A 57,671-nucleotide genomic window follows, 5' to 3' on the forward strand; every position below is an offset into this window, starting at 1 on the left:
TTTTCGCTAACTAGAGTAGCGGTCTGACCATTGTATTCAATGTTGGTTTTACCAATACCGAGTGCGCCAATCAGCTCAATGGCAAATCGGTCGTTTTGCTGACCCCATGCATAAAATGCACTACCACCTTGAGTACCGGTCGAATCACTCGCAGGCGTCGTTACCCCAATTTTACCGGTGATATTGAAGCTCTCTAGCTTTTTTGGTTGTTCAGCATTTTGACCTTGTACAGTGGTCGTTGGTTGGTTGGTCGCGTTGGCCGTTTTTAATGATTGACAGCCAGAGGTTATGACCATTGCTGCAGTTATAGCAGTAAACAGAGCCAATTTATTCGGTTTATAAGAAGTGATTGATGCTGACATAATAGTTTCTCAAAATGGAAAGATGAACAAAGATATTAGCTTAAGCGTTATTTGTTGCTCGGTTATGCACGGCTGTTAGCTTCTTATAACGACCTTGTAATTTATAAATGCTTCGTTATTTATAAAAACCTTATCAACTATCATATCTCTGTAACTACAAAGCTCGAATAACATATCCAAAATCAGCGCTATTAATACAGCTGTATGCGGTCATTGATATTGTGCTGTCCAAATGAGAAGCGCTGCTGCAAATCTGCGAGTAATGCCTCAACTTTGTTATTGTTACCTAAGCCTTGATAGGCGCGCAATAACAGCGTGCCTGAGCGCAGAGTTGGCAGCACATCATAAGGTGTCTGTAGATAGTCGATGACTTGCTGATAGTTTTCTTTGGCCAATGCATTGCCCGCCAAGACATTTAGGGCTTGCAGATGTAGGTCGTTATCATAACGCGGGTCATCATAGCGAATCTGAATAATTGCGGTAGCTAGCGCTAGACCTTGCTCTGAACTGCGCTCATTTGCCAGTAGCAACTGTGCATAGCTTAACTGATAGGATAAGTTGCTAGGATCTAAAGCCTGCAAATGATTGAGCAGGGTACGCTTAACGACATAGTCTTCTTTATCATCTAACAGCTGAGCCCGTGCAAAGAGTAGCATCTCATTATCAGGATATTTACGAGCGGCACGAGTTAGTAGACGCAGAGCTTCATCAGATTCGTTTTGTTGCCACAAGATATCGGCCTGCATGACAAAAGTGTCAGGCGCGAATACTGTAAAGTCTTTGCGCAGCTTCTCTAACGTCGCGATTGCCCCATCGACGTCGTTATCGAGTAATTCAAACGCCACTACTTTTCTACGAGCTTCTAATACCAAATCCTCTTGCATGACGCCATTGAGATAGTATTTGGCTTGATCGAACAACTGCTGACGCTCAGCACTGATACCTAGATAATAGTAGGCTTGATCAAGATAAGCTGGACTCTTAGCAAGCATATTGAGTAGCTCATCGGCACTAGCGTACTCTTCAATATCTAGGCTTACTAAAGCTGCGAGCAGCGTAATCTCAGAATCATCATTGAAACGGCTATGCGCTTCAAGTAGTAACTTCCAAGCTTGTTCGCTTTGCTTTAAATCTAATAGATAGCGAATCTCATATAAATATAAGCTTTTGCTATCAGGGTTGCGTAGACGAGCTTGACTGACATAATTGATGACGGTTTCTGCGGTCACAATTTTACGCAATATATCCGCTTTTAAGGTAATAAAGGGCACGTAGTCTGGCTGACGCTCTAGCGCTCGATTGATATGAACGATAGCCACTTCAGGTTCGTTAAACTGATAGAGTAAACCCGCTTTTAATACTGACAATGAGGCATTTTGCTCGCTATCTAGGGGCTGCAACGCGGCAAGCAGCTCGCGTTTGTCATCATCATTATTTGGGTAAATACCTATGAGGATTTCGCTTAAGTCTGCGCGTGGATCATAGCGCAAGATGCGGTTTAACGTTTCACCCGCTAATATATAGTCGTGGGCACGTAAGGCTAAATGCGCGACATAAAACCACGCAGGCACATGGTCAGGGTTTTGGTCCTGCCATGTCTTGGCAAACTGTAATGAGTCTTCAACCCTTTCGTTACGCAACGACAGGCTAAGCGCTCTCTCAAACACGGCTGTGGCATCTTCTTTAAAAGACTGTTGCTTATAAATAGAGACCGCACGTCGTTTGTCATCGCGATCGGCAGCAAACTCGGCATCCAGTAGAGCGTACAAGCTTGGTTCACTAAGCTCAGGCTGCCATAGACTGGCTGGTGCTAGGCCATTAATGTTTTTTACGTTCTCTATGGTGAGTGTGTCTTCATTATAAGGTGTATCCATCGCGGCATTACTATCATTTACTTTATTGCCATTTGGCTTATTGGCAGTTACCTTATTGTTAGCTGCTTTATTATCGGTAGCAACGGATACTTTAGGAATTTTTGTTTCTAGCAATACATCGGGATGGCTAGCATGAACAGGGGCTGCCAAACACAGGCACACGGCTAGAGACAACGCTAGCTTATATCGTTGACACAGGCGCTCAATAGCGACATGCAATAAAGCACGGAAGCTAGAGTATTCGCTATAGGGATGTGGTGACCGAAGTAATGACCCAAAAAAATCATAGATAGCCGTATTCGCCCATGGTTTACCTACACAGATAAGGCAAGTTTGTTTTAATCATTTCAAGTTAAATATTGGCAATATGTACCCATGACAAACATTATAAGAGTAGACCGATGAGATAAACAATAGCATCCGTGTTACTCAGATATTGGCAGGTCTGACTGTATGAATGTGCTACTAGTAGCGAGTACGTTGCCAAAGAATGATACTGAAGATGATTAAATATAGATATGTCTGTTGAACTGAATATTATAGAAATATAACAAGTTAAGATAGAGTAAGCGAATGATTTAACATTATATTATTGACCATAAGTCAAAACTCAGCTATTGATTTTATAAATCGTATGAGTAGTTGATTTGTTACATTTGCGACCAGATACAGAGATATGGTTATCATAGATGGGTGAGTGTTAATTAAAGCCCGCAATAATGATATAATAGGCGGTTTTTAGGGTCTTCCTTTTAGCGCTGTCGTCAAAAACTGTCTTTTAAAAATAATAAGATAGCGTAAGGGGCAACTGAGCGTCATGTTTATGGTCTATCGATAATGAGATTAGTGGTCATTGGGGTCAATCACAAAACTGCACCAGTCGCTCTGCGAGAGCGCTTGGCGCTTGTGGGTGACGATGTAAATGTCGCGCTCAAACAAATAGAAGCCTTTACTGATGGTAGCGTGATCGTCTCTACTTGTAACCGCACCGAAATCTATGCGCTAGTGCCGCACACTTCAACGTCGCAGCCCGCTAATAGCCAATTGTCTGACTCACAATCATCCAATGTGCAGGATGTCAAAGCTGCTGGCCAATCATCCAACAATACTTTTAGTAGTAGCATGAATATCTCGTCTGCTGCGATTAGTGCGCATATTACCAAAATCAAAACGTGGCTGGCTGATTTCAAGCAATTACCACTCGTTGATATTGATCCTTATCTCTATGTACATCGTGATACCCATGCACTGACTCATTGGTTAAGAGTAGCGGCTGGTCTCGACTCTATGATATTGGGTGAGCCGCAGATTCTCGGGCAAATCAAAAACTCTGTGCATCTGGCTCAAGACCAAAAAGTACTCAGCAATCAGCTAGGCTGGATCATCGATCAAGTATTCGCTGCCGCCAAACGAGTGCGTAACGAGACACAGGTTGGCGCCTAAGCCGTATCGCTTAGCTTTGCCGCCGCTAAATTAGTCACACAGATATTTGATGATTTACCAAGTCGCACGCTTTTGGTCGTTGCGGCAGGCGAGATGAATCGCTTGGTTGCCACCCATATCGCAGGGCTAGGGGTAGGACGAGTCATTATCTGTAACCGTAACCCCGAACGTGCCGAAGCATTAGCGGCTGAGCTACGTGGCCCTAATCGCCGTGTAGATGTTAGACCCTTACAGGAACTACCGCAAGTATTGGCAGAAGCCGATATCGTTAGCAGTTGTAGTGGTAGTATGGATTTGTTGATTGATAAGACAATGACCATACAAGCGCTAAAGCGTCGCCGTTATCAGCCGATGCTTATGATAGATTTGGCCGTACCGCGCGATATCGATTCTACCATTAGCCGTATTGATGATGTTTATCTGTACTCTGTCGATGATTTGCAGCATGTGATTGCAGGTAATATCGAACAGCGTCGCCAAGCCGCAGTGGATGCTGAACTGTTAGTCAGTCAATTGGTAGTTGAGATAGACCGCCGCTTTCAGGTTCGCCAAGTTGGCAAAGACATTCAGCAGTATCGTGCGTGTACTCAAGGTCAGGTGGATAAGCTGCTGCATGAATCTATTGCTAAGCTGCAACAAGACGATGTCAGTCCAGAAGATATCATCACTGAGCTGTCAAGACGTTTGACTCAAACACTGACCCATGCACCATCGAAACTGATGCGCAAAGCCGCACGCGAAGGCGACAGTGAGTTGCTAGACTTCGTGGTGTCAGGACTACAAGATGCTCATCGAGGGCATTGATGCTTTCATCGTGGCTGTATAAGTCAAAACTTATCAACCAATACCTACCAATAAATTCTCGATAGCGCAAGTCATATCGTTGCCTGAGCGTATCGTTGTCAACCTTCAGTATCAGTGCTAATATCAAGCTCTCATGGATGGCTTAGGTCAAGATATGTGCTGGTGTTTGCTCGTAATATGACTACAAATATATTAACTTAATGTTAGTAGACCTCATCAGTGTCCGTTGTTTTTTATTCGCTTAAAGACAACGCATCTCTAGACAGCGCAAGACCTCACCATCAAAAATAATAGTACTTGATTATAGTGCTATCTAATCCATGTCGCATATTATCTAACCATACACTAGGAGTGTTCAATGCCTGCATTACGTCAAGATATCGATCCAAACGGCTTATTAGAGTATTCAGTGGTTTACACCGATCGTGCGCTGAACCATATGTCAAAAGACTTTCAGCAAGTGATGAATGACCTATCTAGTGACCTAAAATCTGTGTATAACGCGGACGCAGTGGTGATCGTTCCTGGTTCTGGTACTTATGGTATGGAAGCAGTCGCTCGCCAGTTGGCAAATGATGAAGACTGCCTAATCATTCGTAATGGCTGGTTCAGCTATCGTTGGACGCAAATCTTAGAAAAAGGCAAAATCGCCAAATCATCTACAGTGCTCACGGCCAATCGTGCTGATGATAGTGAGTCGCCAAAGCCGTTTGCTCCAGTCGATATCGACGTTGCTGTAGCTAAAATCAGAGAAGAAAAGCCAGCAGTTGTATTTGCGCCGCATGTCGAAACCTCATCGGGTATCATCTTGTCAGATGACTATATCAAAGCGTTGAGCGAAGCTGTGCATAGCGTTGGCGGATTATTAGTCATTGACTGCATCGCCTCAGGCTGTGTATGGCTAGATATGAAAGCGTTGGGTATCGATGTACTGATTAGCGCACCACAAAAAGGCTGGAGCAGTACGCCGGGCACTGGCTTGGTCATGCTAAGCGATGCTGCTGTCAAAAAAGTGGACAGTACTGAGTCTGATAGTTTTAGTATCGACCTAAAGCAATGGTTGAATATCATGCGTGCTTACGAAAATGGCGGTCATGCTTACCATGCGACTATGCCGACAGACAGCTTACGTCAGTTCCGTGATGCTGTGAATGAAGCCAAAGCAATCGGTTTTGATAAATTGTGTGACGCACAGTGGACACTTGGCAAACGTATCCGTGAAGTACTAGAAGCCAAAGGTGTTGAGAGCGTCGCTGCCGAAGGTTTTAAAGCGCCTGGTGTTGTCGTCTCTTATACTGATCGTGATGATATGCATAAAGGTAGTGCGTTCGCTGAAATCGGGGTGCAAATCGCTGCTGGCGTACCATTGAAAGTGGGCGAGCCTGATAACTTTAAGACTTTCCGTTTAGGTCTGTTTGGTTTGGACAAGTTGACTGATATCGATGGCACAGTAGCGCGTTTTGAAAAGGCACTTGATAAAGTGTTGAGTCAGTAAAGATACCAAGTAAGATGGCTAATAAAAATATTAATAGGATAGTTTATTAAGTCTTTTTCACTGCCCTTTTTAAAGCCTTTGCGGTACAGTCTTTACAGTTATAAAAAATACTGAACTATTAGCATTATGCTAGGTTCAGTATTTTTTTACCTTTTATTATATTTTATAATATAATGTATTTTTATAAATTAAAACTCAAGCACGCATTTAATAAACTTAATTAGGTAGTCCGTTATGAGCATAAAAATAGACTGGCAAGCATTTACGCCGATCTCCTTAGTTGGGGGCTGATGCTAGGCGTAGCGACGGTTATCTTACTGCTAGGCATCGGCCGTATAGCAGGTATCAGTGGTATTTTTTCAAGCCTATTGAAACCCAAGCGTGTAGAGATGTGGCAGATGCTATTTATACTGGGTTTGGTCATCTCACCGCTGTTATATCAGTTGGCAAGACCACTGCCTGAGGTAGCTATCAGTACTTCCGTGCCATTATTGGTTGGTGCAGGATTACTGGTCGGCTTTGGCACGCGCTTAGGTTCAGGATGCACCAGTGGGCATGGTATCTGCGGTAATGCACGGCTGTCTCCACGGTCATTGGCAGCGACCGTCACCTTTATGCTGTTTGGGATTGTGACCGTTTATGTCGGTCGCCACGTATTAGGCCTGCTATAGCGAACTCATGGCATATTGCCAGATGAATGCTAATAATTGGGCTCACGCGCGAACGACATATGATGGTTAATAAAAGATAATAATAGCGAGATACGACGATGCTAAAAAATATAATCGGGTTGCTAGCAGGACTGCTGTTTGGGCTTGGACTACTGGTATCAGGTATGACCGATCCTGTAAAGGTACAAGGATTTTTGGATGTATTTGGCGCATGGGATATCTCCCTTGCACTGGTGATGGGCGGTGGCCTGATAGTGGCGTTTTTCGGTGTACGATTGGCAAAGCGTCAACAGAGCAGTTGGATTGGCACACCGATTGATATGCCGAGCAAAACTGTCATTAATAAAAAATTGCTTATCGGTGCGATGTTGTTCGGTATCGGCTGGGGTTGGTTGGTATCTGCCCAGGACCAGGAATTGTATTGCTTGGTACTGGCCAATGGCAAGCCTATGTCTTTATCCCTGCGATGATTATAGGAATGCTGGTTTATCAATGGCTTGAGCCTAAGCTTGGTTAACATAAGTAGTTCTCTATAAATATAGTCAGAGAACTACTAAGCGGCTACGGCGTTATCCTCCTTAGATGTACTATTTGTACAATCTGCAGTCGGCTGCCTTGTACCCGTTTTAGACTTCTTTGACTATAGACGAGCGCTCAAAAAAGGTCAGCTATATATATGTAGTTGACCTTTTTGATGGATATTAATTGATGATAAGACTTAATAGATTGCCGTTTTATTTCGCACTGGCGGTTACTTTTGGCGTTTCGTGTGCCAATGATTTTGCTGCTTGGCGTAGCTCAAATTTTTGAACTTTACCGGTACTGGTCTTAGGTATTTCTGCAAAAACAATATATTTCGGCACTTTAAAACCTGCTAGGTGCTGACTACAATGCTCCATCACCGTGTCACGTTGCAGCGTGCTACCAGCATGAATCTCGATAAAGGCAACGGGCACTTCCCCCATTTGTCATGCGGCGCGGCGACGACAGCACAGCTTTCAATCGCAGGTAGTTTATACAAGACGTTTTCTACCTCGATACTAGAGATATTCTCACCGCCTGAGATGATAATATCTTTTAGTCTGTCCATGATTTTGATATAGCCATCAGGGTATTTAACACCCAAATCGCCTGTACGGAACCAGCCATCAGCGAATGCTTCTTCGGTAGCCTTACGGCTTTTTAGATAGCCTTTCATCACCATATTGCCACGTAGCGCCAGCTCGCCCATCTCTTCTCCGTCAGCGGCTACGGGTTCAGTCGTACCTTGCTTAAATACTTCAAATCCTGCCATCAAGTGAGAAATCATGCCTTGACGTGATTTCTTTTGAGCACGGGTGGCCACATCAAGCTCATTCCATTCTTCCTGCTCAGCACAAACCGTCACTGGACCATATACTTCAGTGAGACCGTAGACATGCGAGATATGAAAACCCATTGCTTCCATCGCGGCCAGCATGGTTTCAGATGGCGGTGCACCCGCGACCCAGCCTTTGACCGTATGGTTGATAGCGTCTTTATACTCAGGTTTGCCGCCAGCAATCATATTATGTACGACCGGTGCAGAGCAGTAGTGACTAACTTGATGCTTAGCAATCAGCTGCAATATCAAATCAGCATCAATTTTTCTCAAGCATACATTGACCCCAGCACGTTCAGCGATGGTCCACGGAAAACACCAACCGTTGCAGTGAAACAGTGGTAGCGTCCATAGGTACATCGGGTGTTTGGGCATATCCCAATCTAAAATATTAGAGATAGCATTGAGAGTTGCGCCGCGATGGTGATAGACCACACCTTTGGGTTTGCCTGTCGTCCCAGAGGTATAGTTCAGCGCAATAGCATCCCACTCATCTGTCGGCATCTCCCAGTTATCCAAACTGTCTGAACTGGCTACTAATGCTTCATAACTCATGTGCCCAAAGCGCTCGACATCGACAGCTTTGTCCGTTGAGTGAATGACGATTAAGTCTGGAAAAGTCTCATCGATAATCTCAGCATGCTCAGCAAATTCGCTATCTAAGATTAAAACCTTTGCTTCGGAATGCTGCAAACAAAAGGTAAGTGCATTGATATCGAGTCGGGTGTTCAAAGTACAGAGGACACCGCCTGACATCGGTACGCCAAACGCACATTCGACCATCGCAGGCGTGTTCGGCAGCATCACGGCTACAGTGTCGTTTTTATCGATACCCAATTTGCGCAGACCATCAGCCAGTTGGCGACAGCGGGTATAGGTCTGTTGCCATGTCTGAGTGAGGTTATTGTGTTCTAGATCGTCATAAATGATGGCAGTCTTATTAGGATAAACTTGCGCGCTGCGAATGATGAAGTCGATAGGGGTAAGTGGTTGATGGTTGGCGGCACTTTTGCCGAGACCTGTATGGAAATCTGTCATGATGATAGTCCTTTATCGTATTTCTATAATGCGTCAGTACATTAACGTCAGTATACTATTTAGTACAGTAATCTAGCATAGAAATTATAGATATAAGTCGATATTTATCGATTTATATCTTAGTCTAATCTCTCAATGATATTAAGCTAACGGTATATAATCTACCTCAAAATTTGAATGGGTTTTGTGGTGTTTGCTTAACCATATGCCACAGTACCGCCTGATACACCGTGCCGATCGTTATAGCAATTAATATAGTGCTCACTCATCAGTCGCTTGTCTGCATAGCTGACAATAATCGCGGTGTGTTACGATATCGAAGATGCTAAACCCCTTAGGCCCACTAATTCTAAAAAGCCGTTTTTAAGAAGTAGCCTCATAAACTATTCATAAGGAAAATGATATGTCTGCCAGCCATAGTGCCAACACGATCCAAACCGCTAGCACCAATGAACACTATCCGCATTTATTTGAGCCGCTAGATTTGGGCTTTACTACGCTAAAAAACCGTATGGTTATGGGCTCGATGCACACTGGGCTTGAAGACCGTTTTTATAATTATGGCAAGCTGGCGGCGTATTTTGCAGAACGTGCCAAGGGCGGCGTGGCAATGATGATTACTGGCGGTATCTCGCCTAACCGCGAAGGTTGGTTGTTGCCTGCTGGCGGAACGATGAATACTAAAGCTGACGTGATTAATCACCAGCGCGTCACCCGTGCTGTGCACAAGCACGACAGCAAAATCATCATGCAGATATTGCACAGTGGTCGCTATGGCTATCATCCATTTGCCGTATCCTCTAGCCCGATTAAATCTCCAATCTCACCGTTTAAGCCACGCAAGATGAGCATCAAAAATATCGAGCAGACGGTAAAAGACTATGCTCGCTCAGCCAAACTTGCCAAGCAAGCAGGCTATGATGGCGTCGAAATCATGGGCTCTGAAGGTTATTTGCTCAACCAGTTTTTATCAAGCCATGTGAATAAGCGTAAAGACATCTATGGTGGTGATATTCATGGACGTATGAAGTTTGCTGTTGACGTGGTCAAAGCGGTACGTGAGGCGACTGGCGAAGATTTTATTATTCTATTCCGCTTATCAGTGATTGACTTGGTCAAAGACGGTAACGTTATGGATGAAGTCATCACCGTGGCCAAAGCGCTAGAAGAAGCGGGCGTGACTATCATGAACACTGGTATCGGCTGGCATGAAGCGCGTGTGCCGACTATCGTCACTAGCGTACCACGTGCCGCCTTTGTTGATTTTACTGCTGAAATTAAAAAGCACATCAACATTCCTATGATGGCAGCGAACCGTATCAATATGCCAGAAACGGCTGAAGAAATCGTCGCGACTGGTCAAGCTGACATGATTCAGATGGCGCGTCCATTCTTGGCTGATGCACATTGGGTCAATAAAGCCAAAAATGGTCAGACAGATCGTATTAACACCTGTATCGCTTGTAACCAAGCTTGCCTCGACCATACGTTCGAAAACAAACGCTCGACTTGCTTAGTCAATCCACAAGCTTGTTATGAGACTGAATTGGTCTATAAGAAAACCAAAAAACCGAAAAAAGTCGCCGTCATTGGCGGCGGTGTCGCTGGTATGTCAGCGGCTCATGTGGCGGCCTTACGTGGTCATGATGTGACTCTGTTTGAAGCTAAAGACGTGCTTGGCGGGCAGTTTAACTACGCCAAAGTCATCCCTGGTAAAGAAGAGTTCTTTGAGACTATTCGCTACTATATTAATGAACTTGAGCATTTGGGTGTTGAGATTAAACTGAACACCAAAGTCAATAAAGACATGCTCGAAAAAGCCAAGTTCCATCATGTCATCGTGGCAACGGGTGTCGTACCTAGAAGTCTAGAAGGTAAGCTCGAAGGTGCTGAGCTGCCACAAGTAATGAGCTATGCTGAGCTGCTCTCTGGCGAAAAAGCAGTGGGTAACACAGTCGCGGTCATCGGTGCTGGTGGTATTGGCTTTGATGTAAGTGAATACCTAACAGCCAATCATGGTAAATCGCTGGATGAAATCGGCCCTGAGGGACTAAAAGATCCGAGCTATCGCCCTGAACCACAGTCTATCAGCGAGTGGCGCGAAGAATGGGGCGTGACCAATGATACCGACTATCAAAGTGATGGTGGTCTAGTCAGACCAGCAGCGATCAAGCCGATTCGCCAAGTTTATCTCATGCAGCGTAGCAAAGGCCGTCTGGGTAGTGGTCTGAACAAAACCTCAGGCTGGGTGCATCGTGCGCATATCAAATCGCATGGCGTGATCCAAGTTGCTGGCGTGCAATATGACAAAATCACCAACGAAGGTATCTGGGTAACTAACCCACAAGGTCAAAGCCAGTTATTACGTGTTGATAGCGTCGTCGTCTGTGCTGGTCAAGAGTCAGTCGTTGAGCTGATGCCAAATGTTGGCGATGCGCCAGACGCGCAATATCACCTAATCGGCGGTGCTAAGCTAGCAGCTGAACTAGATGCCAAACGTGCGATTCGTGATGGTGCTGAAGTTGCAGTTCAGATCTAAAATCTTTGGCATGAATGTTAAATAATGGACGGCGAGGGTATATCTCTTGCCGTCCTTTTTTATTTGGAATGAAAATTTGACTTATTAAATTAGATCTTCAGTTCAACTTATGTTTATTTCGAGAGAATCGAGAGGTGTTGTTTACTTACTCACGCCCTAATATAATCCCGTCAAAATACCCTCGCATACCACAATGCAGTCTTCTATATTGATCATCCATATCTCTTAATAATAATTGAGTTTTACCCTTATGAAGTGCTGGATATAAGCGTAGCTCAACGTTTTTATCTGATTGATCATCGTTGATGACCCAATGATTCTGTGACCATACGGCCTTACTCTCTCCTAAATCACAAGTATGAGCATTGGTAAAAATCAAAACGCCCTCGATAATAGAAAGATAAGGTTTATTAGCGATACTATGAATCGATACCGTGTTTTTCGCCTCTCCTGTATCCTCCCAGCGTTGAGTACCTGAATTATATATTGAGATTTGAGAGATTTGAGAAAACTTACCAAAGGCATTTTTACTCGGTAAATCAGAAGGACTTAACTCATCTGAAAAATTCCAAGCCACACCGTAACTGCTTTGCTCTTCGATATACTCTTTATACTCGCGTATCAGACATTCTTCACTTTTACAGGTATTACGCTGAAACCTAAGCCATGTGCGTTGATTAGCAATGAACCTATCTTTAAAAGCTTTGCTGTCTTCATACTCAGGAGCAGCACTAAAATGGCTTTTATATTTCTTCGCCATTGTGTCATCAAGCTTAGAAAGCTCAGAGCTTTCGCAAACGGTTTTTTCTACCCAGCTAGCAGCCTTATTGCAATCAAAACTTGCTGAGTTTGCATAAGTGGAAAGTAAGCAAGTGCCTAAAATACCGATTGTAGTGATGTATAACTTTTTCATATCACCCTCATTTTTTAGAGCTTGATTGTATTTTAAGAAATCTATAACTGTGATATACGTGTCATCATTATCTGCAAAAAACGAATCAGTCCATCCATCCTAGCCCAACTAACTAGCCTCACTCATTTACCAACTGCCAATATTTTCCATCGAAATCCAAGGCTCAATAGGTTCTAAGTCTTCGCCATTTTGTAGCAGCTCAATTGAGATATTATTAGGGTCTTTAACAAAAGCCATATGGCCATCTCTTGGCGGTCTTAATATCTCGACCCCTGCCTGTATAAAGGTGTCGCACTGTGCGTATATGTTGTCGACTCTAAAGGCAAAGTGCCCAAAATTATCGCCATTGGTATACTCTTTTTCATCCCAGTTGTGTGTCACCTCAATTTCTGGTGCACCCTCATGCGTTGCTACAAAATACAAGCTGAATCTGCCTGATTCAGAGTCTCTCTTTCTTAGCAGTTGTAAGCCCATAAGGTCACAATAGAAAAATAACGTTTCTTCTAGTTTGTTGGTTCTAATCATTGCATGTAAGTACTTCATGAAAATACCTTAATATTGATTATTAACAAAAAATGGAGTAATGGCAGGGTGCTTTTTATGCATCATTAATATACAAAATCTCAGATGGCGTACGTGTGATATCAATACCATTAACTATATACAGCGCATTTGTGTCAGTAACTTTTTACCAAGCAGGGCAAGCGGCACACTTTGCAATACTTGCTAGATTAAATCTGACGTCGCAAAATCTTAACCTTCCATCTCGCCAACTAACCACTGCTCAAAATCACCCACCTGAGCCGCCAATTCAGGTTGCGCTTTTGCTAACTCATCGAGCTTATTTTTAATCTCAGGCTTATTATATTTAATGCCAGTCAATGTTTTCTTAAGCAAATCGATGAGCTCAACATTTAGCGCATCAGAGAAGATGACAACTTCGGTAATCATCGCTTGCTTCACATCCATATGTACATCCATCATGCCCCAATCAAAGCGCGTCTCGATATGATGAGTGAACTCAGGCGTCTTGCCAAAGCGCCAATCCCAGTCAGCCATTTGCTGATAGTAAGCGTTTAGCGTTGGCTGCTTGGCAAGGCTGGCTTCATCCAGCTGCTCAACTGACGCAGTCTCCCCATAATACTCACAAAACGCCTCGATAATCGCATCAGACAAGGTCTCGTGATTGATAGCCTCATTAAAATCTACTAAGTTTGCTACGCGAGCGCGCACAGATTTGATGCCTTTTGCTTTAAGCTTTAGCGGATGCGGGTTTAGATAATCGCCAAGCTTTTGCATATTGGCATTGACCAGCAATGTGCCATGATGAAAGCTGCGATCGGCTGCATGTCTAAATGCGCTGCCCGATATTTTGCGGTCGCCTACCTGCATGTCGTTGCGACCAGACAGCGTAGCGTCTATGCCGAGTTTCTTAAGCGCATTGATGATGATAGTGAAGTTTGCTTCTTGGTCGTAAGCATCACTGGGCGATAAAAAAGTAAAATTGGTATTACCCAAGTCATGGAACACAGCGCCGCCGCCGCTCTGACGCCGTGCTAAAAACACATCGTCTGCTTCCATTTTGTCGGTTTTGCACTCTACCCATGGGTTTTGCGAGCGTCCAATAACCACGGTCTCAGAGTTACGCCATAAAAATAGGGTATGCGAGTCGGGATTGAGCGTATTAAATATCCAATCCTCGGTGGCAAGATTAAACCAAGGATTGGTCACAGCAGACTTTAGGATGCGCAGTTTCATGTATTTGACTCTTTAATAAACTGGGTTGGTGAGTAGGTTTTATAAATAGGTAGCATCATTCTTACCGATGTAGGTTTGTAATTCAATGGCTGTCGAATAGAGGGAGCGATCTTATCAGTGGCTTTGACAGTGGTGAAGACATTGAGTATATAGAAAAAACGGTGAGAAAATTTTATAGAAGAGGGCGCTAAGGTTGATGCTTCAGTTTTTAGCGGGCGGCAATAAAAGCCAAGCAAAACACTCAGCTTTATTGCACTATAAATTGCTAGAGTACTCTGCTCTATTTAGCACAGATTTCCCACTGCGATTTTGTACTAAGATAACATTGCATAACCGCTTTACCAGACTGCGCATACGCCTCGCTGACGATACGCTGATTGGTTGGCAGACGATATCTGATAATCGCTGGCTCGTCATTGACGGTGGTCGTCCATCCAGTCACTTCATTACGGTCATTATAGTTTGCACTGGTGGATGTTGCCATTTTGCCAAACCCTGGCAGGTTATAGGAGACCTGCCTAAAACTATAACTCATCGCTGCACCCTCAGCGCCCTCATACTGACAGTTTAGCTTTTTTGCAGTTTATCTTGCTTATAAACATAGCAAGTGGTCTCATCTGAGAACTGACCAACCCCGCAAAAACCTGCCGTTGCAACTGACATCATACCGATAAATAACGCTATCCTTTTCATAATCATTCCTCAATAATTTGTAAATCCTACTAATGATGTTTGCCATCTATTTTTTGTATTGCCAAATACTAACCAATACCTTGTAGATAGTAGAAAATTAGTAAACAAATATCAACTAATATATTTTAAGTAAAACTTGAATTGATTTATCAGAGCTACTTTTATCATCAGTATTATTAAGAGTAGCTGTTATAGGGTAGTACTATAAGAAGGATTTGCTATGACCATAAATTTATTTTTATAGGTATTGAACGGATGACTTACTTAAGGATGACTTTGGAGTTCTTTGGTATGTGAATAGAAAGGCGCTGGGATAGGCTAAAGTATAAGAAATATAGGATCAGCGCTGCTTGCTATATGCTGCTTAATGAAAAGGATTTGTCCAGATTTATAAATTATCAAAAGGTGAAAACCTTAAAACTGTGCTAAAAAATCAATAAATGGATAAAAACTCACTATAAATTTTATAAAAAATTACCCATCAAACAATTAAAAAGTTATCATCATGAGTTTTTAATCACATGATAATTTTTACAACGCATCAGACGCTTATGACCGACACGAGTTGGTAAACGCAGTCTAAGCGCTTAATAGGATTACCCAATGACCAACCGTGACCTCATCATCTTTGTGACGCTCTCTTTTATGTGGTCACTCTCTTTCGTTTTTTATCGTATTGGCGTGCCTGAGTTTGGCTCATTGGCATTCGCCAGCTTGCGTGTGATATTCGCCGGATTGGTCATGTTGGTCTTTGTATTGCTCAATAAGAAAAACAGAGTAGGCATCAAGGAGCATTGGAAAATGCTAGCGCTCGTTGGCTTGTTTTCAGCAGCGCTGCCTTTTGTGTTGTTCTCGTTTTCCGCGCAGTCAGTGAACGCAGGCGTGCTAGCCGTACTAAATGCCTCTGTGCCGATGATGAGTGGTTTTATCGCCAGAGTCTTTTTAAAGATAGGCTATCAAAAAACAAGCACTAGGTTTGGTGATCGGGGTGATCGGGGTAATCATACTGATGAGCGAAAGCTTGTTTGGTGGCGGCGAGCCAGGCAAAGGATTGATCGAAGGGCTATTGCCGATGGGCTACGCGCTACTAGCCTGTGTAGGTTATGCGCTTGGGGCCAACATCACCAAGAACTATCTGTACGAAGTATCGCCAGTCGCTATCACTGCAGGCTCGCTCATTATCGGTAGTATTATTATGCTGCCTGTGGCTTTTAATGAGTTCCCTTATGGTAAAGATATCAGCATAAAGGCGTGGGTATCCGTGATCTGTATCGGTGTATTTTCGACCGCCATTGCCCTTATTTTTATGAATCAGCTGATTAAAAATATTGGCCCGACGCGCGCCACCAGTATTACTTTAGTCATCCCAATTTTTGCGATTATTTTGGGCTATCTATTGCTTGGCGAGGCGCTAAATATACAAGCCATCATTGGTTCGATTGTGATATTGATCGGCACGTATTTGTCACTAGAGCTGTCAATTAAGAAAATGCTAAAGCCGAAAGACAAGACTCAGACGAACAGTATTTAAGGCTTAGTAAACAGTCTTCGTAGTAAATAAATACGAATATTTGTATAGGTGAATATTACTGTATCTGTTTGTAAATATTGCTTGGAATAATGAAATCTGTCCCCTATAAAGGTAGGCGCTAAACGTAGATTTACTAATGATATTATAAGTTTTTCTAAACAGCATGCGATAATAATTAGTATGATTGATGGTTGCTATAACTAAAGATCATAAATAGCGACAATAACCAATAGGACAGATTATGGCACACGATATTTTATTTGAGCCTGTAAAAATGGGCACACAAACGCTAAAAAACCGCATTATGATGGCCCCACTGACACGTCTGCGTGCCGTTGAGCCAGGCGATGTCCCTATCACATGGGCAGCAGAGTACTACTCGCAGCGTGCAGGGGCGGGCCTTGTCATCACTGAAGCGACGCAAGTATCGTTTCAAGCAAAAGGCTATGCAGGCGCACCAGGGCTACATACTCAAGATCAAGTCACTGCATGGAAAGCCATCGTTGACAATGTCCATGCCAAAGGTGGCAAGATCGTCGTCCAGCTATGGCACACAGGACTTGTCTCACATGAGAGCGTACAACCTGAACGCCGTGCGCCAATTTCAGCCTCAGATGTCGATGTAGGTATCCGTACCTCATTGCGTGATAGTGACAACCAAGCCATTCGCGCGGATGCCACGCCGCCGCGCCCAGCCAGTCTTGATGAGATTCAGCAAGTGGTTACTGACTTTGCGCATGCAACCAAGTGCGCGCAGGAAGCGGGGTTTGATGGTATTGAGATTCATGGCGCGCATGGTTATTTGCTGCATCAGTTTTGGGCCGAGCATACCAATCAGCGTGACGATGAATACGGTGGCAGCCGCGAAAACCGCGCGCGTCTGACCTTAGATGTTATCGATGCATGTGTGGATGCTTGGGATGCAGATCATATTGGTATTCGTATCTCGCCACTGGGCACATTCAACAATGTTGAGGGAGGCTACGAAGAAGACGATAACATTTGGCTGATTGAACAAATCAATAAGCGTGGTCTAATGTATTTGCATCTGTCAGAGCCAGATTGGGCAGGTGGTACGCCGTATAGCGATGAGTTCCGTCAGCGTGTCCGTGATGCGTTCGATCAGACCATCATCGCGGCGGGTGGCTATGATGCGGACAAAGCTGAGAAGAACATCAAAGCAGGCTATATCGATGCGGTAGCATTCGGTCGTGATTATATTGCCAACCCTGATCTCGCTGAACGTATTCAAGAGGACGCACCGCTCAACGAGCAGCATCCAGAGAGCTTCTATGGTGGCAGCACGGTTGGCTACACTGATTATCCGTTTATGAATGAAGTGTAAGCAATTATCCATCCGTCAGTATCACTGAATAGGCAGACAAACGCGTTATAAAAAAGCCCTTTGACTATCGATAGTTAGAGGGCTTTTTTTACGCAGAGATTTTGATTATTTGCCGAAGTTGCCTGTTTGATAATCACGGAACGTTTGTCGTAGCTCATCTTGGGTATTCATCACAAAGGGGCCGTGACCTGCGATAGGTTCACCGATTGGCTCGCCGCTTAGCAGTAGCAATTTGATAGGTGTGTCTTCATCGGTAGTTGCAGGGTAGGTCAATTCGATAGTATCAGTAGCAGGTAATGATGAATGTTCAGATTGAGTGCCTACATGATTTCGAATAGGCGCTGAAAATTCAATTAGGCTGCCTGCGCTGACGGCTGTACCGTTAACCAATATTTGACCTTCTTGTACCAGGAGTAGGGTATTGTGCGTTTTCGGTACTTGTAGCGAGGTTGTACCTGCTGTATGTAGCTCAATATCCCACATATTGACTGGCGTAAAGGTCGTTGCTGCGCCCGCTATCCCATGCCAGTCACCGGCAATGATGGCAGCTTGGCCAATGACAGTTTGCTCGTCGCCATTGTCTATCAGATCAACGATAGGCATATCAGCACGTTTGATAGATTGGTATTTTGGGTCGGTCAGTTTATGGGTGCTTGGCAAGTTGACCCATAACTGCACCATACTAAATATACCACCACGTTGCCCAAAGGCTTCAGAGTGGAACTCTTCGTGCAGAATACCGCGACCAGCAGTCATCCACTGTACATCACCTTCTAAAATATCACCGCGCCCACCTGTCGAATCTACATGACTAATCTCACCTGCATAAGCAATGGTGACAGTTTCAAAACCTTTATGTGGGTGTTGACCAACGCCATGTGGCTGCATTTTATAAGAGGGATTGGGTGAAAACGTTGTTGGCTTGGCATAATCTAATAATAAGAAAGGATCAGTATGGCTATAATTAAGGTCTGGATTGTCATCTAAATGACTGATCAGAGTTTTTACAAAAAAGCCGTCACCTACCCAGTGCGACTCTTTTTCACCGTGAATGTGTTTAATTGAACGCATGGGTCACCTCATTAGTCTAATTAGAATTACTATCAATAGAAAAGCTATTATTAAGTAATACTACTATGAATATAAGAGTGGATTGTATGAGTTTTTATTACTATTTCATTCCTAGTGCTGTCAGCAGCGATTAAGCAAATGTTAAACACTTATAAGTGTCCATGATTAGACGGTCTCACCACTCACAAAACCACTTGCCCATGCCCACTGAAAATTATAACCACCAAGCCAGCCGGTCACATCAAGCACTTCACCGATAAAGTATAAGCCGTCTTGTAAATTGCTTTGCATCGTTTTTGAAGAAACCTCATCAGTTTTGACGCCGCCGCGTGTGACCTCAGCGGTACGGTAGCCTTCCGTGCCAGAAGGTTTGAGCTGCCAACCATTAAGGGTAATACCAAGCTCTGTGAGACGTTCGTCTTTAATGTTAGCAAGCTCCGTATCTTTGATGTCTTCCCACAGATGCGTCTGTAGTGCTGCTAATAGCTTCTTGGGTAATGCATTATCTGTGTTTTCTGCCAATACGGTACGAATAAGCTGGCGTGGATGTGACTTTTTGCGAGCAAGTAAAAGCTCAGTGACGTCTATCTCAGGCAACAGATTGATACTGATGGTTTCGCCAGTCTGCCAATAGTTGGAGAGCTGTAACATGGCAGGGCCAGAGAGACCGCGATGGGTAAATAGGACGGGCAATTTAAAAGAGATACGCTCGTTACTGGCAATAACTGGCAGACTGATACCAGCCAAGGCACGGATAAGATCGCCTGTTTTATCAGTGAAGGTAAACGGCACGAGACTGGCATCAGTAGGTACGAGCGTATGCCCGAACTGCTGTGCCAACTCATAGCCGATACCACTTGCTCCCATGGTCGGGATAGACAGGCCACCAGTAGCGACAACTAAAGACTCACAGCTATAGCGTGTTTGCGCGGACTGAGTGCCGCTCACAATATCTTTTTTACCAAGCTTTTTGCTCGTCGTTAGATAAAAGCGTTCGCCTTTATCATGAGCAGCAGTTTTAACATGATCAATCTGAGCATTAAGCTTTACTTGTACGCCTACAGCCGTGCATTCATCTAGCAGCATAGACAAGATATCTTGAGCCGAGTCGTCACAGAACAGCTGACCGTGTTCGCGTTCATGGTAGGCAATCTTATGCGACTCTACCATGCCGATAAACTCCCAACTTGGGTAACGACTTAGCGCTGATTTGCAGAAGTGGGGATTGGCACCAATAAAGTGCTCAGGCTCTACAAAGTAATTGGTAAAGTTGCAGCGACCACCACCTGACATCAAAATCTTTTTACCAGCTTTATTGGCATGATCCAAAACCAATACGCGGCGACCGCGCCGTCCGGCAGTCAGTGCACAGTACAACCCTGAAGCGCCAGCACCAATAATAACGACATCATAGTGAGTATGGTTTTGTGCATTGCGTTGATTAGTCATTGCGGTCTCGTAAAACGATGGGGTGAAAAAAGTATAACCAGGCCAAGCATTGTTTTTATTAAAAACGCGGCTGACATTTTGTTAAATGAAGCAGTATGTTTAGTGTAGCTATTGTCCATATTTCACTAAAGGTTACAAGGATTAAATGCCCTAAGCCATACGCTGTTACCGTGTGATCACAACCAGCTGTCATTTTAGTACTATCGTTATGATAGCTGCCCCTATAAATAGCATTATACGTACCAGTATAAGTACTAATATAATTATCTAAACATACAGATGTACAGTGAAATTGTTATGTTTGGCTTTTGATGTCTTGCAACCGTCACGCTTATTTGTCAAACTAACGATGAGTGTCACACATTATGGAAGATGACTCTTATCGCTTACATGGGGCGCGTCATAGACGTTTATCCGTGTAGGTCATAATAATTAAAAGGGACCCAACACTATGACTCAGAAATCATTTCCTATCTCAGCCGAGTTTATGGCTGCTGCTAATACCACACCTGATAAGTACCTTACAGACTACCAGCAATCTATCGAATCAGCCGAAGCAATTGATGCTTTTTGGGCGAAGCGTGCTGAGCTAATCGACTGGATAAAAAAACCGACTAAGGTCAGTAACGTCAATTATGACTTAGATGATTTTCACATCAAATGGTTTGAAGATGGTGAGCTAAATATCTCAGTCAACTGTCTCGATCGTCACCTCGAAGAAAACCCATATAAGCCCGCTATTATCTGGGAAGGTGATCACCCTTCATTGCACAAAATTATTTCTTTTAAAGAATTGCACGAAGCTGTCTGCCGCTTAGGTAATTCATTGCGCAAGCTTGGCGTTGTAAAAGGTGACCGCGTAACGCTATATATGCCGATGATACCGGAAGCCATGGTAGCGATGCTGGCATGTGCGCGTATCGGTGCGGTACATTCAGTGGTGTTTGGTGGTTTTTCTGCCGAGAGTTTGGGTAATCGCTTGATAGACAGTCGCTCAAAAGTTGTTATTACCGCTGACGAAGGTTTACGCGGCGGCAAGCACACATCGCTCAAAGCCAATGTCGATCACGCACTCGACATGGATGGCACTGAGAGTGTCGAAAAAGTCATTGTCGTTCATCGTACGGGTAACTCTATACCGATGAGTGGGCGCCGTGATGTGTGGTATCACAATTTGGTCGATGGTCAATCAGAGATCTGCGAGCCTGAAGTCATGAATGCCGAAGACCCGCTATTCTTGTTATATACCTCTGGCTCTACTGGTAAGCCAAAAGGTGTAGTGCATACTACAGGCGGCTATATCACCTATGCTATCTCAACGTTCCGTGATGTGTTTGATATTAAAGAAGATGACGTCTATTGGTGTACGGCAGATGTGGGCTGGATTACTGGCCACACGTACTCAACCTATGCACCACTGGCCAATGGTACGACGACCGTAATGTTTGAAGGTGTGCCAGAGCATCCAACATGGGCGCGTATTGGTCATATTATCGATAAGCATGACGTGACTATCCTATACACTGCACCGACAGCCATTCGCGCGATGATGAAAGAGGGCGATGCTTTTGTTCGAGAGTCGGACCGTTCTAGTTTGCGTCTGCTAGGTTCGGTCGGTGAGCCGATTAACCCAGAAGCATGGGATTGGTACTACAATGTTGTCGGTGATGGTAAATGTCCTATCGTCGATACATGGTGGCAGACCGAGACTGGTGGCATCTTAATGGCACCAATACCAGGCACGGTCGATCTCAAACCGGGCGCGGCAATGACACCACTATATGGCGTCAAACCAGAAGTCGTCGATAGTGATGGTGCGATTTTAGAAGGCCCTGCAGAAGGCAATTTGGTGATCAGTAGCGGCTGGCCAGGGCAGATGCGTACTATCTACAATGACCATCCACGTTTCTTAAAGACTTACTTTAGCGATTATCCAGGTCATTATTTCACGGGTGATGGCGCTCAGCGTGATGAAGATGGGCATTACTGGATTACTGGTCGTGTCGACGATGTACTCAACGTTGCAGGGCATCGCTTGGGTACAGCAGAGATTGAGAGCGCCGTGGTTGCGCATCCTGCAACTGCTGAAGCTGCGATTGTCGGTATGCCGCATGAGATACGCGGTACAGGTATCTGTGCATTTATCATTCTAAAATCAGGTGAAGAAAAGACCGACGATCTAAAAGCAGAATTAAAACGCCATGTGCGTGCCGAGATTGGACCAATTGCGACGTTAGATGCTATTTATATGGTCGATGCACTACCAAAAACGCGCTCAGGAAAAATCATGCGCCGTATCTTGCGTAACCTTGCAGCAGGGCAATATGTGGGACTGGGCGACCTATCTACGCTTGCCGATAGCTCGGTGATTAATGACTTGGTTGAAGAAGTAAAAGCGGGTCGTGGAGAGTAAGTCAGTCTGCTAACGACCCTGTATTGTTAAGGATAGTTATTCAGTACTAGCCATTAATATTTGCATATCAAAGTTAAATAAAAGCCATGTTATCGAGAATAGCATGGCTTTTTTACGTAGACGATATTGATATTGAGTCACTTTGAAGGTTCAATAATACTAACAAGACAACATCGCTACCATGTTAATTGACGAGCCACTCGGTACTTACTAGGCTAGATAATTAATATAGTAGCGACTCATAAATACTTTATAAGGTCTACTGTCATTATGACTGATCATGCTTTGTGCTCAACTGTTCTATCTGCCCCAAAGATCGCCATCATCGGTGGTGGCCTAACGGGTTTGCTCACCGCAACACTATTAGAACGCGCGTCAAACCACTCAAGCTCGTCATCTAACACCCCGCAAATCACTATCTTTGAAAAGTCACGTAGTGTAGGCCGTTTAGCGACCCGCTATCGCAGCGATAGTAAAACTGATAAAAACTGGCAATGGTCATTCGGTGCGCAGTTTTTACTGCGAAAACTGCTGACTTTCAACAGTTTATCGCGCCTTGGTTGGATACTGGATTGCTACAGCCATGGTGTGCCGAAGTAGTTGAATTAACGCCAGCCAATGATCGTGCCAAGCTGACCGATATCCACAGCAAAGAGCAATGGGATGCGATACATGCCCGCTATATTAGCACACCGAAAATGACCAGTTGGGGCCGTGATTTGGCCGCTGCGCTTAATCACACGACCATAGTATTTAAGACTCGTGTCGCACCGCTTGCTCAGTATTTGCAGTCTCAAAATCAGCAGCGGTCTCAGAACCAAACTTTTAATCAAAACAGCAAGCAAACTGAGCTATTTGACGAAACTGGCGCCAGTCTTGGTTGGTTTGATTGGGTGATCTGCACAGCGCCAAATGTTCAGGCGGTAGAGCTGATGGCAGATAGCGGCTTTAGTCAACAAGACAAAATTACTAAACCGCAAATGCAAGCCTGCTATACGTTGATGCTTGGTTGGAATGATGTGCAAAAACTACCTGAAACATTAAATGGCCAACTAGCACCGCAATGGGATGTCGCTTATTTAAATAGCGCTATTCTTGATAGGATATTTGTTGAGCATCAAAAACCTGCACATGGTGAACTACTACCAAGTGTCACCATTCATGCACGTAATGACTGGTCAGAAGCCCACGTCGATGATGGTATGGAGTCAGTCGAAAAACAATTATTACAGGCGGCAAAACAAGCATTAAATTGGAATGAAGACAGCGCACCTAGCCAAACAGATTGTCATCGTTGGCGCTATGCAGCTACTATTGTAAATAAGGATGCTGAAGAGCTAGGCATATTAATCGATGCAACCAAGCAATGGATCGTCAGTGGTGACTGGTGTGCAAAAGGTAATATTGAGAGCTGCTATCGAATAGCGCAGCAAACTGTTAAGGCCATCGTGCAAACACAGTAAGGGTAATATCCATGCTCATTATTTTGCATCGTTTAACGATATCTGGATTTAGCAAAACGTAAGCAAAAAAAGGCCCACAGAGGGGGTCTTTATCGTGTTATCTCATGTTATCCTTTGTTAGCTTAAGGGCTTTATTTATATGAATCTAATGCTAACGTGTGTTATCCTTTATTATCATTAATGACCACCAATTAGCAACATTATTGGTGGTCAGATTGGTGGTCAGCTTTTTAGCATGGTAAATAAGGACTAGGAGCATGCGGTCATGGCATCATTAACAACTGATACTCAGATTAAAAGAGCCATTAAAGAGGCGCAAGGACAGAAGCGTGTCTATCACACCATTAGTGGTTATCAAGGTTTGAGACTGCGCATGAGAGGTGGTTGTATTGAGTTCCAACATCGTTACACGCATCCCATGACAGGGAAGCGCAAGGAGATGACGCTAGGGCAATACCCAGCACTGACACTTGAGCAGGCAAGACGAGTGCATAACGATAATATGAGTATGCTTGCCAATATGCTGGACCCAATCACGCAGCGCGATAATGAGCGAACCAAACAAACCGCTGCTATCAATAATACATTCCAAGCGGTTTCCGATGATTGGCTAAGCGAATTGACTAATAACCCTGACCACCAGCCAGCAACTAGCACTTTAAGAAACATCCACAATTACCTTAAACCGCTAACAGATGCATTTGGGAAGCTGCCCGTTAGTGAGATCACTACTCAGCAAGTGCTAGCTTTATGTCGTGACATACAAAGAGAGTATGTCCATAAAGGGAATCGTGTTAAGCACATGGCGCAGCGAATATTTGCGCATGCTGTTTTGAAGGGGCTCATTGAATATAACCCGGTAACGCAGTTATCAGGCGCTAAAGCATTGAAGCCGACCAGAACTAAGCACCACGCTTCGTTAACAGACCCCAAAGATTTTGCTGTCCTATTAAGAGATATCGACGGGCTAGGTGATAAGCATGTGTACAACAAACCAATATTAAAACTACTAACGCTTACCTTTGCACGTGTAGGTGATATATGCGCTATGAAGTGGGCAGACATCGACCTAAACGCTAAGCAATGGGCGTTTAAGCCTCAGAAAGGACAGCGTCGTGAGGACATGGTAGAAAGTTTAGTTATACCACTTGCACCGCAAGCAATAGCAATCATAGAGCAAATGCAGTCATTAACGGGCAGCCATGGTTATGTATTCCACAATCCCAAACGTAAGAAAGGCCCTTACCAAGACCCACAGTTAGTAAACAAGGTATTGAACGATCCATCTATGAACAGCGGCGGCATTGGCGTCAATTACGAAGGCAGGGGTTATAAAGAGGTCCACACGCCGCATGGGTTTCGTGCTAGCGCAAAAACTATGCTGATGGAACGATTAGGCTATGACGAGCTGCTAACAGAGATACAGCTAGGGCATCAAATGCTTAATAAGTACGGCAAGGCTTACAACCGTATGCAGGCTGTACCTGAACGAACGCGCATGATGACGGACTGGGCGAACTATTTAGATAATATCAAGGTAGGCAAGTTTGATAACGTCATTCATGCCAGCTTTAAACAACAAGTACAAAAGCATGGGTGACGCCATGCGATAACGACCATGCAAGGCTAGGACTAATTACCCGAACGACAGCTATTCACACCCTTATGCTGTCACTGCCTTGCACCTCTTCCAACTCAAGGGTGTAGGGGTGTGAATTGTGGGTTTTTTTGATGATTTGACAGAAAATGATGAGGATGAATATCTTGACCCAGCTGAATGTGAAGGGCTTATCTCCTTTTTTGATTTCATAGAGTTATTAGAGTTATTTACAAAAGAAACTTCAACAAAGGTAGCAGAGTACTTAATAGGATGTGAAGATTTCTTGAAACTAGATTTTTATACTTATGAAATTGTTGATCTGACGCAAGATATTTCATCAACTGAATTTATATTTTTATCACACAAATATAATAGTCATAAAGATGATGATCCTACAGAGAGTTTTTTAGAAAATACTTTGTTAGAAAATGGTGTAAAAGACTACTGGATTTACTATTGGAAAATAGAAGAATTATTATCATTAAAATGTATAGAGAAACTAGGTCTTGATGACGAAGAATTTCTAAACTATAGAGACGCTATGATTGGAGGCTCTCACACTGCAGTTTATTATCAAAATGCGACCAAAATACTTATAGATAAAGTAAACGAACTGCAGAAAATCATAGATAGCAGCATATCAACAGTACCAGCGAAAGAAGAGAAAAATAGTATAAAACCTAATGGTAGTCTTGCTAGTTACATGACTGAATACACTTTGCCGCAAGTAGTCGCACTTATTTTAGGGATAGACCTGTCAAACATAAGTACTAGTAAAAAAGAAAGCTCTATTAGTAATGAGGTTGATTACAATGAAAGTCACCCTGAAAAATTTCAGCAGTTGTTGCAAACATATTCCTCCATGGCGATTAATCGCCAACCCACAGGAGTAAATCTTGTCACATACAGTTTTAAGCCTTACAACGATGTAGCAAAAGTATATCCAAACCTTGAGAAAACCACTATCAAGAAGGTGGATCTTACAAATTATTTGCTTGATATCGGATATAGTTTAGATGAGCTTATTGCTCAACAAAAACCAATTAATCAAGCTGCTAATAGCCAACATACTGGAAGTTATCAAGATAACCATGAAGTGGTTAATCGTAATGAGCAGCTTGCATATCAATCGTTAACTAAAGAACTCAATGAAACTAAAAGCGCATTAGAAAAAATGACTTTATCTGAAGCTGAAGCGCAAAGAAAGGTTAAAGAGCTTTCAAGAGATTTAGATGAGGCTAATAGAAATTTACATCAAAAATCTAGTAAACCAGATGAAGATGTATTGCAAATCATCTTTGATGAGAGCTATGAACACCACGCCCCTGATTTGAAAAATGCTGCTAAATTATGGATTGATTTATACATTCATGACAAAGTTGGTGGTAATTCACATACGGGTAGAGCTGACAATTGGATATCGAGATTCACAAATTATGATGCTGAAACAACCAAGGCCGATCAAAGAAGTATAGACCGCATTAGAGAAATCGCGACGCCACTTAAGGATTTTGGAACAAAACGCAGTAAAGAAGTTAAAAAATAATTTTATGATAAGTTGTTGATTTATATATACCTTAGGTAGCTTACCTAAGGTATTTTTTTGTTTACCTCACTTACCTGACCTACTGGGTAAAAAGCTAAATTGCTAACACTGATAACGCCAGTCAACGGCACATAATAGGAGTTAGCAACATGCTACATATATCAGACAACCCCCAAACCACCGCAGAGTTACACCTTAACGGGCAAACTCGTATCAAGCCAGCCGCTACTATTGTCGGCGTTCATCATCAGACTTTGCGTCGATGGTGGAAAGCTGGCAAGTTCCCTAAACCTACAAACATCCACGGTATTCTTCTGTTTAAAAATGCCGACTTATTGTCATGGCTAGAAAAGCATCAACCATCAACTGATGTTGATGAAGCTGAAAGCCAACTTGGGCAGGGAGCATAATGATGGCTACTCCACGGCAGACACCTTTAAAAACACAGAACGATATTATCAAAGCTCACTTGCTTGCTGGCAAGTGCATATCAACTTGGCAAGCTTATAAGCAATACAATATTACTTGTTTAGCTCAGAGAATTCACGAATTAAGAAATGCAGGGCTACTTATAAAAAGCAAAATAGTCGTGCGTGACGGTAAGAGATTTAGCAACTATTGGTTAGATAGCGAAGATCATTCTTCAACTACTATTGATCAGAGTAATACTGCTGAGAAAGTTAATGATGCTGTTACACGTAATACTGATATGGAGGCAGCTAGCAATGATAAATAATATGAAAACTAACCTAAAAAATATTCATGTTATGAATTTGAGTCTAAATGGCACTAATTTGAGTGTAAATAGCCAAAATTCGAGTCTAAATGATAAGAATTTGAGTCTTATTAAGCATATTATGATTACGGTCGCTAAGTTAGAAGAAACTATTAAATTTCGCCTGCTTTTAGATGTTGAAAAAAAGGATGTAACAGGGGCGATTACCCATTTTCAAGTGATTTCTTAGCGTCCAAAAATATTGAAAAACAACTCTTTACAATAGATGATAACAAGCGCTATTATGGTCTTACTACTAATTGTTCAGCGGCAAAGCCAAGCCGTCATTCCCTGGCTATTTTTATGTCCAAAATTTGTCTGACTAACTATCAGCGATTTACCAATGACATAAATACGAATATTTCTGCACTGCAGACAAGTCATAAATATAGTACCGATACCATCGGTGCGAACATCTATGACGGGTTAAGTGGGCCGAATAAAATACCCCTTGTGGGAAATAAGCCCCGCCGTCTGAACACGGTAGTTAATAACCTGTCACCCTTTTTGTGGGCGGCAACAAACTAACTAAATGTTCAGGAGCTATCCGTAATGGGTAATTCAATCCGCACTACCTCAAAAACTACCACCCCTACACTAACTACCAACCAAGCTGTTTTTGCTATTGGTGATGTTGTGCTGTGTCCATCATTAAGCAATCAACCTTTTGAACTGACTGCTGACCCATATGGCAAGCGTGACGAATTAGCACTTGCTTACGATGGCAGTTATTTATATTACGATGCTCAGGGGTTTTTTATTAAGGCGTCTGACGATGAAACAGGCGACCGTCAGCCCTCATTGTTCCATAACACCTCAGCCAACCAGCAGGCAATTAATACGCTATACGGCAACACCTCTATCACCCAGTCAAGCCAGCGCACAGTAATAGACACGACTGATATTAGTGACGACGAGGTTGTTCTACTCCAGTCATTCAAGTTATCTAATAACACTAGTGAGGTGCATGGAGCGGCCGAAGTACTGGATGATATTTCATCCTTGCTTGGACTCATTTACAGAGGCAAAATCCGCCAAGAAGAGGCTAAATCTTTAGCGCGGTTAACACAAACTGCAGCTGACACATGGTCAGAAATACTCTATACGCAAGTGAAGAAAATGAACGAGATATTAGCTCTTACCAATTTCAATAAGGTAGGAGAGTAATATGTCCGCATCAATCCAAAAAGCACCTATCAGCACGTCCAGTCAGCGCAAAGTACTTGATATAACCAAAATAGATGATGACGAGGTAATCATACTACCTACGATTATGCTCTCTGATATTGCGTGCGATATTAGCGGCGCGATTAACGTGCTAAATGATATAGGTAATATTTTAAACCTTATTCATCAACGTGAGCTCAGCCCTAATCAGACTTTGTCTGTGGCACGCTTATCATGTGATGCCGCTGAAAGACGGGTAAAACTGCTTGTTCATCAATTGGATGCCATCAACGAAGCGATGGTGCAATCAAAATTTGCAAAGGTGGGTGAATAGCATGGAAGCACTTAATCAAGCAGTAACCAACACCATTTTCGCTAAAGAGGTGGAGATACAACGTTTTTCATGGTTCGACGCGCTGTTCGCTACCATCAAGGCTGATATTAAAAATGGTGATACTCAAAAGGCGCAAAAGCTTGCCGATCTTGGTCAATATTTAGCAGAAGATTTCCAGCAGTATTCAGAAGATGATTTGGCTGGCCTGAACCAAGAACAGGAGGTGGTATTGTGAAAAATAGCTACCCATCGAAGCAAAGTCGCCGTCATGCAAAGCGTAAAAGCTACTTCAAAAAGTACCGCGCTACTCGCCAGCCTTCCAAGCAAGACCTTAAGCAAATAAGCAAACAGGGAGGAAGCGATGACTACCCTACTGCATAAAACGAACAATCACAAAAAAGCCCAAGCAATTAGCTCAGGCTTCTTGGAACTGATAACTTTCGTGCTAACTCCAGGGCAAGGACTAGCAGATAAGCTGACATCATTCAGGTCAGTAATGGAACACTATGAAAATTATAATAGCACAATAGTTGGAATTATAGCATCTAATCGACTGCGTAAGCCTGCAGCTAAAGGAGGTGTGTAATGCGTTTTTATCCATTTCACTCATCTGACTTTAATAATGCTACTAGACATCTAACACGTATTGAGCGTTCCATCTATCGTGACTGTATTGATTTGTACTATGACACAGAGAGTCCTTTAGATGGAACGGACTTGGAACGTCTCCAGAGACGCTTACTTTGTCACAGTGACGAAGAGAAGACCGCACTGGATATTGTTCTTAATGAATTTTTTGAAGAAGAAGATGGGCTTTATATGAATAGCCGCTGCGATAGAGAAATTGCTATCTACAGATCAAAAGATAAAGACGCTGCTAAAAAGCAAGAAAACGCTAATTCTCGTAAGCAGAGGTATAGAGACGATAAACGAAATATGTTTGCAGACCTACGAGCTATAGGGATAGTACCTGAATTTAATATCAAAATGCAGGCCTTGCGTGAACTACATGCTCAGAATTGCCAGTTAGGTAATGCTAAGACAGTTCCGCAAAAAGAGAACGTCTCAGGAACGTCTCAGGAACGTCTCGTTGACGCAAGTGGCACGACTAAAATAGAACCAATAACCACTAACCAAGAACCAGTAACCAATACTAATGGCGATGATGAAAAATCCCTGAACATTCCTTTTGATGTCTTCTGGAAGACATATGCCAAGTCAGTAGCTAAAGATAAATGCGAGGCTAAGTGGAAATCTCTTAGCGCCAAGGTACGTGAGCAGATCATGCAGCACTTGCCAGCATACGTCGCTTCAAAACCAGTTAAGAAGTTTCGTAAAGACCCTATGACTTATCTGAACGGCAAAGGCTGGCTAGACGACATCATTGTTGATGAACCGAATGCCAATCAGCAGCCAAACCCGTCCTACAGCAATATGAATGTCAATGCCAAGTATGAAGATCCAGATTATGACCCTTTGGATGGGCTATCGAGCAGAGCAGGAGCACTTCATGAAAATTATTAAAGAGTTATCGCGGATTGAGTTAGGAACGACGGTTATGCGTGAGGTATTGGCTGACTGTGACATACATGGCCAGACAGCTCATAGGGAGATAGCGGGTAAAGTTAACTGCTGCCAGTGTAACGAAGATAGGCGCGTACGTGACAACGAGGAGCGCCTTAAAACCGACCGCGGCATCATGAGAGCGTTAATGCTAGCTAAAATGAAAAGCAAGGGTGTGAGCGCGAATATGGGGCGATTCAGCGAATGGCGGTATGACTCAGTAAAGGGTGATGACCAGCGTGCCAAGATTGCCCAGCTGCAGCAATATAGTAAGGCTATCGACGGTCGCTCGCGCAACATCGTTATTCTTGGGCCTACTGGTACAGGTAAGACGATGTTGGCCAATGCAATCGCGGTCAATCATTACTTAGTCAAAGAGCAGGCGCTGCCAAGTGAGTTTAAAAGCTACAACCAGCAAGACTTTTATGATCACACTTGTGAGTTGATAACGTCTTTTGATATTGGCGCACAAGCAAGAGGCCATTGGGGTAATTACCAGGTGAGTGAATATGATTACCTTCAGGAGCTTGCTGCAAATGAGTTGTTGATTATTGACGACTTGGGAGCGGGCGACGGTCACGAAAAAGACCGCGCGCGCATTGCCCAGATAATCGCCTTACGTTACAACCGAGCGCCGACCGTCATAACCACCAATATGGACATTAGGGGCCTACGTGAGTTCTTGGGCGATAGAGCGTGGGACCGATTACAGCAGAACCTATTGGTGATGCATTGCGACTGGGGTAGCTATAGAACTCAAACGTCAGACATTCAGATTGCAGGAGCCGCCCGATGATTAATAATCAAAAGAGATTTATCCAAGTTGAGCAGTGCGTACTTACGCAGCTGCTTGGCAAAGAGGGTGCGTTCGATATAGTCAGCGACGTTGTTATTGCCCAAGACTTTGAAGCCGCAAGGCATCAGGTTATCTATCAAGCAATCAGTGATTTGGCAATGGACAGCAAGCCTTATGACGAGGTTATGGTGGCGGATCTTCTCGAAGAGCGTAACCAGCTCAATGAAGAATGTTGCCCAGCCGGTTACTTTGCTCAAATGAACTTGGTGCCGAGCATTGCTTTCAGTAGTTTGCGTAATCATGCCCAGTTAGTGAAAAGCCGTTCAATTCGTAGGCAGTCTATTGCTCAGATGATGTACGGCATACAAAAGCTTGAAGAGGGCGACAATCAGACTATTGAGGTTAACAACGAGGTTATAAGTGCTATTGCCAACCTTGAAGTGGGTGACACTGACAACAGCTGCTCTCGTGTAGGCGACTTGATGGGTGGAATGATTGAACGTATCGCAGCTGCTAGGGATGGCGTTAACAACTTCATCTCTACCGGCTTCCCAGAGCTTGATAACTTGATGATGATTGATGCTGGCAACTTGGTCGTGGTCGCCGCTCGCCCTTCAATGGGTAAGACAGCTTTAGTTATGAACTGGCTGTCACATATTGCCAAGTACCGAGAAGGTGAAGCGGTATTCTTTAGCGTAGAGATGCCACAGGAGCAGGTCATGGACAGGCTTGCCAGCGCTGAGGCTAAGGTTGATCTTACTGCTATCAGGAAAGGTCAGCTAAGTGTGGATGAGTGGGCACAAATGCAGCGGTTTGTCTCAGACCAAGAGAGCATGCCTTTAACCATCGTAGATGAAAAAGACATCAGCATTGCGAAGATACGCACCCACTTGAACCGCATCAAGCGTGAGGCTGGCGGCAAGCTATCTGCGATTGGTATTGATTACCTGCAGATAATGGGCGGGCTTGATGGTCAGTACAAGATTGATAATATCGGCAAGGTCACACGAACGCTAAAAGCATTGGGGCATGAGTTTGGTTGCCCTATATTTCTACTGTCCCAGTTGAGCCGTGATGTTGAGAAGCGCCCAAATAAGCGCCCTATCATGTCCGATCTACGCGATTCAGGCACGATTGAGCAAGACGCTGACCTTATCACTTTCATTTACCGTAATGACTACTACGAGCAGAAAGAGAAGGGCGGTAGCGCCAAGCTTGATGGTTCAGCAGAAATTATTTTGGCTAAGAGTAGAAACGGACCGACTGGCACCGTAAGACTGGGCTTTGAAGGTCAGTATTCACGCTTTGCTAATTACATACCAATAATGAATGACTTGGACGACATACCAGAATATGGGAGTAGTCACTCTTGATTAATCAGCATAACCGGCCCTACCGTGAGCATGCCAATAGAATAAAGACATAATAAAAAGCACCCATGTTGGTCGCATGAGTGCTTAAGCTGGCAAGTAACAGTGCAATGTTATCACGCATAACGATTATAACAATTTTAAGGGTAATTGTATGCGCGTAACAAATAAACAGATGGTTTTAGATGCGATTATTGACTTGAATAATCAGGAGCAGTCAGTCACTCGTGAGACGTTATCAGGTGTGATCGACTTATCGCTTGCAATGATTGACGAGAAACTAACCTCTTTGATTAATGATGGATTAATTTATCGTATTCAACGTGGTGTCTATTTACCGGTTGTCACTCATGATCAAGCACGTATCATCAGTAAGATCGTTCTCCCCTGTGGTACAGTTAAAATTGATATTGGCGATGATGTTTGGACGTTGACGCCCAAGGAGGCTCGTGTAGTAGGTAGTTTGATGGCAGCAGATGCAATGCAGTACAGCAATATTGAAATAGGTCACCATGCAGCGCTGACGACTGCTAAAATGGATTTACAAACCAAAGAGATGCGTCGAGAAATTAGAGAGCTGCAAAAACTGCTACCTGCCAGCAATCCTGCATAGTACCTTTCACTTTGAAAGATGCTAACAAAGTATTCGTCGCTATTATATAAATATTGTCGCCCCTTACCCATTAGGTGAACGTCTGATAATAAAAACCTTCAGCGTGACATGCTAGCTATTAGCTTAGGCTCTACATTTACTGTAGGGCCTTTTTATATGTGAACATTATTTTCATAGAAGTATAATTTAACTACAGTTCATCTGGCCACCAACGTTCTGACATACGCCACCCGTAGAGGGAAAATAAGTGTCACCTGCACCCTTATTATATCTTGTGCCATTGGTGTCCCAGCAACCAGCCCCATCGCAATTAACAATTTGACCAGGTGTAGATGATACGCTTGGTTTTGGTACTGAATAGCTTGATGTAGGCTTAGTAGAAATTTCTTGCACAGCTGGTAGTGGAGGTGCACGATTAGCTACGACGTATTCTGCAATCTGTTCCGTACGTTGAGCCTCATAGTATTTTTGGCTACTAGACTTCATAGCCTCTAGATCACGGCTTTGCTTTTCCTCATATTCTCTTTGCGTTATGGCATGTGCATTATCACGTTTAGCTTGATACTCATAAGCCCTATAACTCTTCAAATCTTTTTGAAAGTGCTGAAAATATAAATTACTTCTGCTGCTGTACCTTCTTTTAAAATTCTTGCAATATCATCCTGCTCTGCTTCAGGCTTGCCCTGCACCCAACCTTCAAACTCAGGACTTTCCATAACTTTATCTGCATCAGGATGAGCTTGATAAATAGCCTCGAAGTGCAGTTCGGCCGCTTTATCATCATTGGAATCGTTATCGATGAGTGCTAGTACTTCTTCTTGGTTCTCAGCACGTATGTCCCACTCCCAAGGCTGGCTAGTATCAACCTCACTAGTCATCTCACTAGTTTGATCTTCTCCAATGATAGAAGGTATGACGATAGATACAACGACCCCTAATATCATTAGCGCAGCAATAGATAAAAAGTACTTCTTGAACAATCCTCTCTCATACTGGTCAAATCCATCTTTAGGAATAAAATAAAAAACAATATGAACCAAAGGACTAAATAGTACTGCTGCAATAGCCAATAAAAAGCTATATCCCCACATGATTCGAATAGTTTGGAATAAGTACCAGAATGATACAACGATGATGACTAACGCTGCGAAGCTAAGTCCAAAAACTATAATGCTACTCATGACCGGTCCTGCCCTAGTACAGCTTTGATACAAGAAGTATATTCTCTCCACTTACCTCATGTCTAATAATTATGAACATTAGTTATATATTATAGATGTTACTTAAATCTTAGCCAATAAGATGCTCCTACAACACAGGCTGCTATTAGTGCTAGCTCGAAAATACTAAGATCATCCTCATCTTCGTACTGCTGCACTTGTACAGACTCTCTATAGTCTCCATCAGAACTCGCCTGTGCTGGCATGCATATTAATTTTAAAGCTATTAATATATAACCAGCAGCAATAAATACCTTCCGCATGACTGAATCTTCCCTTGCTTGATTTAATATTAAAAGTACTCCGAAATTTATAAAGTTACTAGCCAATACTTTGACCTTTCTGATCTAATCATCGCTTCGTAAATACCATTACCACAGTGCATTTGAGTAGCGCGCGCTCTCACTAGCGGCTTAGTTATATAAAGTAACCATCATCAATAAAAAGCCTTTTGAGTGACTTAAGAGCGATTATGCGTGACCAGATATAGTCATGTAATCGTGCAAATTTACCCTCATAAGGTTCGACTTAACGCACTTCAATGTAGTCAAATGCATACATACAAAGGCATTGGAGTACATGATGAGCAATAGAGTTAAGGTGGATTGGGAGAACGTTGAGCTTGCGTATCGTGCAAACGTTAAGACAGTCGCGCAAATAGCAAAAGAATTTGGTCTTAAAGACAGTACGCTACGATCAAGAGCTAAGCGTAATGGCTGGTCGCGTGACCTTGCTAAACGCATCAAATTAGAAGCAGATAAGATTGTTAATGAAAATGCTGTTAAGCGTGAAGTCGGACGCTTAGAGAGTATGGATAATACTACTGTAGAGGAGAATGCCAAGCTTACCGCTAGTATTCGCATATCTCACCGAGAAGATATTGGTAAAGCTCGCCAGCTATCTATGATGCTGTTTGAAGACTTAAAAGCTCAAATAGGTGCTGACAACCGCCAGCGCCTAGAAGACTTGTTCATTGCAGCGCTACAGGCGGAGGTGATTGATGCGAGCGCACTGGAAGCATACGAGCGTGTCACCTCCCTAACTAACCATGTGCGCGTCATGAAAGACTTAGCAGATATCATGACCAAGTTCATTATGCTAGAACGCCAGGCTTACGGCTTAGACGATACGGACAGCTCACCAGTCGACGCTCTCACCACGCTATTGCATAGTATTGCTAATAATAACGGCAATGCTTTTGGCGTGGTTAAAGCTGATCCTGCCTACGAAGATGAGATAGATAACGTCGCAACTAATACGATAGGTGTTAAGGCTGATGCTTATTAATCAATAAGGCTGTGGCTTTCCGTTCTGTAAGTCATTCCTTTCAAAGCAAAGCTCAAAATTGAGTTTTGTAAAACCTTCAGAAGAACCCCTTTTAGAGCACTTTATCAGCACCTCTATAAGGTTTTAAGTATCACGCAATATTGCTCATACTGTACTCATAATCATTCAATTAGTGAGTAATATCATGTCTCTTGGTGCGCTTTCAGGGTTACAGTCTTCAGAAGAAGAAAGAAAGAAACGTCGCGAGCAATTCGACAACAACAGAACAAACCTAGGTTTTGGTGCCAAAGCAGGTCAAGGTGGCTTGCTTGGTTCAGGGCGACTTACTCAACAGGCTCGACAACAAGCACCAGTTCAGAATCAAAGCCAGTCGCTAACTCAACGGTCTCCGCAGATGGCAACACAGCAAGCTGCACAAGAACGCAATCAAGCTCTTGCGGCCAAACGTCAATCGGAAATAAATCAAAGGAATAACCGTACTGCCAACACACAGCAAGCTCGACAGGATATTAAAGAAATACTGAGCCTACCTGCAAGAGAGCAACCTAATGCTGTGGCTAATATGCAGTCCAAGCCACCCAAGTTAGGCGCTTATCAAAGATCAGCACAGCCAAGCACGCAGGGACGTTCAACATCAGCCCTTACTGATACAGCTATTGACGCAGGACAGATTGCGTTCCGTGGAATGCCCTTGGCGATGAATGGTGCCGACTTAATAAGCGGCGGTAGGGTTAGTAGAGAGCTAAACAATGTTGCTGATGAAATGGGGAAGTTAAAGAGCACTTATCAAGCTCCCAGACAAGCTATGTCTCAAGCTGGTAAGGATGGAATTACAGAGCAGATGCAAGATTTAGGTATGAGCCTAAAGTTCCCTATGATTGGCAAACCTAGTAATGGCGAGGACAAGTGGAATCAAAAAGATTATCCGTCGGTCTATGCTAGCAAGCAGTCCGAACCAGCCGATCCAATCGCCAATACTTATACCGACCAGCCACCGCAAACCAATAACGCACCAGTACAGCTAGGGTTTGATCCAGTTAATAACCCTCCGCCAATGAAAAACACTATTAGCAACGGTGGATTTGGTTTTCGTATGCCAAACGCACCGCGTCGAACCATGTCAGAGCGCCAAGAACGCGAAGCATTACTGCGTGACGCCAGTACCGCCTACAAGGGTTCGCAAAACGGCCAGTTGACCGCTAAGCAAATGGAGCTACGCGCTGGCATTGTTGGTGCTAATGATAAGTACAGAAACGATCAGTATGGCGCTCAGCTAGGTGCGGCAAGCCAGTTAACACAAGCACAGATGTCGCAAGATGGGGCTAATCAGCGTGCGGCTCTAGGCGAGTTTGGCAGCAACAATCGAATGAACGCACAGCTTGGTTTTGATGCTGGCAAGTTTCAGCAAACCGCTGAGCAGCAGCAGCAGGCAAACAGCTTGGCCAGTCGTCGCTTGGATATTGAGCAAAACAATTCTGACGTTGCAAACTTTGCACCCAAGCAGCTTAACGCGCTGTATGAGAAGTTTGATGCCGCACAAAGTGATGAAGATAGAAGCGCTATCGCCAAACAAATTCAATCGCTAAAAGGCACGCCTGATAAGAAGAGTAAACCATTGGTTATTACTCAGACAGGTGAGTCACCAATACCAGGTGGCTTGGGCGGTGTTAAGAAAAACCCATCAATCATCTACGATCAAGACACTGGTGAGTTTATTAACCTACCTAAAAAAGAGGTGAACTTCTCAGACCCTGAAGTCCTTGCAATCATAAGTAACAGAGATTTAAGTGACGAAGAAATGGAGTCTCAAATTGCGGCCCTATACAGTTAAGGTAAACACCAAGGGACAATTACAAAGAAGATAAAAAAGACCCAGCCATGGAAGTCGTGAATCAGTGCAGTCAAGAGATTGCGCGTTTTGTTAAAGAGAATAGAGTCGCCCCCAATAAAGATATCGGTCGCCACTTCTCGTAAATTCAATCACTTCTTCACCTTATTAATATAGAGATCATCATTCTTGCTTAAGCAAATCATGCCAACTGTTATATTACTGTGCAGAGCTTGCTTGCTAGCCAATGATTATTCACTAACAGATGGTTATCTATATTCTGAAGTGCAACGATAGGCGGGCTGGCTTGTTAGATGCTCATCTAAATCACGCTTGTAGTAAACAACGCATCTATGGCTAGGTTTAAAGAAGGGTATGCCATTAGTATCTTCACAGCGCATCTTTTGCAGGGTTGCCGTTGATACACCTAAGTAGCTCGCAGCATACTCAGGCGTCAGTGGTGTGTCTGGTGGATTATCAATAACAAACTGCTTCATCTTTATTTTTTCGTCTTCAGTGACGTCCTTCCATAGCTTTTTAGCCATCGTTTCTCCCCTTATCAACACTTACCTACGCCTGCTTAACTGACTATAGCTCCTAAGACCGTGTCGAATAGCTTCGCTCAAATCTGAACGTATTAGGGTGTAAAGAAGTTAACACCCTATTATCTAAGTACATGATATCAATCATGATCCAAAAATGGATCATCTATTCTTCTTATCAAACTACCCTTGTCAGTATAAGCGACCACCTCAAATTGAGGATGTTAAATTTTAAGGGGTCCATCGTCACGATGAACGGTCAACACCACACTTTCGACTGGCAAAAAGCGAGAGTCTCCCCAAGAAGTTAGACACCCAATGATGAGGCTTTCCATTGCTAACACTAATAATTAATCCTACCCTCAAGTTGAGGTTGCGGTAAGGTTTTTTCACTATTAAGGCTTACCATCTGGCGCACCTAACCCCTAAATGCTTGATACTAATGATAATTCAAAAATGATTTACCTATCTATTCAATACCGACAGATACCTACTATTATGTACGATAAAAAACTGTATCATCTAATTGCTTGTCTGGACGAAACCACCACAAATCTGAGTAGCGTTTCGGTTGATCTATCTTAATAAGTTCTTCTTTACAGCAAATAATCCGTTTGCGCTGGAAGGCACGGATTACGGAGTTTACGACTTAATGACGAATACCCAAGGAGGTAGGCCCGCTTAATGATAGCTAAGTCGACTCACCCAGACTTGAGGCTTTCTCTTAATAGTATCTAAAATGTCCTCAGTTGTGAGGACGCCTCGTATGACCAGCTGATCCATATTTTTTAAACATCAAAAAGCTAGAACGTCGCAGGAACGTCCCGTTGACATATTGGAACAAGTTGCAACTATTCAAGCATAACTTTGCACAGCCAACTCAATTTTGAGCTTTGCTTTAAAATCAATTACCTATAAACTTATGAAATTGAAGGGACCCCTGCTCAACGTTGAGCAGGGCCATTAAAACCTATTAGTCAGCATTAACATGCCAGCCGATTTTTGCATCAGCTCGAGTATTGAATGAATAAGTCCAATCACCACTGATGAATGGGGAATACAAGGTGTCCTAAAATATAGGACACCTACATCTATAACTACCATGTTCCCCATTGGGGGTTGGATGATTAAGATGGGTTACTACTATTGCTCAAAGTTGGGCAGTGTGATTATCCACCCTCAATTTGAGGGTGGATGTATAGCAAGGATCACATTTCAAATGCGACCCTTCCCCAAAGATGGGGAAGGCTTGCTAATCGATAGCATTCACCATGATGGTGAATGGTCAGGACTTCCTCAAATTGAGGATGCTAGGAGCTGCTAAGCCTTGTTCAAAGGTGAGCAAGGCTGGCAAGTTAAGATTACTGTCCATTTTTGGATGGTAGGGTTTGTCATCATGACGAGCGGTATTTCTTGCCAACCAATTAGTTAGACCAGAAAATTCGACTAAACATAAGTTAAATAATTATTGATAGAAACTATCTGCAGTGCTATCGTTCAATTTATATTATTCGATTGTTAAGGTGGTCATTTATGAAAGCTTGGTCCGCACTTTTTATTTCTATGTTAATGATGGCGCCAGTAGGACAGGCGAATGCTCAAAACTATCCTTGCTCTAAAAGTATGGGCGGTGTGTCGCATTGCAAAGATGGTAAGTTTGTTTGTAAGAATGGCAAGATTAGTCAGTCTAAAAAGGTTTGTAGTCAATGAACAATATTATGAATTAGTTATGTCATGGAGGGTATGAGGTGAGAGATAGAGTTATCCTGACTATTTTATTTGGCATTCGTGGTAGTGTTCACGCATTGCCTTTTATGCTTTTATCTGTTTTGTTCACTAGTGGTATTTTATACTCACCTTCTAACGTAAATGTAGGTCCAACAGTAATGATCTCTAGTTATATAGAGAAGGGAATTACGTTGTTCGGATTGGGATTGCTTGTTGCTTCCTTGTTTGTATGGATAACTACTTGGATAGATGACTACCAGAGAAACTACCTCCCAAATTGGATTATAAAAGATTTATATTAGGTGGTTTTTATCCGATATCAAACTAATAAAAACCCACCAGTTGGTGGGCTTTATACGCTAAATATTATGTTTATGATTCAATAACGTCGTCCGACTCTTCTTTAAAACTTTGAGTCGTATCTACATCTCTGACTTGTGCAATAATTGCGTCGTTTAACTTGCCTCGCTTCTTTTTTGCAGTCACAGATAAATCTATTGGGTGATAGCTGGTTAAAGCTGTTGTAAGTCTGTCTAGTTTATCCTGATCGATAGATGTGTCTGAAAATGTTGCATTAAAATCTTGAAAAGATTGATCAGTAGGTCGAAGCCTTGCCTGCATGAATTCTGTTTTCTTAGAATCAATATTGAGCACTCTAAATAAATTCTTGATAGTTACGTCTTCAGACTCTGCTCTTTCTGCAGATGCTATTTGTTGCATAGTATAACCAGAGGCCTCAAACTGATTATTGAATCTAACGAACTCGGCACTGGCAGTAGAAGCCATAACCTTACGCATAGATTCTTCTGTACGTTCTGTAGCTAACTTAACCTTTTCGTTAGATTCTTTAGCTTGTGCAATAGTATTTACAAGCTCCATGTCTACTGCTTGGAGTTGCTTGAAATGTACAGTTTTATCTTTAGGTTTGCTAGTAGTAGTATCGGTAGAAGTGATGTTCAGCTCTGGATTTTGTGAGCCGTCAGATTTAATCTCAGTTTCCGATTCAGCTTCCGCTTCATCGCTCAAGTCACTATCAGTTTGCTCTTTTATATGTTGAGATTTTAATGCTACTTGAACAGCGTCTATAACATTCTGTTGTGATCCTAAAAGCTGCTTAGTGCGTTCACGTTCAATCACTACTTCCTTACTTATTTCAAGTTTAGTAGCTTGGTGACCCAGATAAGAATCAAAATATAGCCATCCAACACCGCCAGCTATGATAGCAAGCACTGTTAAAATAATTATATATTTTTGCTTATTTTCCATTCCACTTATCAACTCAAATAGTTTTACAGCTACACCACATAAATCAGCAATAATGTCCGAGCTTCCCGGCCTAACAATAACTTTGAGTTCTAAAGTTTGGCGCTCATAGTCATTAAGCATCTGTAAATTATCAGCGCCGTATCTTGCAATAAGATATGTGCGATATATGGCATTTTGGAGTTCAATAATACCCTTCATAATAGATGGCGTAATACTATTATCGAATTTCTCACCTTTTAAGTAAAGTTCGAAATTAGGTAGGTTTTGTATAGCAATACCATAAGAAACCTCTGTATCGGTACTAGCTAGTAAGTTTTGCAGCGTAGAAACCACATCATTCAAGCCGTTTATCGTAACTGTATTTTCCACTTAACCTGATCCCTTTCTATTGATTTTTTGTAGTGTTCATGCTTGGTTGTAATTTATTAAAAATACAATCACTAAATCTAGCCTTTCTTAATACCAACTTTCAAACCTATCCATATACTTACTCACACAGCTTCAGCCCAACCTCTATAGCCTCACTCAAGTCAGTACTTTCCTTAATGCTGTAAGGCACATTTGGAATCAGACCGTCCTTATTCAGAGATTCTGCAGCAGCCTTATTAAGCGGCGTACCGATGGATGAGTCTCTACTATAGCCTGCAGGTTCAAAATATACCTCAGTGCCAAATTCTGGATAATAGACACAAGATATCTCACCTGATGTCGTAAACGGGTAGGGCGTATTATGATCAACGGCCCAGAAAACTTCGTGCACAGCAACATCGCCAGAAACGAACTTACGACCGTCGTCTTGAGCAGGAGAGCATGCAATCAAAGGTAAGACAGCAATACTAATTAACCACCTGGACATATCGATTCGCATGGCACACCATCCTTGTCTCGGTCTAATCGAGTGTTACCACACTTCAATGCTTGCTTAGATTGCTTACCCCAGCTCTAAATTGTGTTTTAAATTATTTGAGCTATCCGACAAAATTAGGACAGTTAGGTGAACAAATAGTCTCAGTTTTGAGTATATTTTGTTTGCTAGCTACAACTGGATATGTTCGCTAATTGTTAATATTTTAGCTACAAATCCATAGCTGTCTATATCATGTTCATGATATAATGTACAGCTTAAAAAAATTGAAGATGTGTTTTAGTTTGATCTACTTACTTCGAATTGAAGTTGCACTATCTTTTACCTTTTCCGAATGTACTCTTTAGATAATTTAGCATATTGTAGAATATATGCACTTCCAGTTGTAACTTCCTCAATGTCTCTTTCTTCTAAATGTTCACTAATCAACCTAAGGAGGTTATTATGAAATATTCAGCTATTGCTATTGCAAATGCTTTTATTGAAAAAGCAAATTATGGAAAACTGCATAATTTAACCCCTATGAAGTTGCAAAAGTTAATGTTTTTTTCTCAAACATGGTATTTAAAATCATATCAAACACCTTTGTTTGATGGATATTTTGAGCGTTGGCAATATGGCCCTGTCTTACCTGAAATCTATCATGAATTTAAAAAGTTCGGTGCTAGTAGTATAAGTTCTTTAGGTTTAGATATGTGGAATGAACTGCAAGCTGTTGATCCTAACGACAAGCAAGTAACAGAGTTTCTAGAACAAATAATCAATGTTTATGGTGGTTATAGTGGCACTCAGCTGTCTTGGATGACGCATCAACCAGAAACCGCATGGTCAAAAGGACAGGTCGGTACTCTTATTAACTTTCAAGAAATGAGTGAAGGCAAAGTTTGATAGTACAACTATGACATTAGATATAAAAACAACTTTTAAAGATATTGAAGAGAGTGACGTTAATCAAGAAACGTTGCTCTCTTTTTCTATTTCTAAAGGTGCCATTACAAAATCTGGGAAATTCATACGTTCTTATATGGAAGAATTAAAGTCTCCTGGTATAAGAACCGTAAGTGAAGAGGAGTTCAGAGAGGCACTGCTTGTACTTAAACAGTACAGAGAGAATCATATCCCCTATCTACGTTTCTTTTCTTCTTTATTGGAAAGTAAGTTAAACCGTTTGCAAATCTTTGAGCAGAGTATTGTTTCTTCTCGTTCTAAAAGATTAGAGTCTATAGCCAACAAGTTAGTAGTACGGAAAAAAATGAGATTGGCTCAAATGGATGATGTAGTCGGCATACGAGTTACTTTACCTAATATAAGTATTTTAAATCAATTTCTATATGACAACGCTGACTGTGAAATAGTTAATTCTGAATGTGTTTTTGATGACTTCCACACTACAAATTATATCTTAGAGCCTAAGGAAGACGGTTATAGAGGAGTACATCAAATATTCAAATGCAAAACTGATGAAAATAGTTATGTTAAATTAGAAATGCAAATTCGGACTAAAATTCAACATGAATGGGCAACTGTAGTAGAAATACTTGGATCTTTAAAAAATGTTTCGTTTAAAGCAGGGGAAGGAGATAAAAAATATCTACATTTTCTTGTGTTATCAAGTGTACTGTTTTCGATTGAGGAGGGCGCTGCTACTGTTGCTGCCTATGCAGAGTTAACTCCAGCAGAGGTATGTGCAAGGCTAAATCAGTTAGACAAAGAGTTACAGGTTATTGAAATGTTAAGGCGCTTTAACTCTATCCCTTCACCTAAAAATAATGTTGAAGCAAAATATTATTTAATACAATTAGATTTAAATACTCATGAAACAACCATCTTGCCGTATAACGATGAACACGATGCTAATGAAGACTACGTGAAATTAGAGCAGATCTACCAAGGAAGTGATCAGTTTGATGTTGTTTTAGTATCGGTAGATGATGTTAATAAAATTGAAGAAGCCTACCCCAACTATTTCCTAGATAGTAATGATTTCATTAGTAGATATAATACACTTTTAATGAAATATTCATAATTAGAATGTTTTACATCTTACTCTCGAATTTAGGAAGAGTTTAATAAAAATTAACACTGTCCAATAAACAAGTTATACATTCAGCTATTTCAAAATCTAATAGGCTCTCAAATCTATTAGCGTTCTTAAGTGTGGTTAACTAAAATCCAGTTGAAAAGCATAAGTGACATCGTTACTAATATGGTGCACGCTTCAGTATAGCTAATCTGACAACCATGGTTTTTTACGTATTTTTCCTGCTTCCTAAACCATCGCCACTTGACCACATCATTATCGATGGTCAAATCATTAAAATTTTGAGCAGATGGTGGTCAAATTGGTGGTCAGTTCGCTATATAAAAATATAAAAACCATATAAATCAGTAGTTTAATGGACAAAAAAAGCCCACAGAGGAGGTACTGTGGGCTGAGGAAAACGGGTCATGTATTAGCTACACAGGCCGTGGTCAAGAGTTGTTGTAATTATTGGTGCTCTCTACTGTTATTTATAAGGGTAATAATTATAAATACAATAGGTGGAAATATTTAACTATTAACATTTACTGATTTAAGTGTACAAGTGTTCTGGTACAGTCGCTATGATAGCGCAATTGATTACTGTCTGGCGGTTTTGGTTACAGTATATTACGTTGTAAAAATCCAAAAGACGCAAAGACTGGTATGAAGTACTGATATTTAGAGTAAGTAGCGGAGCTTTATGATGAAAACATTAATAAAGGCTTCCAGTAATTTCAATAGCTTATGTCGATAGGAGGTCATCTAGTCGATCTTGATACCTTTGATAACTCAATCGCTGCAGAGATGGCATGACGCCTTGTCCGAAAAATGCTAAGCTATCTGCCATTATTATGTTCATATTAAACTGGGTTTGCCATGACTGACAGCACGCATTTGCATACGCAGGAAGAACCGCCAAGTTCGCAAAATACCAAGAGTATTTTTAACTTGCCTAACAACCTTACGATTGCGCGTATCTTGATGATTCCGCTATTTGTCGCGATTGCTTATTGGCCGCCAGCCATGGGTATTGGTATGCCTGCGATTTCAGACAATGTCATTGCGCGCGTTGGGATGAGCGAGTTTAGCGATAGTTTGTTGCGCCATTTATTATTGACCGGCGTCTTTATTATTGCCGCAATTACCGATTGGCTTGATGGGTATTTTGCTCGTAAACTTAATGTCATGTCAGCCTTTGGTCGCTTTTTGGACCCTGTTGCTGATAAATTAATGGTAGCTGTAGCGCTCATCGTTCTGGTACAGTGGCACCCCAATATCATTATGGCGATAGCGGCTATCGTCATTATCTCGCGCGAAATCGCGGTATCTGCATTACGCGAATGGATGGCAGAGCTAGGCAAAAGCACTAGCGTTGCGGTATCCTATGTTGGCAAACTAAAAACTACGTTCCAGATGGTAGCAATTACCGTACTACTGCTTAACTGGCAGTCGCTTGAAACTATCGGCTACGTACTAATGGTCGCCGCTATGATACTTACCCTATGGTCGATGATGATTTATTTGAAAGCTGCCTGGCCTTATTTGAAGCAAAGCGGATAATTCCATAAAACGAAAATAATTAGCATAAAATTTAGACAATAAAAACGCCAGTCGCATTAGCCACTGGCGTTTTTGTTTTTACTGCCTATAAGTCAGACAAATTATAGCGTTACTGAGTTGTTTTCACCTAAGTTAGTCGCTTTTTTGCCATCCATTACTGCAGCAGTGGTCATCTTAAACATATTGACTACTGAGCTACCGCTTAGCCAGTATTCTGCACCATGTGGGACGACTTTGATTAATTGGACATTTGGATCTTCTTTACCTTGCTCATAAAACGCATTGTAAATTGGCGACCATAGCTCGTCTAACTTCTCTTGGTCTTCGACCAGTTCTGCTTTACCGTTAATTGAGACATAATCCTTTGAATCTTGACTGACATAGGCCAAGTTTACTTGTGGATCTTTTTCGATATCTTTGATAGTTTCGGTAGTCTTATCACCAATAAACCAAATCTCTTTTGCGCCAATGCTCGTCTCGCTAGTGGTCATTGGGCAGGCATGTAAATGGCCTTCGTGAGTACGAGTGGTCATCATGGCAAATTTCACTTCTTTTACCAGCTCTTGTACTTTATCGATATGGTCTTGTCTACTCATAATAAATGTCCTTTTTATAGTGTTTTAATTGGGCTTATATAGCGTTGTTTTAATTAGCCGAATTGAACAGTTGATTATTTATAGTAATTTTTCTTTAGGCTAGATATGTCTAACTATTAAATAAATCTAAAAGTTAAACGTCATCGTCGCCTTAACAACTGAGACTAGAATACCGAGTTGTGACCCTACATTTATATAGGTTCCCAGTAATGCGATGTGAGTGTTTGTAAGGAATATGAAGGTTAGGTAAAAATTGTGACAGCGTAGATTTGAGTGTTCTATTTTTTCGATGAATAATTCAAAAACGACTTAAAAAGATACTTTTTTGAATTATCGATTAGTAAATAATAAGTAGTGATAGAACGCAACTTATCGGCAATTTATCTCGGTTTAGACCTGCTTATTACAGGTCTTCTTGTTATAATACCCAGACCATTTACTTAGCATGGCAGAGATGCCTTGATCTTACGGATTATGCCTTTATGATGACCATCGCCGGACAACCGTTTCTTACCGATTTTCAGAAGCAGCAACTCATCAGTCAGTTTCAGCAAAAAACCGAGCTAAATGTCAGTCAAATAAGTACACAGCAAGTGTATGTGCTATCACGAGAGCTATCTGGTGATGAACATAAAAAAGCGCTAGATTTACTGGCGGTTGACCAGTCAGCAACGCTAGATGCGCCGCAAGACAACCAACTACAAGTCATCGTTGGGCCACGTTTTGGTACGATATCGCCATGGGCAAGTAAAGCAACCGATATCTTTAATAACTGTGAAATCGAGATCAATCGTGTTGAGCGTGTTGTCGTTTATACGTTAACCCTCGATAAAAAAATAGACGGTGAAGCAGGCGAAAAACTACCAGTAGACGCTGAGCAGTTATTGTTTGACCGTATGACTCAGAGCTTGGTTTATGACTTGAGCGATGTCAGCAAATTGTTTGATGATCAATCGCCAGCATCACTAAATCATATCGATGTGATCGGACAAGGTCAGTCAGCACTAGAATCAGCCAATACAGAATTCGGTTTTGCGTTATCCAGCGAAGATATCGACTATCTGATGAATGCATACGTCAATGAGCTAAAGCGTAATCCAACGGACGTTGAGCTGATGATGTTTGCACAGGCCAACTCAGAGCATTGCCGTCATAAGATTTTCAATGCTCAGTGGACAGTTGACGGCGAAACACAGCCAAAATCACTGTTCCAAATGATTAAAAACACTTATCAGTCTAATCCACAAGGTATCTTGTCAGCGTATAAAGACAACGCTGCTGTGATGGCAGGGTCTGATGGCATGCGTTTTTATCCCATTCCAACTGACGCGATGGATGCCAACTCAATCCATCCTTACGACTTTCATCAAGAAAACATCGATATCTTAATGAAAGTTGAGACGCATAACCACCCAACAGCGATTGCCCCTTATTCTGGTGCGGCAACAGGTGCTGGCGGTGAGATTCGTGACGAAGGTGCGACTGGTCGTGGCGGTAAGCCAAAAGCGGGTCTAACAGGGTTCCATGTGTCACATCTGCATATCCCAGAGCTTAGCGAAAAGTGGGAGCAGTCAGGTCAATTGAGCACGCAGGATTATGGTACGCCAGATCGTATGGCTACCAGCCTTGAGATCATGACCGAAGCGCCATTAGGCTCAGCCAATTTCTCAAACGAATTTGGTCGTCCAAACCTATGCGGTTACTTCCGTAGTTTTCAGCTAGATACCTCTGCGGCAAAAGACGGTAGCGAGATGCGCGGCTATCACAAGCCAATCATGTTGGCAGGTGGTTACGGTAATATCAAACGCAACCTGATTGAAAAAATGCCATCCAAAAAGGTGATTTGCTCATCGTCCTTGGTGGCCCTGCGATGCAAATCGGTCTGGGCGGCGGTGCCGCATCGTCAGTCGATAGTGGTGACCTTGATGAAGGTTTGGATTTTGCCTCAGTTCAGCGCGATAACGCTGAGATGGAGCGTCGTTGCCAAGAAGTCCTTGATCGCTGCTGGGCACTCGCTGGTGATGATGTCGATGTAAGTAATAACAGTAAAGACGGCAACCCAATTGTCTCACTACATGATGTAGGGGCAGGTGGTCTGTCTAATGCAATGCCAGAGCTGGTCAATGATCATGAAATGGGCGCGCATCTGAACTTGCGTAAGATTCCATCATTAGAAGCTGGCATGTCACCAATGGCTATCTGGTCAAACGAAGCGCAAGAGCGTTATGTGCTGGCGATTCGCCCAGAGAGTAAAGATCAGTTCGATGCTATCTGTGCCCGTGAGCGCTGCCCATATGCCATCTTGGGCGAGGCGACGGATATCCGTCAGCTAATCGTTGATGATGAGCTGTTGGACGAGCAACCAGTCGATATGCCGATGCAAGTACTGCTCGGCGGTACACCAAAAATGCAACGCAGCTTTGAGCGTACCGAGAGCACGTTACCAGCATTAGAGCTTGATGACGTTAATCTAGCCGAGTCAATTACCGATGTATTGCGTCACCCAACTGTCGCTAGCAAATCATTCTTGATTAGCATTGGTGACCGTTCTATCACGGGTATGGTCGTGCGTGATCAGTATGTCGGTCGCTATCAAGTGCCTGTATCAGATTGTGCGGTGACTGCTTCTGGCTTAGTGGCGCTAGATGGTCAGCCAATGACTGGCGAAGCCATGAGTGTCGGCGAGCGTACGCCTGTTGCGCTTATCAGTCCAAAAGCCTCGGCGCGTCTAGCAGTCGGTGAAGCGATTACTAACATCGCTGGTGCGCGTATCGCTCAATTGTCTGATATCACCATGTCAGCGAACTGGATGGCAGCATGCGGTGATGATGCAGAAGATGCGGCACTATTCGATGCGGTACACGCAATCGGCGAAGAACTATGCCCAGCACTGGGTATTGCTATCCCAGTCGGTAAAGACTCGCTATCGATGCGTGCTAACTGGACTGATAGCGAGAACGGTGAAAGCCAAGACAAATCAGTCGTCTCACCAATGAGTTTGGTCGTGACGGCATTTGCCCCTGTCGTTGACGTGGCAAAAACGCTAACCCCTGAACTAATCAATGGCGATAGCGCGTTCTACCGTATTGATTTGTCTAAAGGTAAATTGCGTTTAGGCGGCTCAATCCTTGCGCAAACGCTTAGCCAATTGGGTAACGATTGCCCAGATCTAGCACAGCCAAGCGACTTGATCGACTTCTTTAACTTTATCCAAGCGGGTAATGCGCAAGGCGTCATCAGCGCTTATCACGATATCGGTGATGGTGGTCTATTAGCGACTATCGCAGAGATGCAGTTTACCAGCCGTCAGGGTATCAAGCTGTCATTAAATGACGACAATCTACTTGGTCAGCTGTTCAGTGAAGAGCTGGGTGCAGTTATCCAAGTATTGCCAGAAAACGTTGCGGCGCTCATGCAATTGGCAGAAGAATTTAACGTCAGCGACATGCTCAGCCTTGTTGGTCAAAGCTCTGAAGAAGACAGCTTACTAATCCAAACACCAACGCTCATGGGTGATGACACTCTACGCTTTAGCCGTGCTGAATTACAGCAAGCGTGGACTCAAGTCAGCTATCAAATCGCTCGCCGCCGTGACAACCCAGCGTGCGTACAGCAAGAGTATGACTTGATTAGCGACGCGAGCCATAAAGGCCTGATCGCTGCGCCAAACTTTGATCTGAATCAAAAGGTGGAAGAGCCATATTTAGCCAGTCGCGCTGATTCTGATAACAGCAGACCAAGAGTCGCTATCCTCCGCGAGCAAGGCGTCAATGGTCAGACAGAAATGGCAGCAGGCTTTACCCAAGCTGGCTTTGAAGCGGTCGATGTACACATGAGCGATCTACTCAGTGGTCGTATCAATCTACGTGACTTCGACGGTCTGGTCGCTTGTGGTGGCTTTAGTTATGGTGATGTACTGGGCGCTGGCTCTGGTTGGGCGAACTCTATCTTGTTCCATGACGAGCTACGCATGCAGTTTGTCCGCTTCTTTGCCCGTCCTGATACCTTCTCACTAGGTGTCTGTAACGGCTGTCAGATGATGGCGCAGTTAAAAGACCTAATCCCAGGTGCGGAAAACTTCCCACGTTTCGTCGCTAACAAATCGGCGCGTTTTGAAGCGCGTACGGTCAACGTAAAAGTCGAGCGTACCAAGTCTATCCTGTTCAAAGGTATGCAAGACAGTATCTTGCCAATCGCGGTGGCGCATGGTGAAGGCTATGCCACACTAGACAACAACGAAATCGACGGTATGGCAAAACACGGTCAGCTGGCGATGCGTTATGTCGATAGCCAAGGTCATCCAACTGAGACGTATCCGCTCAATCCAAACGGTTCGGTCGGCGGTGTCACGGGTCTGTGTAGCACTGATGGTCGTGTGACGATCATGATGCCGCATCCTGAGCGTAACCTAAAAGCGTATAACCACAGCTGGAAACCAGAAGCGTGGGATGAGGACGGCGCGTGGATGCGTATGTTCCGTAACGCTCGCGCTTGGTTGCGCTAGTCGCAAACCTAGATGTTTGATTAGCGTCGTCAAACTTGCTGAGCCTACGACATGTAGTGCTTGCGCATGTTTTCCTCGCTACTCAAACCTCTAGCAATTGCTTATAGTTTTAGATAGCTGTTTTTGAAGTAAAAAGGTGGGCTTAGGCTCACCTTTTTTATGTTTGGGATTTGGATGTTTTAAATATTGACTCAACTTTGTTATCAAGTGATGCGGAGTAGGTTGGTGTGGAGCTTGCGACACCCAACGTTTTTAGGGAGCTATTTCCCGCCTTCCGCTTGTATCTGCCAGTCTGGGCGCGGCGCTAGCTACGGTTTGGGTCGTCGCTTGCTTCGCGTCGCCACCCCAAAACCTAGCCATCGCAACTCGCCCAAACCAGCAGGATACCGCTACAGTCGGGGCTAAAACGCACCTCAAAGCAACTAGTATCTATTGATGAAGGATCACTTCTTGCTCAGTAAACCAATTTTCAGAAACAACATAATCTTTAACAGCTTGTGGATTTTCTGAATAGACGACAATAGCTAAGCTTTCTTGAGCACGACTACAAATAACGTAGAAGAGACGGCGCGTTCTATCTAATACCGTTTCCTTACCTTCTAATATGTTTCTTTTATCAGTAGTAGATAAAGGTGTGGCTTCAAGCATTTTTTCATATTTAAACAGAAATCCGCCAGACTCCGAATCATTTAAGATAGCTAAAACTCTGGGATATTCCAACCCCTTTACACTTTGATGAGTAGAAAATCCTAATGCATTCTCAATATATTTGAAATAGTTTAGCAGTTGCAAATAAGGTGCTTTCACAGCATTTTTCCATGCAATCACCGAGTCAGATAGGCCTTGTTCCACACTATCAAAATCCATACATTCTAAAAGTTTTTCGGGAATATCTAGTAATTCATTGTGTTTTAGTAAGACCAATATTTCACCAATTGAATGTTGTTCAACATCCAAACTCGAACTAAAACTATTAAGACTGTCACTGACTTGCCTGATTACTACTGATGTAAGCGATTCATTGTCTTGCATTCGAGGACAATTAGCTTCAAGTATCCGCATTATAGTAAAGTCATCATTCTCACAGATAGCATAAACCAAAGGTTGAAGTTGCTCTCTTAGGAAACTTATAGTTTTGCCGATACCTTGCAATAGACTATCTCTTGTAGTGTTGTCGCTACTAAGAGGTTCATAAAAATCTAAAAACCCACCTCTCTTTGCTGACATTTTGTGCTCAAGAACGAGTGTTTGAATATCATTTTCCCAATTATGATCATCAGAAATTTCTTGCATTCGTTGTTTAACTGAATTTTCAAATGCAGTTGCATCGGTAGTTTTACTATCTGTAATAAAAAGCCTTACGATCCCATCGCTTAAATTTGCATTAACAGGCTGAGTTTGTTGCAATCCATCAGTGAGCATTCTTACTTTATTAATAAGTTCTCTTACACGATTTGGACAGCGATAGTTTTCTGTTTTTTCTGGTGTTTTCCAGTTAGCTGGTAAGTTTTCAACAATATCAGTATAGCCATCAGAATATATACGTTGCATTAAATCACCGAACAAGCCTATCGTGATCTGTTCAGGTAGTTGTTCTTGAGTTTGAATTATTGCCTGTAGCAAGTCTTTTTGCGTATCTTGGCACTCATCGATAAATACAATAGGAAATTGATTCGCTATGATTTTACGCATTAACTCATGCTGATTTAAAAAGTGAGCACATATTTGGATTACATCAGTATGATTCAATGTGCCTTTTCCGAATAGTTGTTGCGTTGCGCTATAGATAAAATCATTGACTGAATTTAATTCGTCTAATTCGGTTTGTCTCTTCTGTTTATTGGCTTCATGTTTAGCCCGAGCATCGTCATTTCTTGCTTTGGTTACTTTATTTTCAAGTTCAAGTACTTGTGCTTCTAACTTAATTTTCTTCCAACTTCTTATATCTTCTGTAAAAGGCTTTATTAGCTCCCAAGCGAAACTATGAATTGTTGAAATAGTGAACAAAGAGTCATGCTTGAGCCTATGTTGTATTTCATCACATGCTGAATTTGTATAAGTAATAACTGCTACTTTTTGACCTCTTATTAACATTTCATCTTTTTTAATCTTTTTAATTTGTTGTAATAAGTTGACCAATGTTCGAGTTTTACCAGAACCTGCACCAGCAAATAATAAAAAACTGTTTTTAGACTCAATGTATTCATAAATCTGGCTGTCAACGCCAGTTAATTCAAAGTTCATTGAGTTCTCCAATAGGTATATTAGCCAACTCATTAGTCAACCAATTTAATCCTTCATCAATGTAGTTCGGTACAACTAGCTTTTCTATTTCAACCTCATATAATATATTTAATGCCATAACAGCCTTTGTACCTGACAGAGCATTAAACATTGCTTCGCAGGCGTTATCAAGAGTGTCCGCATGTGTAGCATCACACATTTTTTGAGCATACCAATAAAATCTTCGCTCTTAGATTTGAATAAATTAAAGTTTGATAAAACTAGTGCGTCTTCAAAGGTGTATGGAATGGCTTTTTGTGGTGAACCTTCATCAAATTCGACATCAATTTCTATTTGATAGGCAATTCTTGACTTTCTAACCACCTTATTTTCTTTATCTAAGTCTAAAACATTATCTAAATCTCGATTATCTAATTCGAGCCAATGCGTTAACTCATCACAGTTTGAGGTATAATTTTTCCCTCTTTTAGGCCTGTCTTTCTCATTGTTTGTGTCCTTTGAATCTAAGTCAGTAATCACTAAGGTTGGTAAACCTAAGGCATCAATCAGAGGTTTGAATTTATGAGCATATGCACCACCGACTTCTAAAATAGAAAGGTATTTTGACGTTAACTCAGGGTATTTCTCAATAATGAAATGGGGTATTAGCATCCTTTCCGCTGAGCCTTCGACCATTATTATTGCATCTGCAAAAAACAAATCACAATGCATGACTCTAAGATAACGTGAAACGAATTTTTTAGTCTTTTTAGCGTCTTGGTCTCCCTCTGAAAATACTTTTGATAAACCAATAGTTTCTGAACAAGGGTAGTTGTCATCAGTCTTTTTTCTTTTGAAGTATGTTAGGGTATCAAAACCTGATTCATGAGCAATATAGCTAGAATGAGTACTAATTATTAAATGCGTAGTAAAGCCGTCTGGTGCACCACTATTTAAAATTGTGTACGAATTCCTAATAAATATTTGCTGAGCTTGAGAATGTAAGTGTGCTTCTGGTTCTTCTATCAAAACTAAATGTATAGGTTCAACGATATTATTTTCATTTATTGGATCTTTAGCTTTGTTCTTTTTCAACCATTCATCTCTAAACTTTAGTAATTGAAAGAATATAAAGATGAGATTTCTATATCCCAGTCCATTGTGTCTTTCTGGCAACTCATGACCTGTCTGTAAAGCATTTTGGGTACTAAACAATAGAGTAGTATTCTGTTTAAGAATTGATGATGTATCTATTTCGCTTTTTAGAGTAATACTAGGATCGCCATGACTACTTGGATAGCCTAACTTGCTCAGCTCCGTCATCAAATCTGCAAAGTCTTCATTAAGTTGAGTACTGAATTTGCATTGAAGTTCTTCTACTTGTCTTAGAGCTGTTATGTCATCAGGAGTCGGAGAAGTTTTAGGATTTATATGCTTATCGTAGTAAGAACCTAAATGTTGCGATAAACTTGTTGCGGTTGAGCTTTGATCATCAGAGTCATCGAAGCCTCTTTGAGCCGGTACAATACTAACTTTAAATATTCCATTAAAAGGATATTTAGATAGTTTTTTGAAGTTTCCGGTTGCTGTATTTGAGTCCAAAAGATATGCTTGAATACCAAAAAAGTATTTAAATTATTACCAATTTTGAGGAATCCCCACAGATTCCTAGGAAAAAGTAAGTCGTCAGCATCAGTTAATAAGGAGTTGATAGAGTCAACGTATTCATTAAACTTCTGTTTCAATATATCAACATCGTTAGGTTCAAAAATTAATCTTATTGAAATCTCTTCATTATTCCAGCTCAATGACGGTATTATATGTTTGATTTTGGGTAGATCGCTATCTTGAATGTCGTCCAAAGATATCTCTAATGTTGGACAGAAATTTTGAATTTCATCTATAGACCAAGCAACAGAAAAATTATCTATAAGATTGATTTTATTTAAGGGAAAGTCAGTAATTTTAAACCTTTTTTCATTATTACCCAAAAAGGCCATTAGACAATACATGGCTGATGTTTTACCGCTGTTGTTGGCTCCAACGAACAGGGTAGTCTTATCAAAAATTGATATAGTACAGTCTTCCAATTTTCGAAAGTTTTTGATGTTTATTTTACTTATTTGCATTTTTCAAGCTTCCTTTCCATAGATAAGCATTTTGATGTTACTAATTTTAACTTCCTTATTCTCTGCAAGGTTCATACAAAAAAATCTTCCTATACAACTATAACTATATTAAAAAATGGCCTATTTTTATCCAACTATTTGTATTTTAAACGCTATTTACTATTTTTCTAAGCTTCAGGACTCAACTCATGAATCTTAGCACTTTTCCTTAACACGCAAGCATTAAATGCAGAAAGTGGCTCAGGTTTCTGCTCTTTTCCTGATCTTGCTTGGCTTTTCCTCTCAATATTTTGCAGATTGTCTTGCTCAAAGTTATTCATCGTTCCTCTTTCTCATCACTTTTTAATACCCAAAAAAACGGCACTGAAATCAGTACCGTTTTATAAGTCGTGACAACGTAAACCCTAACCACGATTTCTCAGATGCTGAATCGCCAAAATCAATCCCAACTTAAAATCACCTTACCGCATTGCCCACTTTCCATGATATCAAAGCCTTCTTGAAACTCATCAATGTGCATGCGATGGGTAATGATTGGCGACAGATCAATACCGCTAATTAGCATTTGCTCCATCTGATACCACGTCTCCCACATCTCGCGCCCATAGATACCTTTTAGGGTTAACGCCTTAAAAATAATCTTGCTCCAATCCACCGTGGTGGTGTTGGGTAAAATACCCAAGAGCGCGATTTTAGAGCCGTTATACATGTTACTAATCATCGAATCAAAGGCCTGAGGCGAGCCTGACATCTCAAGCCCAATATCAAAGCCGTGCATTTTTAGATCCTCGATAGCGCCTTCGATGGTTTCACCCTTAGCTGGGTTGATGGTCATCGTCGCGCCCATTTTTTTGGCAAGCTCTAGGCGATAATCACTAATATCACTGACCACGATATTACGCGCTCCTGCGAAGCGGCAAATTGCGGTTGCCATCGAACCAATCAGTCCTGCACCCGTGATTAGCACATCCTCACCCAGTACAGGAAATGAAAGGGCAGTATGAGTGGCGTTGCCAAAGGGATCCATAATGGCGGCCATCTCATCGCTGATACGCTCATCGAGTTTGATGACATTATCGGCAGGTATCACCAAATATTCGGCAAACGCGCCATCGCGGTCAACGCCCACGCCGATGGTGTTTTCGCACACATGTAGCTTACCGCGGCGGCAGTTACGGCAATGTCCACAAGCAATATGGCCTTCGCCTGTGACGCGGTCACCCACTTCCAGATGCTTGACGCCATCGCCCATTTCACTGATGACACCGACGTATTCATGTCCGATAATCATCGGCGTCTTGATGGTGTTTTGTGACCACTCATCCCATTTATAAATGTGCAAATCGGTCCCACAAATGGCGGTTTTTTTAATTTTAATTTTTACGTCATTGATGCCGACGGTCGGTTCTGGCACGTCTTGCATCCAGATGCCTTTTTTGTCATGGGCTTTAACCAGTGCTTTCATACTTTTCTCTTATTTAACGGTGTTGCATTTTATTGTTGAATCTAGATAAATACCGAACGACGCTTAATCAATCACCTTCATTTGTTTGGCGACTTTGATAAAGGCGGCGATACACTGGTCGAGCTGCTCGCGAGTATGGGCAGCAGAGAGCTGGACACGAATGCGAGCCTCATTTTTGGGGACGACAGGGTAGAAGAAGCCAATCACATAAATGCCCTCGCTAAGCAGCGCCTCTGCCATTTGTTGCGAGACATTGGCGTCATAAAGCATCACCGCGCAGATTGCCGATTCAGTGGGTTTGATATCGAAGCCCGCATCTTGCATTTGCTTGACAAAATAAGCGGTATTTTCATGCAGTTTGTCTTGTAGGGTATTGTCCTCTGCTAGCATCTCAAACGCTTTTAACCCAGCGGCAGCCACCATAGGAGGAATAGAGTTTGAAAACAGAT

The 57,671-nt window shown here is 42.4% G+C and carries 50 protein-coding genes and 5 pseudogenes (2 of these 55 running past the window's edge); 31 read left to right on the plus strand and 24 right to left on the minus strand.

Annotated features, from left to right (window positions below):
* Nucleotides 1-362, minus strand: partial view of a lipoprotein insertase outer membrane protein LolB gene (lolB, locus tag ACOBWA_RS01070; protein WP_420229959.1) — the 5' portion only. It extends 271 nt beyond the left edge of the window; the window shows 362 of its 633 coding nt (coding positions 1-362); the start codon lies at nt 360-362; its stop codon lies beyond the left edge, outside the window.
* Between the two features lie 191 nt (nt 363-553).
* Nucleotides 554-2,386, minus strand: coding sequence for a tetratricopeptide repeat protein (locus ACOBWA_RS01075; protein WP_420229960.1), 1,833 nt, complete (start codon nt 2,384-2,386; stop codon nt 554-556).
* Nucleotides 2,387-3,073: 687 nt separating this feature from the next.
* Between ACOBWA_RS01075 and hemA the strand changes: the two are divergent.
* The 4 genes and pseudogenes from hemA (at nt 3,074) to ACOBWA_RS01095 (ending at nt 7,166) form a co-directional block, all read left to right on the plus strand.
* Nucleotides 3,074-4,483, plus strand: a pseudogene (gene hemA / locus ACOBWA_RS01080) (glutamyl-tRNA reductase).
* A 358-nt stretch (nt 4,484-4,841) separates the two neighbouring features.
* On the plus strand, nt 4,842-5,978 hold the full coding sequence (locus tag ACOBWA_RS01085; RefSeq protein ID WP_420229961.1) for an aminotransferase class V-fold PLP-dependent enzyme: 1,137 nt from the start codon (nt 4,842-4,844) through the stop codon (nt 5,976-5,978).
* A gap of 290 nt (nt 5,979-6,268) precedes the next feature.
* Nucleotides 6,269-6,649: a YeeE/YedE family protein gene (locus ACOBWA_RS01090; protein WP_420229962.1), complete on the plus strand. Its 381-nt coding sequence runs from the start codon at nt 6,269-6,271 to the stop codon at nt 6,647-6,649.
* Nucleotides 6,650-6,747: 98 nt separating this feature from the next.
* Nucleotides 6,748-7,166 (plus strand): annotated as a pseudogene (locus tag ACOBWA_RS01095) (DUF6691 family protein).
* 217 nt (nt 7,167-7,383) lie between these two features.
* On the opposite strand, the pseudogene ACOBWA_RS01100 reads toward ACOBWA_RS01095, so the two are convergent.
* Nucleotides 7,384-9,047 (minus strand): annotated as a pseudogene (locus tag ACOBWA_RS01100) (AMP-binding protein).
* Between the two features lie 403 nt (nt 9,048-9,450).
* Here ACOBWA_RS01100 and ACOBWA_RS01105 point away from each other — a divergent pair.
* Nucleotides 9,451-11,586, plus strand: coding sequence for an FAD-dependent oxidoreductase (locus tag ACOBWA_RS01105; protein ID WP_420229963.1), 2,136 nt, complete (start codon nt 9,451-9,453; stop codon nt 11,584-11,586).
* Nucleotides 11,587-11,731: 145 nt separating this feature from the next.
* Here ACOBWA_RS01105 and ACOBWA_RS01110 read toward each other — a convergent pair whose 3' ends face one another.
* The 5 genes from ACOBWA_RS01110 to ACOBWA_RS01130 all read right to left on the minus strand — a co-directional run bounded on the left by ACOBWA_RS01110 (nt 11,732) and on the right by ACOBWA_RS01130 (nt 14,950).
* Nucleotides 11,732-12,499, minus strand: coding sequence for a lysozyme inhibitor LprI family protein (locus tag ACOBWA_RS01110; RefSeq protein ID WP_420229964.1), 768 nt, complete (start codon nt 12,497-12,499; stop codon nt 11,732-11,734).
* Between the two features lie 126 nt (nt 12,500-12,625).
* Nucleotides 12,626-13,042, minus strand: coding sequence for a VOC family protein (locus ACOBWA_RS01115; protein WP_420229965.1), 417 nt, complete (start codon nt 13,040-13,042; stop codon nt 12,626-12,628).
* Nucleotides 13,043-13,252: 210 nt separating this feature from the next.
* On the minus strand, nt 13,253-14,257 hold the full coding sequence (locus tag ACOBWA_RS01120) for a lipoate--protein ligase (protein ID WP_420229966.1): 1,005 nt from the start codon (nt 14,255-14,257) through the stop codon (nt 13,253-13,255).
* A gap of 280 nt (nt 14,258-14,537) precedes the next feature.
* Nucleotides 14,538-14,792, minus strand: coding sequence for a hypothetical protein (locus ACOBWA_RS01125; RefSeq protein WP_420229967.1), 255 nt, complete (start codon nt 14,790-14,792; stop codon nt 14,538-14,540).
* Between the two features lie 32 nt (nt 14,793-14,824).
* A complete protein-coding gene (locus tag ACOBWA_RS01130; RefSeq protein ID WP_420229968.1) occupies nt 14,825-14,950 on the minus strand; it encodes a hypothetical protein in 126 nt (41 codons plus the stop codon).
* Between the two features lie 645 nt (nt 14,951-15,595).
* Between ACOBWA_RS01130 and ACOBWA_RS01135 the strand changes: the two are divergent.
* The 3 genes and pseudogenes from ACOBWA_RS01135 to ACOBWA_RS01145 all read left to right on the plus strand — a co-directional run.
* Nucleotides 15,596-15,838: pseudogene (locus ACOBWA_RS01135) on the plus strand (EamA family transporter); the annotation flags it as partial.
* A 91-nt stretch (nt 15,839-15,929) separates the two neighbouring features.
* Nucleotides 15,930-16,481: a DMT family transporter gene (locus ACOBWA_RS01140; RefSeq protein WP_420230693.1), complete on the plus strand. Its 552-nt coding sequence runs from the start codon at nt 15,930-15,932 to the stop codon at nt 16,479-16,481.
* Between the two features lie 241 nt (nt 16,482-16,722).
* Nucleotides 16,723-17,826 carry an alkene reductase gene (locus tag ACOBWA_RS01145; RefSeq protein WP_420229969.1) on the plus strand — a complete coding sequence of 368 codons (1,104 nt, stop codon included), beginning with the start codon at nt 16,723-16,725 and terminating at the stop codon, nt 17,824-17,826.
* A 105-nt stretch (nt 17,827-17,931) separates the two neighbouring features.
* On the opposite strand, the gene ACOBWA_RS01150 is transcribed toward ACOBWA_RS01145, so the two are convergent.
* Together ACOBWA_RS01150 and ACOBWA_RS01155 are read right to left on the minus strand one after the other, a co-directional pair.
* Nucleotides 17,932-18,897 (minus strand): pirin family protein, encoded by a 966-nt coding sequence (locus ACOBWA_RS01150; protein WP_420229970.1) that lies wholly within the window; start codon nt 18,895-18,897, stop codon nt 17,932-17,934.
* Nucleotides 18,898-19,062: 165 nt separating this feature from the next.
* Nucleotides 19,063-20,346 (minus strand): NAD(P)/FAD-dependent oxidoreductase, encoded by a 1,284-nt coding sequence (locus ACOBWA_RS01155; protein ID WP_420229971.1) that lies wholly within the window; start codon nt 20,344-20,346, stop codon nt 19,063-19,065.
* Between the two features lie 451 nt (nt 20,347-20,797).
* On the opposite strand from ACOBWA_RS01155, the gene acs reads away from it, so the two are divergent.
* The 16 genes from acs to ACOBWA_RS01235 all read left to right on the plus strand — a co-directional run bounded on the left by acs (nt 20,798) and on the right by ACOBWA_RS01235 (nt 33,986).
* Nucleotides 20,798-22,759, plus strand: a complete 1,962-nt coding sequence (gene acs / locus ACOBWA_RS01160; RefSeq protein ID WP_420229972.1) for an acetate--CoA ligase — start codon at nt 20,798-20,800, stop codon at nt 22,757-22,759.
* A 270-nt stretch (nt 22,760-23,029) separates the two neighbouring features.
* Nucleotides 23,030-23,359 carry an NAD(P)-binding protein gene (locus ACOBWA_RS01165; RefSeq protein WP_420229973.1) on the plus strand — a complete coding sequence of 110 codons (330 nt, stop codon included), beginning with the start codon at nt 23,030-23,032 and terminating at the stop codon, nt 23,357-23,359.
* Nucleotides 23,320-24,222 carry an NADP transhydrogenase subunit alpha gene (locus tag ACOBWA_RS01170; RefSeq protein WP_420229974.1) on the plus strand — a complete coding sequence of 301 codons (903 nt, stop codon included), beginning with the start codon at nt 23,320-23,322 and terminating at the stop codon, nt 24,220-24,222. The genes ACOBWA_RS01165 and ACOBWA_RS01170 overlap by 40 nt, the downstream gene beginning before the upstream one ends.
* A gap of 265 nt (nt 24,223-24,487) precedes the next feature.
* Nucleotides 24,488-25,822 (plus strand): tyrosine-type recombinase/integrase, encoded by a 1,335-nt coding sequence (locus ACOBWA_RS01175; RefSeq protein WP_420229975.1) that lies wholly within the window; start codon nt 24,488-24,490, stop codon nt 25,820-25,822.
* Between the two features lie 118 nt (nt 25,823-25,940).
* Entirely contained in the window at nt 25,941-27,368 is a 1,428-nt protein-coding gene (locus tag ACOBWA_RS01180) for a hypothetical protein (protein ID WP_420229976.1), read from the plus strand.
* A 149-nt stretch (nt 27,369-27,517) separates the two neighbouring features.
* Nucleotides 27,518-27,778, plus strand: a complete 261-nt coding sequence (locus ACOBWA_RS01185) for a helix-turn-helix transcriptional regulator (RefSeq protein ID WP_134292331.1) — start codon at nt 27,518-27,520, stop codon at nt 27,776-27,778.
* A complete protein-coding gene (locus ACOBWA_RS01190; RefSeq protein ID WP_420229977.1) occupies nt 27,778-28,104 on the plus strand; it encodes a helix-turn-helix domain-containing protein in 327 nt (108 codons plus the stop codon). Before ACOBWA_RS01185 ends, ACOBWA_RS01190 begins: the two co-directional genes overlap by 1 nt.
* 1 nt (nt 28,105) lies before the next feature.
* Complete coding sequence (locus ACOBWA_RS01195; RefSeq protein ID WP_420229978.1) at nt 28,106-28,333, plus strand: hypothetical protein; 228 nt, start codon at nt 28,106-28,108, stop codon at nt 28,331-28,333.
* 362 nt (nt 28,334-28,695) lie between these two features.
* Nucleotides 28,696-29,310 carry a hypothetical protein gene (locus ACOBWA_RS01200; protein WP_420229979.1) on the plus strand — a complete coding sequence of 205 codons (615 nt, stop codon included), beginning with the start codon at nt 28,696-28,698 and terminating at the stop codon, nt 29,308-29,310.
* Between the two features lies 1 nt (nt 29,311).
* Nucleotides 29,312-29,644 carry a hypothetical protein gene (locus tag ACOBWA_RS01205; protein WP_420229980.1) on the plus strand — a complete coding sequence of 111 codons (333 nt, stop codon included), beginning with the start codon at nt 29,312-29,314 and terminating at the stop codon, nt 29,642-29,644.
* Nucleotide 29,645: 1 nt separating this feature from the next.
* On the plus strand, nt 29,646-29,879 hold the full coding sequence (locus ACOBWA_RS01210; RefSeq protein WP_420229981.1) for a hypothetical protein: 234 nt from the start codon (nt 29,646-29,648) through the stop codon (nt 29,877-29,879).
* Complete coding sequence (locus ACOBWA_RS01215) at nt 29,876-30,025, plus strand: hypothetical protein (protein WP_420229982.1); 150 nt, start codon at nt 29,876-29,878, stop codon at nt 30,023-30,025. Before ACOBWA_RS01210 ends, ACOBWA_RS01215 begins: the two co-directional genes overlap by 4 nt.
* 204 nt (nt 30,026-30,229) lie before the next feature.
* On the plus strand, nt 30,230-31,168 hold the full coding sequence (locus ACOBWA_RS01220; protein ID WP_420229983.1) for a YdaU family protein: 939 nt from the start codon (nt 30,230-30,232) through the stop codon (nt 31,166-31,168).
* A complete protein-coding gene (locus tag ACOBWA_RS01225) occupies nt 31,155-32,003 on the plus strand; it encodes an ATP-binding protein (RefSeq protein ID WP_420229984.1) in 849 nt (282 codons plus the stop codon). The genes ACOBWA_RS01220 and ACOBWA_RS01225 overlap by 14 nt, the downstream gene beginning before the upstream one ends.
* Nucleotides 32,000-33,376 (plus strand): replicative DNA helicase, encoded by a 1,377-nt coding sequence (locus ACOBWA_RS01230; protein ID WP_420229985.1) that lies wholly within the window; start codon nt 32,000-32,002, stop codon nt 33,374-33,376. The genes ACOBWA_RS01225 and ACOBWA_RS01230 overlap by 4 nt, the downstream gene beginning before the upstream one ends.
* 151 nt (nt 33,377-33,527) lie before the next feature.
* Nucleotides 33,528-33,986: a hypothetical protein gene (locus ACOBWA_RS01235; protein WP_420229986.1), complete on the plus strand. Its 459-nt coding sequence runs from the start codon at nt 33,528-33,530 to the stop codon at nt 33,984-33,986.
* A gap of 186 nt (nt 33,987-34,172) precedes the next feature.
* Here the strand turns inward: ACOBWA_RS01235 and ACOBWA_RS01240 are convergent, their stop codons facing one another.
* The 3 genes from ACOBWA_RS01240 to ACOBWA_RS01250 all read right to left on the minus strand — a co-directional run bounded on the left by ACOBWA_RS01240 (nt 34,173) and on the right by ACOBWA_RS01250 (nt 35,535).
* Complete coding sequence (locus tag ACOBWA_RS01240) at nt 34,173-34,574, minus strand: hypothetical protein (RefSeq protein ID WP_420229987.1); 402 nt, start codon at nt 34,572-34,574, stop codon at nt 34,173-34,175.
* A complete protein-coding gene (locus ACOBWA_RS01245) occupies nt 34,571-35,167 on the minus strand; it encodes a hypothetical protein (protein WP_420229988.1) in 597 nt (198 codons plus the stop codon). The genes ACOBWA_RS01240 and ACOBWA_RS01245 overlap by 4 nt, the downstream gene beginning before the upstream one ends.
* Before the next feature lie 98 nt (nt 35,168-35,265).
* Nucleotides 35,266-35,535, minus strand: a complete 270-nt coding sequence (locus ACOBWA_RS01250; protein ID WP_420229989.1) for a hypothetical protein — start codon at nt 35,533-35,535, stop codon at nt 35,266-35,268.
* Nucleotides 35,536-35,785: 250 nt separating this feature from the next.
* Here ACOBWA_RS01250 and ACOBWA_RS01255 point away from each other — a divergent pair, with 250 nt between their 5' ends.
* Nucleotides 35,786-36,493, plus strand: a complete 708-nt coding sequence (locus tag ACOBWA_RS01255; protein WP_420229990.1) for a hypothetical protein — start codon at nt 35,786-35,788, stop codon at nt 36,491-36,493.
* A 184-nt stretch (nt 36,494-36,677) separates the two neighbouring features.
* Nucleotides 36,678-38,324 (plus strand): hypothetical protein, encoded by a 1,647-nt coding sequence (locus tag ACOBWA_RS01260; RefSeq protein WP_420229991.1) that lies wholly within the window; start codon nt 36,678-36,680, stop codon nt 38,322-38,324.
* Between the two features lie 266 nt (nt 38,325-38,590).
* On the opposite strand, the gene ACOBWA_RS01265 is transcribed toward ACOBWA_RS01260, so the two are convergent.
* Complete coding sequence (locus ACOBWA_RS01265; protein WP_420229992.1) at nt 38,591-38,866, minus strand: helix-turn-helix domain-containing protein; 276 nt, start codon at nt 38,864-38,866, stop codon at nt 38,591-38,593.
* Nucleotides 38,867-40,396: 1,530 nt separating this feature from the next.
* Here ACOBWA_RS01265 and ACOBWA_RS01270 point away from each other — a divergent pair.
* A complete protein-coding gene (locus ACOBWA_RS01270) occupies nt 40,397-40,573 on the plus strand; it encodes a hypothetical protein (protein WP_420229993.1) in 177 nt (58 codons plus the stop codon).
* A gap of 390 nt (nt 40,574-40,963) precedes the next feature.
* Here ACOBWA_RS01270 and ACOBWA_RS01275 read toward each other — a convergent pair whose 3' ends face one another.
* From ACOBWA_RS01275 to ACOBWA_RS01285, 3 genes are all read right to left on the minus strand, one after another.
* Nucleotides 40,964-42,226: a hypothetical protein gene (locus tag ACOBWA_RS01275; protein ID WP_420229994.1), complete on the minus strand. Its 1,263-nt coding sequence runs from the start codon at nt 42,224-42,226 to the stop codon at nt 40,964-40,966.
* Nucleotides 42,227-42,344: 118 nt separating this feature from the next.
* Entirely contained in the window at nt 42,345-42,725 is a 381-nt protein-coding gene (locus tag ACOBWA_RS01280; protein WP_420229995.1) for a hypothetical protein, read from the minus strand.
* A complete protein-coding gene (locus ACOBWA_RS01285) occupies nt 42,698-42,772 on the minus strand; it encodes an excalibur calcium-binding domain-containing protein (RefSeq protein ID WP_420230694.1) in 75 nt (24 codons plus the stop codon). The genes ACOBWA_RS01280 and ACOBWA_RS01285 overlap by 28 nt, the downstream gene beginning before the upstream one ends.
* 394 nt (nt 42,773-43,166) lie before the next feature.
* On the opposite strand from ACOBWA_RS01285, the gene ACOBWA_RS01290 reads away from it, so the two are divergent.
* The 3 genes from ACOBWA_RS01290 (at nt 43,167) to pgsA (ending at nt 46,305) form a co-directional block, all read left to right on the plus strand.
* Nucleotides 43,167-43,610 carry a Panacea domain-containing protein gene (locus ACOBWA_RS01290; protein WP_420229996.1) on the plus strand — a complete coding sequence of 148 codons (444 nt, stop codon included), beginning with the start codon at nt 43,167-43,169 and terminating at the stop codon, nt 43,608-43,610.
* A gap of 10 nt (nt 43,611-43,620) precedes the next feature.
* On the plus strand, nt 43,621-44,748 hold the full coding sequence (locus ACOBWA_RS01295; RefSeq protein WP_420229997.1) for a RelA/SpoT domain-containing protein: 1,128 nt from the start codon (nt 43,621-43,623) through the stop codon (nt 44,746-44,748).
* A gap of 873 nt (nt 44,749-45,621) precedes the next feature.
* Nucleotides 45,622-46,305, plus strand: coding sequence for a CDP-diacylglycerol--glycerol-3-phosphate 3-phosphatidyltransferase (gene pgsA, locus ACOBWA_RS01300; RefSeq protein ID WP_420229998.1), 684 nt, complete (start codon nt 45,622-45,624; stop codon nt 46,303-46,305).
* Between the two features lie 101 nt (nt 46,306-46,406).
* Here the strand turns inward: pgsA and ACOBWA_RS01305 are convergent, their stop codons facing one another.
* On the minus strand, nt 46,407-46,901 hold the full coding sequence (locus tag ACOBWA_RS01305) for a pyridoxamine 5'-phosphate oxidase family protein (protein ID WP_057758090.1): 495 nt from the start codon (nt 46,899-46,901) through the stop codon (nt 46,407-46,409).
* A gap of 482 nt (nt 46,902-47,383) precedes the next feature.
* Between ACOBWA_RS01305 and purL the strand changes: the two are divergent.
* Nucleotides 47,384-51,405 (plus strand): annotated as a pseudogene (gene purL / locus ACOBWA_RS01310) (phosphoribosylformylglycinamidine synthase).
* A 429-nt stretch (nt 51,406-51,834) separates the two neighbouring features.
* Here purL and ACOBWA_RS01315 read toward each other — a convergent pair.
* From ACOBWA_RS01315 to kbl, 6 genes are all read right to left on the minus strand, one after another.
* Nucleotides 51,835-53,649: a UvrD-helicase domain-containing protein gene (locus ACOBWA_RS01315; RefSeq protein WP_420229999.1), complete on the minus strand. Its 1,815-nt coding sequence runs from the start codon at nt 53,647-53,649 to the stop codon at nt 51,835-51,837.
* A gap of 108 nt (nt 53,650-53,757) precedes the next feature.
* Nucleotides 53,758-55,170 carry an ATP-dependent nuclease gene (locus tag ACOBWA_RS01320; RefSeq protein WP_420230695.1) on the minus strand — a complete coding sequence of 471 codons (1,413 nt, stop codon included), beginning with the start codon at nt 55,168-55,170 and terminating at the stop codon, nt 53,758-53,760.
* Entirely contained in the window at nt 55,080-55,757 is a 678-nt protein-coding gene (locus ACOBWA_RS01325) for an AAA family ATPase (protein ID WP_420230000.1), read from the minus strand. Before ACOBWA_RS01325 ends, ACOBWA_RS01320 begins: the two co-directional genes overlap by 91 nt.
* Before the next feature lie 167 nt (nt 55,758-55,924).
* Nucleotides 55,925-56,077 carry a hypothetical protein gene (locus ACOBWA_RS01330; RefSeq protein WP_420230001.1) on the minus strand — a complete coding sequence of 51 codons (153 nt, stop codon included), beginning with the start codon at nt 56,075-56,077 and terminating at the stop codon, nt 55,925-55,927.
* A gap of 119 nt (nt 56,078-56,196) precedes the next feature.
* Nucleotides 56,197-57,222: an L-threonine 3-dehydrogenase gene (gene tdh / locus ACOBWA_RS01335; RefSeq protein ID WP_420230002.1), complete on the minus strand. Its 1,026-nt coding sequence runs from the start codon at nt 57,220-57,222 to the stop codon at nt 56,197-56,199.
* Between the two features lie 63 nt (nt 57,223-57,285).
* On the minus strand, nt 57,286-57,671 hold the 3' portion of the coding sequence (gene kbl / locus ACOBWA_RS01340; protein ID WP_420230003.1) for a glycine C-acetyltransferase. 580 nt of this gene lie beyond the right edge of the window; only the last 386 of its 966 coding nucleotides appear in the window; the start codon falls outside the window, past its right edge; its stop codon occupies nt 57,286-57,288.

The organism is Psychrobacter sp. ER1, assembly GCF_048631835.1.
Lineage (GTDB): Bacteria > Pseudomonadota > Gammaproteobacteria > Pseudomonadales > Moraxellaceae > Psychrobacter.

Bases quoted from the DNA above. Each gene is read 5' to 3' on its own strand.
- ACOBWA_RS01175 (WP_420229975.1), top strand. From the start codon at position 24,488: ATGGCATCATTAACAACTGATACTCAGATTAAAAGAGCCATTAAAGAG.
- ACOBWA_RS01325 (WP_420230000.1), bottom strand. From the start codon at position 55,757: ATGCAAATAAGTAAAATAAACATCAAAAACTTTCGAAAATTGGAAGAC.
- ACOBWA_RS01255 (WP_420229990.1), top strand. From the start codon at position 35,786: ATGATGAGCAATAGAGTTAAGGTGGATTGGGAGAACGTTGAGCTTGCG.
- ACOBWA_RS01280 (WP_420229995.1), bottom strand. From the start codon at position 42,725: ATGCGAATCGATATGTCCAGGTGGTTAATTAGTATTGCTGTCTTACCT.
- ACOBWA_RS01085 (WP_420229961.1), top strand. From the start codon at position 4,842: ATGCCTGCATTACGTCAAGATATCGATCCAAACGGCTTATTAGAGTAT.
- ACOBWA_RS01120 (WP_420229966.1), bottom strand. From the start codon at position 14,257: ATGAAACTGCGCATCCTAAAGTCTGCTGTGACCAATCCTTGGTTTAAT.
- ACOBWA_RS01260 (WP_420229991.1), top strand. From the start codon at position 36,678: ATGTCTCTTGGTGCGCTTTCAGGGTTACAGTCTTCAGAAGAAGAAAGA.
- tdh (WP_420230002.1), bottom strand. From the start codon at position 57,222: ATGAAAGCACTGGTTAAAGCCCATGACAAAAAAGGCATCTGGATGCAA.
- ACOBWA_RS01265 (WP_420229992.1), bottom strand. From the start codon at position 38,866: ATGGCTAAAAAGCTATGGAAGGACGTCACTGAAGACGAAAAAATAAAG.
- ACOBWA_RS01330 (WP_420230001.1), bottom strand. From the start codon at position 56,077: ATGAATAACTTTGAGCAAGACAATCTGCAAAATATTGAGAGGAAAAGC.
- acs (WP_420229972.1), top strand. From the start codon at position 20,798: ATGACTCAGAAATCATTTCCTATCTCAGCCGAGTTTATGGCTGCTGCT.
- ACOBWA_RS01230 (WP_420229985.1), top strand. From the start codon at position 32,000: ATGATTAATAATCAAAAGAGATTTATCCAAGTTGAGCAGTGCGTACTT.
- ACOBWA_RS01200 (WP_420229979.1), top strand. From the start codon at position 28,696: ATGGGTAATTCAATCCGCACTACCTCAAAAACTACCACCCCTACACTA.
- ACOBWA_RS01155 (WP_420229971.1), bottom strand. From the start codon at position 20,346: ATGACTAATCAACGCAATGCACAAAACCATACTCACTATGATGTCGTT.
- ACOBWA_RS01235 (WP_420229986.1), top strand. From the start codon at position 33,528: ATGCGCGTAACAAATAAACAGATGGTTTTAGATGCGATTATTGACTTG.
- ACOBWA_RS01115 (WP_420229965.1), bottom strand. From the start codon at position 13,042: ATGAAGTACTTACATGCAATGATTAGAACCAACAAACTAGAAGAAACG.
- ACOBWA_RS01190 (WP_420229977.1), top strand. From the start codon at position 27,778: ATGATGGCTACTCCACGGCAGACACCTTTAAAAACACAGAACGATATT.
- ACOBWA_RS01270 (WP_420229993.1), top strand. From the start codon at position 40,397: ATGAAAGCTTGGTCCGCACTTTTTATTTCTATGTTAATGATGGCGCCA.
- ACOBWA_RS01305 (WP_057758090.1), bottom strand. From the start codon at position 46,901: ATGAGTAGACAAGACCATATCGATAAAGTACAAGAGCTGGTAAAAGAA.
- ACOBWA_RS01210 (WP_420229981.1), top strand. From the start codon at position 29,646: ATGGAAGCACTTAATCAAGCAGTAACCAACACCATTTTCGCTAAAGAG.
- pgsA (WP_420229998.1), top strand. From the start codon at position 45,622: ATGACTGACAGCACGCATTTGCATACGCAGGAAGAACCGCCAAGTTCG.
- ACOBWA_RS01090 (WP_420229962.1), top strand. From the start codon at position 6,269: ATGCTAGGCGTAGCGACGGTTATCTTACTGCTAGGCATCGGCCGTATA.
- ACOBWA_RS01105 (WP_420229963.1), top strand. From the start codon at position 9,451: ATGTCTGCCAGCCATAGTGCCAACACGATCCAAACCGCTAGCACCAAT.
- ACOBWA_RS01195 (WP_420229978.1), top strand. From the start codon at position 28,106: ATGAAAACTAACCTAAAAAATATTCATGTTATGAATTTGAGTCTAAAT.
- ACOBWA_RS01145 (WP_420229969.1), top strand. From the start codon at position 16,723: ATGGCACACGATATTTTATTTGAGCCTGTAAAAATGGGCACACAAACG.
- ACOBWA_RS01290 (WP_420229996.1), top strand. From the start codon at position 43,167: ATGAAATATTCAGCTATTGCTATTGCAAATGCTTTTATTGAAAAAGCA.
- ACOBWA_RS01130 (WP_420229968.1), bottom strand. From the start codon at position 14,950: ATGAAAAGGATAGCGTTATTTATCGGTATGATGTCAGTTGCAACGGCA.
- ACOBWA_RS01110 (WP_420229964.1), bottom strand. From the start codon at position 12,499: ATGAAAAAGTTATACATCACTACAATCGGTATTTTAGGCACTTGCTTA.
- ACOBWA_RS01185 (WP_134292331.1), top strand. From the start codon at position 27,518: ATGCTACATATATCAGACAACCCCCAAACCACCGCAGAGTTACACCTT.
- ACOBWA_RS01245 (WP_420229988.1), bottom strand. From the start codon at position 35,167: ATGAGTAGCATTATAGTTTTTGGACTTAGCTTCGCAGCGTTAGTCATC.
- ACOBWA_RS01165 (WP_420229973.1), top strand. From the start codon at position 23,030: ATGACTGATCATGCTTTGTGCTCAACTGTTCTATCTGCCCCAAAGATC.
- ACOBWA_RS01150 (WP_420229970.1), bottom strand. From the start codon at position 18,897: ATGCGTTCAATTAAACACATTCACGGTGAAAAAGAGTCGCACTGGGTA.
- ACOBWA_RS01220 (WP_420229983.1), top strand. From the start codon at position 30,230: ATGCGTTTTTATCCATTTCACTCATCTGACTTTAATAATGCTACTAGA.
- ACOBWA_RS01125 (WP_420229967.1), bottom strand. From the start codon at position 14,792: ATGAGTTATAGTTTTAGGCAGGTCTCCTATAACCTGCCAGGGTTTGGC.
- ACOBWA_RS01225 (WP_420229984.1), top strand. From the start codon at position 31,155: ATGAAAATTATTAAAGAGTTATCGCGGATTGAGTTAGGAACGACGGTT.
- ACOBWA_RS01205 (WP_420229980.1), top strand. From the start codon at position 29,312: ATGTCCGCATCAATCCAAAAAGCACCTATCAGCACGTCCAGTCAGCGC.
- ACOBWA_RS01295 (WP_420229997.1), top strand. From the start codon at position 43,621: ATGACATTAGATATAAAAACAACTTTTAAAGATATTGAAGAGAGTGAC.
- ACOBWA_RS01315 (WP_420229999.1), bottom strand. From the start codon at position 53,649: ATGAACTTTGAATTAACTGGCGTTGACAGCCAGATTTATGAATACATT.